At 45.0% G+C, this 57671-nt stretch carries 56 protein-coding genes (1 of these 56 running past the window's edge); 27 read left to right on the plus strand and 29 right to left on the minus strand.

What is annotated here, in order from left to right:
• Positions 1-203: 203 nt before the first annotated feature.
• From DVG78_RS19945 to DVG78_RS19970, 6 genes are all read left to right on the plus strand, one after another.
• Positions 204-1493: a hypothetical protein gene (locus DVG78_RS19945; protein ID WP_114462814.1), complete on the plus strand. Its 1290-nt coding sequence runs from the start codon at positions 204-206 to the stop codon at positions 1491-1493.
• Positions 1494-1710: 217 nt separating this feature from the next.
• Positions 1711-3078 (plus strand): Gfo/Idh/MocA family protein, encoded by a 1368-nt coding sequence (locus tag DVG78_RS19950; RefSeq protein ID WP_114462815.1) that lies wholly within the window; start codon positions 1711-1713, stop codon positions 3076-3078.
• Positions 3075-4397, plus strand: a complete 1323-nt coding sequence (locus tag DVG78_RS19955) for a sugar MFS transporter (RefSeq protein ID WP_114462816.1) — start codon at positions 3075-3077, stop codon at positions 4395-4397. Before DVG78_RS19950 ends, DVG78_RS19955 begins: the two co-directional genes overlap by 4 nt.
• A 70-nt stretch (positions 4398-4467) precedes the next feature.
• Positions 4468-5643: an N-acetylglucosamine-6-phosphate deacetylase gene (nagA, locus tag DVG78_RS19960; protein ID WP_114462817.1), complete on the plus strand. Its 1176-nt coding sequence runs from the start codon at positions 4468-4470 to the stop codon at positions 5641-5643.
• Between the two features lie 86 nt (positions 5644-5729).
• Positions 5730-6524: a glucosamine-6-phosphate deaminase gene (locus DVG78_RS19965; protein ID WP_114462818.1), complete on the plus strand. Its 795-nt coding sequence runs from the start codon at positions 5730-5732 to the stop codon at positions 6522-6524.
• A 159-nt stretch (positions 6525-6683) separates the two neighbouring features.
• Positions 6684-8048 (plus strand): putative oxidoreductase C-terminal domain-containing protein, encoded by a 1365-nt coding sequence (locus tag DVG78_RS19970; RefSeq protein WP_114462819.1) that lies wholly within the window; start codon positions 6684-6686, stop codon positions 8046-8048.
• A 52-nt stretch (positions 8049-8100) separates the two neighbouring features.
• Here the strand turns inward: DVG78_RS19970 and rimO are convergent, their stop codons facing one another.
• The 9 genes from rimO to DVG78_RS20015 all read right to left on the minus strand — a co-directional run bounded on the left by rimO (position 8101) and on the right by DVG78_RS20015 (position 18001).
• Positions 8101-9408: a 30S ribosomal protein S12 methylthiotransferase RimO gene (gene rimO, locus DVG78_RS19975; protein ID WP_114462820.1), complete on the minus strand. Its 1308-nt coding sequence runs from the start codon at positions 9406-9408 to the stop codon at positions 8101-8103.
• A 129-nt stretch (positions 9409-9537) separates the two neighbouring features.
• A complete protein-coding gene (locus DVG78_RS19980) occupies positions 9538-10188 on the minus strand; it encodes a hypothetical protein (RefSeq protein ID WP_114462821.1) in 651 nt (216 codons plus the stop codon).
• Between the two features lie 41 nt (positions 10189-10229).
• Positions 10230-11744: an FG-GAP repeat domain-containing protein gene (locus tag DVG78_RS19985; RefSeq protein ID WP_114462822.1), complete on the minus strand. Its 1515-nt coding sequence runs from the start codon at positions 11742-11744 to the stop codon at positions 10230-10232.
• Between the two features lie 73 nt (positions 11745-11817).
• Positions 11818-13287, minus strand: coding sequence for an alpha-amylase family glycosyl hydrolase (locus DVG78_RS19990; RefSeq protein WP_114462823.1), 1470 nt, complete (start codon positions 13285-13287; stop codon positions 11818-11820).
• A 24-nt stretch (positions 13288-13311) separates the two neighbouring features.
• Entirely contained in the window at positions 13312-13902 is a 591-nt protein-coding gene (locus DVG78_RS19995) for a riboflavin synthase (RefSeq protein WP_114462824.1), read from the minus strand.
• A 75-nt stretch (positions 13903-13977) separates the two neighbouring features.
• On the minus strand, positions 13978-14838 hold the full coding sequence (rfbA, locus tag DVG78_RS20000) for a glucose-1-phosphate thymidylyltransferase RfbA (RefSeq protein ID WP_114462906.1): 861 nt from the start codon (positions 14836-14838) through the stop codon (positions 13978-13980).
• A 221-nt stretch (positions 14839-15059) separates the two neighbouring features.
• Positions 15060-16100 (minus strand): DUF4097 family beta strand repeat-containing protein, encoded by a 1041-nt coding sequence (locus DVG78_RS20005; RefSeq protein ID WP_114462825.1) that lies wholly within the window; start codon positions 16098-16100, stop codon positions 15060-15062.
• A 106-nt stretch (positions 16101-16206) separates the two neighbouring features.
• On the minus strand, positions 16207-17520 hold the full coding sequence (gene nhaD / locus DVG78_RS20010) for a sodium:proton antiporter NhaD (protein WP_114462826.1): 1314 nt from the start codon (positions 17518-17520) through the stop codon (positions 16207-16209).
• Between the two features lie 46 nt (positions 17521-17566).
• Complete coding sequence (locus DVG78_RS20015; protein ID WP_114462827.1) at positions 17567-18001, minus strand: CBS domain-containing protein; 435 nt, start codon at positions 17999-18001, stop codon at positions 17567-17569.
• Between the two features lie 147 nt (positions 18002-18148).
• Here DVG78_RS20015 and DVG78_RS20020 point away from each other — a divergent pair, with 147 nt between their 5' ends.
• Positions 18149-18343: a membrane or secreted protein gene (locus tag DVG78_RS20020; protein WP_114462828.1), complete on the plus strand. Its 195-nt coding sequence runs from the start codon at positions 18149-18151 to the stop codon at positions 18341-18343.
• On the opposite strand, the gene DVG78_RS20025 is transcribed toward DVG78_RS20020, so the two are convergent.
• The 7 genes from DVG78_RS20025 to DVG78_RS20055 form a co-directional block, all read right to left on the minus strand.
• Positions 18340-19335, minus strand: coding sequence for an FAD:protein FMN transferase (locus tag DVG78_RS20025; protein ID WP_114462829.1), 996 nt, complete (start codon positions 19333-19335; stop codon positions 18340-18342). The genes DVG78_RS20020 and DVG78_RS20025 overlap by 4 nt on opposite strands.
• A 3-nt stretch (positions 19336-19338) precedes the next feature.
• On the minus strand, positions 19339-20589 hold the full coding sequence (gene nqrF / locus DVG78_RS20030; RefSeq protein WP_114462830.1) for an NADH:ubiquinone reductase (Na(+)-transporting) subunit F: 1251 nt from the start codon (positions 20587-20589) through the stop codon (positions 19339-19341).
• Between the two features lie 6 nt (positions 20590-20595).
• Entirely contained in the window at positions 20596-21210 is a 615-nt protein-coding gene (gene nqrE, locus DVG78_RS20035) for an NADH:ubiquinone reductase (Na(+)-transporting) subunit E (protein ID WP_114462831.1), read from the minus strand.
• 61 nt (positions 21211-21271) lie between these two features.
• Positions 21272-21952, minus strand: coding sequence for an NADH:ubiquinone reductase (Na(+)-transporting) subunit D (locus DVG78_RS20040; protein ID WP_114462832.1), 681 nt, complete (start codon positions 21950-21952; stop codon positions 21272-21274).
• A 29-nt stretch (positions 21953-21981) separates the two neighbouring features.
• The gene (gene nqrC / locus DVG78_RS20045) at positions 21982-22686 is read right to left on the minus strand and encodes an NADH:ubiquinone reductase (Na(+)-transporting) subunit C (protein WP_114462833.1); all 705 of its coding nucleotides are present in this window, start codon (positions 22684-22686) and stop codon (positions 21982-21984) included.
• The gene (locus DVG78_RS20050) at positions 22679-23836 is read right to left on the minus strand and encodes an NADH:ubiquinone reductase (Na(+)-transporting) subunit B (RefSeq protein WP_114462834.1); all 1158 of its coding nucleotides are present in this window, start codon (positions 23834-23836) and stop codon (positions 22679-22681) included. Before DVG78_RS20050 ends, nqrC begins: the two co-directional genes overlap by 8 nt.
• Positions 23837-23879: 43 nt before the next feature.
• Positions 23880-25238, minus strand: coding sequence for a Na(+)-translocating NADH-quinone reductase subunit A (locus tag DVG78_RS20055; protein WP_114462835.1), 1359 nt, complete (start codon positions 25236-25238; stop codon positions 23880-23882).
• A gap of 262 nt (positions 25239-25500) precedes the next feature.
• Between DVG78_RS20055 and DVG78_RS20060 the strand changes: the two genes are divergently transcribed.
• Positions 25501-27903 carry a M1 family metallopeptidase gene (locus DVG78_RS20060; protein ID WP_114462836.1) on the plus strand — a complete coding sequence of 801 codons (2403 nt, stop codon included), beginning with the start codon at positions 25501-25503 and terminating at the stop codon, positions 27901-27903.
• Positions 27904-28080: 177 nt separating this feature from the next.
• On the opposite strand, the gene DVG78_RS20065 is transcribed toward DVG78_RS20060, so the two are convergent.
• Both DVG78_RS20065 and DVG78_RS20070 read right to left on the minus strand, forming a co-directional pair.
• The gene (locus tag DVG78_RS20065; RefSeq protein WP_229598281.1) at positions 28081-28446 is read right to left on the minus strand and encodes a putative quinol monooxygenase; all 366 of its coding nucleotides are present in this window, start codon (positions 28444-28446) and stop codon (positions 28081-28083) included.
• Positions 28447-28575: 129 nt separating this feature from the next.
• Positions 28576-29463, minus strand: coding sequence for an MBL fold metallo-hydrolase (locus tag DVG78_RS20070; protein WP_199563279.1), 888 nt, complete (start codon positions 29461-29463; stop codon positions 28576-28578).
• Positions 29464-29709: 246 nt separating this feature from the next.
• Between DVG78_RS20070 and DVG78_RS20075 the strand changes: the two genes are divergently transcribed.
• The 3 genes from DVG78_RS20075 to argH all read left to right on the plus strand — a co-directional run bounded on the left by DVG78_RS20075 (position 29710) and on the right by argH (position 32811).
• A complete protein-coding gene (locus tag DVG78_RS20075; protein ID WP_114462837.1) occupies positions 29710-30612 on the plus strand; it encodes a helix-turn-helix domain-containing protein in 903 nt (300 codons plus the stop codon).
• Between the two features lie 134 nt (positions 30613-30746).
• On the plus strand, positions 30747-31331 hold the full coding sequence (locus tag DVG78_RS20080) for a PD-(D/E)XK nuclease family protein (RefSeq protein ID WP_114462838.1): 585 nt from the start codon (positions 30747-30749) through the stop codon (positions 31329-31331).
• A 145-nt stretch (positions 31332-31476) separates the two neighbouring features.
• Positions 31477-32811, plus strand: coding sequence for an argininosuccinate lyase (argH, locus tag DVG78_RS20085; RefSeq protein ID WP_114462909.1), 1335 nt, complete (start codon positions 31477-31479; stop codon positions 32809-32811).
• A 54-nt stretch (positions 32812-32865) separates the two neighbouring features.
• Here argH and DVG78_RS20090 read toward each other — a convergent pair whose 3' ends face one another.
• Positions 32866-33780, minus strand: a complete 915-nt coding sequence (locus DVG78_RS20090; protein WP_114462839.1) for a hypothetical protein — start codon at positions 33778-33780, stop codon at positions 32866-32868.
• An 11-nt stretch (positions 33781-33791) separates the two neighbouring features.
• Positions 33792-34268, minus strand: coding sequence for a regulatory protein RecX (locus DVG78_RS20095; RefSeq protein ID WP_114462840.1), 477 nt, complete (start codon positions 34266-34268; stop codon positions 33792-33794).
• A 119-nt stretch (positions 34269-34387) separates the two neighbouring features.
• Here DVG78_RS20095 and DVG78_RS20100 point away from each other — a divergent pair, with 119 nt between their 5' ends.
• From DVG78_RS20100 to DVG78_RS20120, 5 genes are all read left to right on the plus strand, one after another.
• Positions 34388-35695 carry an MFS transporter gene (locus DVG78_RS20100; protein ID WP_114462841.1) on the plus strand — a complete coding sequence of 436 codons (1308 nt, stop codon included), beginning with the start codon at positions 34388-34390 and terminating at the stop codon, positions 35693-35695.
• 104 nt (positions 35696-35799) lie between these two features.
• On the plus strand, positions 35800-36141 hold the full coding sequence (locus tag DVG78_RS20105; protein ID WP_114462842.1) for a c-type cytochrome: 342 nt from the start codon (positions 35800-35802) through the stop codon (positions 36139-36141).
• Positions 36142-36282: 141 nt separating this feature from the next.
• On the plus strand, positions 36283-37014 hold the full coding sequence (locus DVG78_RS20110) for a DUF4129 domain-containing protein (RefSeq protein ID WP_114462843.1): 732 nt from the start codon (positions 36283-36285) through the stop codon (positions 37012-37014).
• 30 nt (positions 37015-37044) lie between these two features.
• On the plus strand, positions 37045-38235 hold the full coding sequence (locus tag DVG78_RS20115; RefSeq protein ID WP_114462844.1) for a DUF4350 domain-containing protein: 1191 nt from the start codon (positions 37045-37047) through the stop codon (positions 38233-38235).
• A 17-nt stretch (positions 38236-38252) separates the two neighbouring features.
• Entirely contained in the window at positions 38253-39224 is a 972-nt protein-coding gene (locus DVG78_RS20120) for an AAA family ATPase (RefSeq protein ID WP_114462845.1), read from the plus strand.
• 88 nt (positions 39225-39312) lie between these two features.
• On the opposite strand, the gene DVG78_RS20125 is transcribed toward DVG78_RS20120, so the two are convergent.
• A complete protein-coding gene (locus DVG78_RS20125; RefSeq protein WP_114462846.1) occupies positions 39313-39789 on the minus strand; it encodes a hypothetical protein in 477 nt (158 codons plus the stop codon).
• 18 nt (positions 39790-39807) lie between these two features.
• On the minus strand, positions 39808-40353 hold the full coding sequence (locus DVG78_RS20130; RefSeq protein ID WP_114462847.1) for a heavy-metal-associated domain-containing protein: 546 nt from the start codon (positions 40351-40353) through the stop codon (positions 39808-39810).
• 109 nt (positions 40354-40462) lie between these two features.
• Between DVG78_RS20130 and DVG78_RS20135 the strand changes: the two genes are divergently transcribed.
• The gene (locus DVG78_RS20135) at positions 40463-41653 is read left to right on the plus strand and encodes a Gfo/Idh/MocA family protein (RefSeq protein ID WP_114462848.1); all 1191 of its coding nucleotides are present in this window, start codon (positions 40463-40465) and stop codon (positions 41651-41653) included.
• Between the two features lie 60 nt (positions 41654-41713).
• Here DVG78_RS20135 and DVG78_RS20140 read toward each other — a convergent pair whose 3' ends face one another.
• A complete protein-coding gene (locus DVG78_RS20140) occupies positions 41714-41908 on the minus strand; it encodes a cold-shock protein (protein ID WP_013927601.1) in 195 nt (64 codons plus the stop codon).
• A 300-nt stretch (positions 41909-42208) separates the two neighbouring features.
• On the opposite strand from DVG78_RS20140, the gene DVG78_RS20145 reads away from it, so the two are divergent.
• The gene (locus DVG78_RS20145) at positions 42209-42430 is read left to right on the plus strand and encodes a PspC domain-containing protein (RefSeq protein WP_114068299.1); all 222 of its coding nucleotides are present in this window, start codon (positions 42209-42211) and stop codon (positions 42428-42430) included.
• Positions 42431-42457: 27 nt separating this feature from the next.
• Here DVG78_RS20145 and udk read toward each other — a convergent pair whose 3' ends face one another.
• Positions 42458-43078 carry a uridine kinase gene (udk, locus tag DVG78_RS20150; protein ID WP_114462849.1) on the minus strand — a complete coding sequence of 207 codons (621 nt, stop codon included), beginning with the start codon at positions 43076-43078 and terminating at the stop codon, positions 42458-42460.
• 207 nt (positions 43079-43285) lie between these two features.
• On the opposite strand from udk, the gene cysS reads away from it, so the two are divergent.
• From cysS to DVG78_RS20185, 7 genes are all read left to right on the plus strand, one after another.
• Positions 43286-44821: a cysteine--tRNA ligase gene (cysS, locus tag DVG78_RS20155; RefSeq protein ID WP_114462850.1), complete on the plus strand. Its 1536-nt coding sequence runs from the start codon at positions 43286-43288 to the stop codon at positions 44819-44821.
• Positions 44822-44867: 46 nt separating this feature from the next.
• Positions 44868-45410, plus strand: a complete 543-nt coding sequence (locus DVG78_RS20160) for a DUF192 domain-containing protein (RefSeq protein ID WP_114462851.1) — start codon at positions 44868-44870, stop codon at positions 45408-45410.
• 54 nt (positions 45411-45464) lie between these two features.
• A complete protein-coding gene (locus DVG78_RS20165) occupies positions 45465-47840 on the plus strand; it encodes a T9SS type B sorting domain-containing protein (protein WP_114462852.1) in 2376 nt (791 codons plus the stop codon).
• 40 nt (positions 47841-47880) lie between these two features.
• On the plus strand, positions 47881-50163 hold the full coding sequence (locus DVG78_RS20170; RefSeq protein ID WP_229598282.1) for a GH92 family glycosyl hydrolase: 2283 nt from the start codon (positions 47881-47883) through the stop codon (positions 50161-50163).
• A 117-nt stretch (positions 50164-50280) separates the two neighbouring features.
• The gene (locus DVG78_RS20175; RefSeq protein ID WP_114462853.1) at positions 50281-50763 is read left to right on the plus strand and encodes a DUF6978 family protein; all 483 of its coding nucleotides are present in this window, start codon (positions 50281-50283) and stop codon (positions 50761-50763) included.
• Positions 50764-50775: 12 nt separating this feature from the next.
• A complete protein-coding gene (locus tag DVG78_RS20180; protein ID WP_114462854.1) occupies positions 50776-51549 on the plus strand; it encodes a DUF1828 domain-containing protein in 774 nt (257 codons plus the stop codon).
• 95 nt (positions 51550-51644) lie between these two features.
• Positions 51645-51992: a DUF6970 domain-containing protein gene (locus DVG78_RS20185; RefSeq protein ID WP_114462855.1), complete on the plus strand. Its 348-nt coding sequence runs from the start codon at positions 51645-51647 to the stop codon at positions 51990-51992.
• A 1-nt stretch (position 51993) separates the two neighbouring features.
• On the opposite strand, the gene DVG78_RS20190 is transcribed toward DVG78_RS20185, so the two are convergent.
• The gene (locus DVG78_RS20190) at positions 51994-52761 is read right to left on the minus strand and encodes a CDP-alcohol phosphatidyltransferase family protein (protein ID WP_114462856.1); all 768 of its coding nucleotides are present in this window, start codon (positions 52759-52761) and stop codon (positions 51994-51996) included.
• Positions 52762-52937: 176 nt separating this feature from the next.
• On the opposite strand from DVG78_RS20190, the gene DVG78_RS20195 reads away from it, so the two are divergent.
• A complete protein-coding gene (locus DVG78_RS20195; protein ID WP_114462857.1) occupies positions 52938-53144 on the plus strand; it encodes a PLDc N-terminal domain-containing protein in 207 nt (68 codons plus the stop codon).
• Between the two features lie 2 nt (positions 53145-53146).
• Here the strand turns inward: DVG78_RS20195 and DVG78_RS20200 are convergent, their stop codons facing one another.
• The 3 genes from DVG78_RS20200 to DVG78_RS20210 form a co-directional block, all read right to left on the minus strand.
• The gene (locus DVG78_RS20200; RefSeq protein ID WP_114462858.1) at positions 53147-53494 is read right to left on the minus strand and encodes a DoxX family protein; all 348 of its coding nucleotides are present in this window, start codon (positions 53492-53494) and stop codon (positions 53147-53149) included.
• Positions 53487-54548, minus strand: coding sequence for a dual-specificity RNA methyltransferase RlmN (gene rlmN / locus DVG78_RS20205; RefSeq protein ID WP_114462859.1), 1062 nt, complete (start codon positions 54546-54548; stop codon positions 53487-53489). The genes DVG78_RS20200 and rlmN overlap by 8 nt, the downstream gene beginning before the upstream one ends.
• 76 nt (positions 54549-54624) lie before the next feature.
• Positions 54625-55638, minus strand: coding sequence for a quinone oxidoreductase family protein (locus DVG78_RS20210; RefSeq protein ID WP_114462911.1), 1014 nt, complete (start codon positions 55636-55638; stop codon positions 54625-54627).
• Positions 55639-55791: 153 nt separating this feature from the next.
• On the opposite strand from DVG78_RS20210, the gene DVG78_RS20215 reads away from it, so the two are divergent.
• The gene (locus DVG78_RS20215; RefSeq protein WP_147277128.1) at positions 55792-56973 is read left to right on the plus strand and encodes a hypothetical protein; all 1182 of its coding nucleotides are present in this window, start codon (positions 55792-55794) and stop codon (positions 56971-56973) included.
• Here DVG78_RS20215 and DVG78_RS20220 read toward each other — a convergent pair.
• A protein-coding gene (locus tag DVG78_RS20220; protein WP_158550060.1) for a PorP/SprF family type IX secretion system membrane protein crosses the window boundary here: on the minus strand, positions 56953-57671 show its 3' portion. 289 nt of this gene lie beyond the right edge of the window; 719 of the gene's 1008 nt are visible here — the last part of the coding sequence; the start codon falls outside the window, past its right edge — the gene reads right to left on this strand; it ends in the stop codon at positions 56953-56955. The genes DVG78_RS20215 and DVG78_RS20220 overlap by 21 nt on opposite strands.

The following is a 57671-nucleotide window of genomic DNA, read 5'->3' on the forward strand; positions in this document are numbered from 1 at the left end:
TTCGTTGGCGGCCATGTGTGCCTATTCTTTTTACCAAAGAAAACCCAAAGTTAGTATTGCATCTCCATTGGAATTGAGGCAGTACTGCCCGCCAATAGCTGCGTAGATATTGAAAAGTTCACGTTAAAAAAAATACAAACATGAATTCCGCCGTTGACTGTGTGGACACAGCCAACTTTGTGATTAAAAAAAAATCTACAAACATGAATTCTTCACTCACTGCTAAAGCCTATTTCTCGGGCTTTGAATTAGCGCACGATACGTATAACGCCATTACTGCCGCAAGCAACGGCAAACTCTACTACGTCCTTTGTTCAGAATCCTACGAAATCGGTGGTCAAATGTATGCGTATGACCCAACGACCGACCAAACTGAATGGATAGCGGATTTGACCGAAATCTGTGGTGAAAAAGACGCCAACGCCATTCCGCAGGGCAAAAGCCACGTTCGTTTTTATGAAAGCAACGGCAAGCTGTATTTCGCCACGCACATTGGCGTGTATGAGATGATTGAGGGAATGGAACGTTTGCCGCAAAACGCGCCCGATGGTAAAAGCCTTTATCCCAGCGGGCATTTTTTATCGTACGATTTAGCAACGGGTGCATTTGAAGACTTAGCCATCGCACCCGAAGGTGAAGGTATTCTGACCATGACAATGGATCGAGAGCGAGGTCATCTGTACGGCATTACGTGGCCGTTGGGGTATTTCATTCATTACGATATTTCTGCCAAAACCCTTAAAACAGTAGGTCTGGTATCGGCCAAGGGCGAAGCTGGAATCCCGGGCGATGACTACCGCGTATTGTGCCGTTCGATGGTGGTTGACCCAAGCGACGGAGCGGTTTATTTTTCTACTTCCGAAGGCGACATTTTTACGTATCATCCTGATAACGAAGGCTTACAAAAAGTAGAAGGTGTTGATTTACGGATTGATTATTTTGGGAAATACGACCCCAAACATCCCGGTAGTATGGGCTACAACTGGCGTAAGATCTTCTGGTATGCTCCCGAGCAGGTAGCCTACGGAATTCACGGAAATTCGGGGTATTTGTTCCGTTTTGATCCCAAAACTCCTAAAATTGAAATCGTAGAACGCTTAACCTCGGAGCCTTCCCGAAAAAGCGGCATGTTCGATCAATTTAGCTACGGCTATTTGGGTTTTCAGCCCAGCCCAGATGGCGAAACGATTCATTACCTTACGGGCGGGCCGATATACATCGACGGGAAGCGCCTCAAAGGAGCCGACCAAATTTCCAAAGGGGCAGCCAAAGGACTGGAAAATCTGCATTTGATTACGTTCCATATTCCGACCCAAACCTACCAAGACCACGGCCCTATTTTTTACGCCGACGGTAGCCGACCTACCTACGTTAATTCCATCGCTATCGGAGCCGACGGTGCGGTTTATACCTTAGCCCGATTTGACCATAACGGGCGCGAAATTCAGGATTTGGTCAAGATTGATTTAAAAACGAAAGAATACTATTTATAGAGGTGCCCGAAATGGTAGCTTACGCCCAATGCTGGGTTTGAGAACCAGGCATCACACACCCCAAAATTGAATCGTGTAACCTTTCAGCATGATGAGTAGGTAAAAATTAAAAAAGTCTTCTCAAAAAAGAACTGTTCGGTAGCCTACTTATTTTTAAATAGTGTAGTAAATTGGCCCCTCAACAGACCCATTTATTTTTTTACACAAAACACCTTTCATGAACACTCCAGAAACTTCTACAAACAGCGAATCTCGGCGCAATTTTATCAAAAAAACACTGACAGGAACTGCTCTATTGACCGTTGGCGGCATTTTGCCTGGATTTAGTGCCAAAAGCTACGGCCGTATTCTCGGAGCCAACGAAAAAGTCCGACTCGGCGTGATGGGCGTCAATAGTCGCGGGTATGCGCTGGCAAGCAATTTTGCCCTGCAACCCAACTGTGAAGTCGTTTCGATTTCGGATGTAGATTCACGCGCTTCCGAAAAGTGTATCAAAGCCGTTGAAAAAATTCAAAATTCCAAACCCAAAGACGTTCCCGACTTTCGTAATGCACTGGAAGATAAAGACGTTGATGCACTCATCATCGCAGCGCCTGACCACTGGCACGCACCGGCAGCTATTTTGGCATCGAAAGCAGGCAAACACGTCTATCTGGAAAAACCATGCAGTCATAATCCGTACGAAGGAGAATTGCTCGTAGCAGTTGCCGCCAAGTACAAAAATGTGATTCAAATGGGCAATCAGCGTCGGTCGTGGCCAAATGTAAAACAAGCCTTAAAAGATATTCAGGACGGCGTGATCGGTCGCCCATATTTTGCCAAAGGTTGGTACACCAACAACCGCGCATCCATCGGTATTGGGAAAGAACAGGCCGTTCCGTCGTGGCTTAATTACGATCTGTGGCAAGGACCCGCGCCGCGTCGTGCGTATAAAGACAATATTCTCCACTACAATTGGCACTGGTTTTGGCATTGGGGTACGGGCGAAGCCCTCAACAACGGCACCCACATGCTCGACCTCATGCGTTGGGGATTGGGCGTGGAATTTCCTACCAAAGTCTCATCCTCGGGCGGTCGCTATCGCTACCAAGACGATTGGGAAACCCCCGATACTCAGGTGATTAACTTAGAATTTGGCAAAGATAAATTTATGACGTGGGAAGGCCGCAGTTGCAACAGCCGCAACATAGAAGGCAGCAGCGTGGGGGTTTCTTTTTACGGAGAAAAAGGAACATTGGAGTACGGCGGCGGCAACGCCTACAAGATTTACGATTTGGACAATAAGATTGTCAAAGACGTCAAAAATGATTTGGTGATTGACCCTCGTAATAAAATGGATCCTTCACAAGCCTTGGATGCCTTCCATTTCCAAAACTTCGTCTCGGCCATCAAAGAAGGAACTCCGTTGGCTTCAGGAATCGTCGGCGGACATCAAAGTACGCTGCTTTGTCAATTGGGAAATATCGCCCTGCGCTCCAACAGCATTTTGGAGATTGACCCTACCAACGGACATATCAAAAATAACAAAGCAGCCAAAAAGTTTTGGAAACGCGAGTACGAAAAAGGCTGGGAGCCAACGATATGAAAGCGACTACTACCGCCGTTGACGTAAGTAGCCTTACCAAACGGGAAACCAATATTTCTATTTTTTTAGTGGGAGTCATGTTTTTTATGTTTGGCTTCATCTCTTGGGTCAATGCCATTCTGATTCCTTATTTCAAAATTGCCTGCGAACTCACCAGTTTTCAGGCCTATCTAGTGGCATTTGCCTTTTACATTGCCTATTTCATCATGTCGGTACCGGCGTCGTATTTACTCAAAACGCAGGGATTCAAAAAAGGAATGATGATTGGTTTTTGGTTCATGGCATTGGGCGCGTTTATTTTCGTGCCTGCCGCCATGACCCGCACTTACGGCATTTTTCTAATGGGATTGTTTACGATTGGCATTGGTTTATCCATTCTCCAAACCGCCGCCAATCCTTACATCACGATTTTGGGACCTAAAGAGCGCGGCGCACAACGCATCAGCATCATGGGTATCTGCAACAAAGCCGCCGGGATTTTGTCGCCGCTTATTTTTGCCGCCGTCATTTTACGCCCAACAGATACCGACCTGTTTGCCCAACTCAGCACCATGAATGACCTGCAACGCAGTGCGGCCTTGGATGAATTGGTACGTAGAGTGATTACTCCTTACACAGTTTTGGGCATTTTCCTCTTTGTACTTGGCTATTTGGTGTACCGTTCGCCATTACCTGAAATCAACACCGAACATGAAAGCCCCGAAGTGGCGACCAATAATGCGGGCAAAACGAGCATTTTTCAGTTTCCGCACTTGATCTTGGGAGCCGTGGCCATTTTTCTGCATGTAGGCACGCAAGTGATTGCGATTGATACGATTATCGGCTACGCTAATTCGATGGGCATTGATTTATTAAAGGCCAAAACCTTTCCTTCCTATACCTTGGCCTGCACCATTTGTGGGTACATCATCGGCATCATTACAATTCCGAAATTTGTCAGTCAGGTCAATGCACTGCGGTTTTGTACATTGTTGGGAACGGTGTTTACGTTACTCATTATTTTTGCCAAAGGTTCAGTAAATTTCCTCGGACAAACCGCCGACCTTTCCATTTGGTTTGTGGTGCTATTGGGATTAGCCAATTCACTAGTTTGGGCGGGCATTTGGCCGTTGGCCTTGGACGGATTGGGACGTTATACCAAACTGGGTGCTTCCATCCTTATCATGGGCTTGTGCGGCAACGCCCTGATGCCATTGGTGTATGGCTACTTCGCTGATTTGTACGATGTTCGCACCGCCTATTGGGTTTTATTACCTTGCTATTTGTACTTAGTGTATTATGCTGCTTATGGTCATAAAGTAAAACGTTGGGGATTATAAAAGTCGAAACCTGCCAAGTTTTAAAAACTTGGCAGGTTTGAACAAAGTCCTGAAATAAGGCATTTTTCGCATGAGAATAAAAATCACTAACGGCACCATTCTTACTCCCTTCCGCGCCATCAAAAACGGAACGGTTGTCATTGAAAAAGACCGAATTTTAGGCGTACACGAAGGAAATGTGGAAGTGCCCGATGCAACCGAAATCGATGCCAAAGGCCAATACATAGCACCGGGCTTCATTGACATTCACGTACACGGCGGCGGCGGCTATGACTTTATGGACGGAACCGAAGAAGCCTTTCTGAAAATCGCGGAACTCCACGCCCAATACGGAACGACTTCTTTGGTTCCAACCACGCTGACGGCAGAAAAAGAAGATCTGCTCCAAACCTTAGACGTTTACGAAAACGCCAATCGACAAAACACAAAAGGCGCAAATCTCCTCGGAATCCACTTGGAAGGCCCTTATTTTGCCCTGAATCAGCGGGGAGCGCAGGACCCGCGCTACATTCGTAATCCTGACCCTGCCGAGTACGAAGAAATTCTCAGTCATTCGTCGTCCATTGTACGGTGGAGTGCCGCGCCAGAGTTGGAAGGCGCGATTGCTTTCGGACAGCGTTTGCGTCAAAAAGGTATTTTGGCGGCCATTGCTCATACCGACGCGTTTTACGATGATGTGTTGGCGGCGTATGAAAACGGCTATTCGCTCGTAACTCACTTGTATTCAGCCATGTCTGGGGTAACGCGCAAAAATGCGTTTCGGTACGCGGGCGTGATTGAAAGTGCGTTTTTGTTGGATTTAGATGTTGAAATCATCGGTGACGGCATACATTTACCCGCGCCGTTACTCAAACTCATCTATAAAATCAAAGGTGCTGACCGCACCGCCCTCATCACCGATGCCATGCGCGGTGCCGGAATGCCCGAAGGCGAAAGCACGTTGGGCTCATTGAAAAACGGCCTCAAAGTCATCATCGAAGACGGCGTAGCTAAAATGCCCGACCGTACTTCCTTTGCCGGCAGCGTAGCCACCTTCGACCGATTGGTCAGAAACATGGTCAATATGGCCGACGTATCGCTGTTGGAAGCGGTGCGCATGGCAAGTACCACGCCCGCTCGTATTATGGACGTTGACGACCGAAAAGGTCTAATTGCCAAAGGGAAAGATGCTGATATTGTCTTTTTTGATAAATATATTAATATCAGTATGACGATGGTTGGGGGAAAAGTGGTGTATTCAAAGTAAAATAAAAGTCAACCACTGGGTTTGACACAGAGTTTCACACCCTCTGTGGTACTCTGTGTAACTCAGTGGTTATAAAAAAACAATATATGACTCCTCTACACGAAACAACAATAGACAACCTTCACGTCAAACTATTCAAAACCCGCTGGGAATTAGGCCAAAACGCGGCTGAAATGGCCGCATCCAAAATCAGAGAATTGCTGCAAAGCCAAGACGTTGTCAACATCATCTTCGCCGCAGCACCATCGCAAAATGAATTTTTGGATGCTTTGGCCCAACAGCCTGAAATAGATTGGCAACGCGTCAATACCTTTCACATGGACGAATACATCGGCCTATCGGATGATGCTCCGCAGCGATTTGGCAATTTTTTGAAAGACCGTTTTTTTGATAAAGTACCGCTTCGCTCCGTGTTTTATATCAACGGCAACGTCAGCGACCCCGACGCTGAATGTTTACGCTACGAAGCCTTGCTGAATGAATATCCTACCGACATCGTCTGCATGGGCATTGGCGAAAACTGCCATATTGCCTTCAACGACCCGCATATTGCGTTTTTCAACGATCCCGTATTGGTTAAAAAAGTGGATTTGGACTTAACCAGTCGTTATCAACAAGTCCACGACGGTTGCTTTGCAACACTCGAACAAGTACCCGAATACGCCCTAACGCTTACGATTCCGGCGTTGGTCAAAGCACCGACGGTGTTTTGCATGGTTCCGGCCGCCCACAAGGCTGAGGCTATTTATCACACGCTAGTGGATGAAATCAGCGAAATTTATCCTTCCACTATTTTACGAAAACACCCCAATGCGACGTTATTTATCGACCAAGACAGCGCCCGCCAATGGATGAAAGAAGCGTCATTTGCAAGTAAATAAAACCCAACGGGTGCTTATTTAATCAAGTAAAATAGAGCAAGATTTTCCAAGTTTTCAATAGATCTGATTATTTATCCGCTTATTAACCTAAACTTGGAAAGTCTATTTTGCCTAACTATTTACTTTTTTATCAAAAACATACCCACAATTACGTCATTTATGAAAGCACGCGTTTTAGGCTGTCTGCTGGCGGCCGGCAGTTTAACCCTCCCCGCCATTGGCCAAGAGAAGAATAAATCAGTCAGTTTGATTGTGTTGGAGCCCGGGCATTTCCATGCGGCATTGGTCCAAAATACCCCGTACGATAACGTCAACCCCGTCGTACATGTGTATGCGTCCAAAGGCCCGGATGTGGAATCGTATCTGGATAAAATCAAAAAATACAACTCCCGCCCCGAAGACCCGACCCAATGGGACGAGAAAGTCTATACAGGGCCCGATTTTTTCCAAAAAATGCTTTCCGAAAAAGCGGGGAATCTGGTCATTTTGGCGGGAAATAACCAAAAGAAAACCGATTACATCAAAAAATCGGTGGATGCCGGTTTGAACGTGTTGGCTGATAAGCCCATGGCCATTGACGCTGCCGGGTTTTCGTTGTTGCAAGAAGCTTTTGCCCAAGCGAAAAAGAAGAACGTGCTACTCTACGACATCATGACCGAGCGCTACGAAATCTCCAACGCACTCCAACGTGAATTGGCGTTGTTACCGGAACTGTTTGGCACACTGCAAAAAGGCACACCTCAAGACCCGGCCGTAACCAAGGAAAGCGTTCACCATTTTTTCAAATACGTATCGGGCGAGCCGCTCATTCGTCCAAGTTGGTTTTTTGACGTCAACCAACAGGGCGAAGGGATTGTGGATGTTACCACTCACTTGGTGGATTTGATTCAATGGAGTTGCTTTCCTAACCAGGTGATTGATTATCAAAAAGATATAAAGTTTTTGTCGGCCACGCACAACGCCACCACCCTTACGCCCGAACAATTTAAGTTAGTGACCAAAAGCGATACGTATCCTGATTATTTGAAAAAAGATGTCAAAGGAAAGAATCTGGAAGTATACGCCAACGGGCAGATTGACTACACTTTGAAAGGTGTTCACGCGCGGGCATCGGTAATCTGGAATTTTCAGGCACCGCAGGGAACAGGCGATACTCATTATTCGATCATGAAAGGCAGCAAAGCCAATCTCATCATCCGTCAGGGCAAAGAGCAAAACTTTAAACCGGTGCTATACATCGAACCGATTAATGCCACGCCTGCCTACGAAAAAGCCGTAGCCGAAGCCTTCAAGAAAGCACAGGCAGCCTATCCGGGCATTGAATTGAAGAAGAATGACAAAGGTTGGGAAGTGACGGTTCCGAAGAAATACGACACGGGCCACGAATCGCATTTTGCGCAGGTAGCCAAGAAATACATGGAATTTTTGAAAGCGGGTAAACTTCCTGCGTGGGAAGTGCCTAATATGATTGCCAAATATTATACGACAACCGAAGCGTTGAAACTGGCGAAAACGAAGAAATAAGGTCGAAGTTTCAGACTTGGAAAGTTTCAAAAACTTTCCAAGTCTTTTTTATTTATACCAACTCCCCGTACAAATCAAACTCTTCCGCATTATTGATTTTCACGTTGGCAAAATCACCCTGACGAACAAACTGACTTGCAGGCAATAATACTTCATTATCTACTTCGGGAGAATCAAATTCAGTTCTTCCAATAAAATATCCGCCTTCTTTCCGGTCAAAAAGCACTTTATACGTATTCCCGATTTTGGCTTGATTCAACGACCACGAAATATCCTGCTGTACGGCCATGATGTCGTCGGCGCGTTGTTGTTTTACTTCGGCCGGAATGTCATCGGGCATGGTATGCGAGAAAGTTTGTTCCTCGTGTGAGTACGTAAATACGCCCAAACGGTCGAAACGCGTACGCTCTACAAACTCCAATGTCTCTTCAAAGATTTCTTCCGTCTCGCCTGGGTGACCCGCAATCAACGTGGTACGCAGTGCAATACCGGGTACTTTATCGCGAATGGTTTTAATCAAATCCTCCGTTTTTTCGCGCGTGATACCGCGACGCATCAACTTCAATAACTCCGTACTGCCACTTTGAAGCGGCATGTCCAGGTATTTACAAATATTGGAACGCTCGCGCATTACATCCAAAACATCCATCGGAAAACCCGACGGATAAGCGTATTGTAAACGAATCCATTCAATCCCTTCCACGTCAGAAAGATGATTCAATAACTCCGACAAATTGCGTTTTTTATAAATATCCAACCCGTAATAGGTCAAATCCTGGGCAATCAAAATCAGTTCTTTCGTGCCGCGACGCGCCAATGATTTTGCCTCAATCACCAAATCATCAATCGTCCGCGAAACGTGCCCGCCGCGCATGAGCGGAATGGCGCAAAAACTACAGGGACGGTCGCAGCCCTCCGCAATTTTCAGATACGCGTAATGGGCGGGCGTAGTCAACAAACGTTCGCCGACAAGCTCCTGTTTGTAATCTGCTTTGAGGGTTTTGAGCAAACGGGGCAGTTCATTCGTGCCAAACCAAGCATCAACGGTTGGGATTTCAACCGCCAACTCATCTTTGTAGCGATGTGACAAACAGCCCGTTACGTACACTTTATCTACCAAACCAGCATCTTTGGCGTCGGCATAGCGCAAAATGGTATCGATGGATTCCTGCTTGGCGTTGTCGATAAATCCGCACGTATTCACGATTACAATGCTGGCGTCGTCTTTTTTAGATTCGTGCGAAACGTTGTAGCCGTTGCCTTTGAGTTGGGTGAAGATATTCTCGCTGTCGACCAGGTTTTTACTGCAACCCAGCGTCACGATATTAACCTTATTTTTCTTGGTTCCTTTGGTTTTCATTGATTCGGAGTATAGAGTCGCGGGTAATGAATAGTGAGAAAAAACAGATACTCAATACCTTGCGCTTCTATTTAATACTATTATTTAAGCCACAAAGTTCGGCAACGTAATCGGAAGCACCAAAATTGATTAGGTATTTGAAGGAGAATACAGGCAACGATTTTGACGGCGCGGCGATAATTTCTTTACTTTGGGGGCTTTAGCAGGTTTATCAGACTTGATATTTAGGTTCCAATACAAACTTGTAGCTAATAAAGTACGAACGGGATGTTTATAGGGCGGTTGTACTTGGAAAAATTGAGAAAAATGATTCCTTAAAAATGAAGCTTGCGCTGACATTCGGGTAGTTAAACGATAACGAAATCCTGCCCCGTAAAAATACCCAGCAGCCTCATCTTGTATAGTATACGATGAGAAATTACCATTCTGTCCACCGTAGTCTACTTCGATAAATCCCCTCATTCTTTTTTTGCCAGTACCTAACCTTATTCCCGTTAAAACGGCAGAGTCCACAAGATTATCACCAACAAACCTACTGTGAAAAAATATTTCTACAAAATGCCCCTCTGTAGACTCGAAATGTCTACCTATATTGGCATAGGTTTGGTTTTTGGGCGACCATAAAAGAACAAGCGAGTTTCCTTTTTTAATAGGTGATTTAGAGTTATTTACAGAATTTGCTATCCCTAACTCCGCAAACCAATAATTAATAGATGGATATTGAGCAGCTGCAATTTCACTCCAAAAAAAGCCTAAAAGAAGCAGTAAAAAGGGTTTCATAAAATGGCCGTTACACTTCAAAAACGACCAATATTTGCTCTTTATTTCCTCAAATTCAACAAATAAGCGCCCATCAGTCCGTTGCGGGCCCATGTACCGCGCATCCGTCCGGGTGTGAGGCCCAGCGGATGGCTTCCCAAGGCGAAATCAATATCTCCATCGCCGTCGATATCGCCAGTATCTAAGGTAAGCCAGCGGCCCATGCGACCAATCGGAATAGACCAGGGTTTGAATTTTCCTTTCTGATTTTCAAAATATAGAACGTTGGTTTGAGGGTTAGTGTCAATATCGTCGTAAAATGCGATACTGACTAAGTCTAAATCTCCATCGGCATCTACATCTGCAGGAGCCACTTTGTAGGCGCCATCAATAGGATAAAAATAGCTTTGGCTAAATCCCCCTTTCCCTTGATTTTCAAATACATACAATCCATGATAGGGTTTAAAAATGACTGAAAGGTCGGCATTATCACCGCAAGTATAGACAATATCCAATTGACCGTCTTTATTCAAATCGACCACATCAAAATAGCTAGAGCCAAACACCGGCGGGAAGCGCAGCAGTGTTTTTTCTTCAAATTTCAGGTTGCCTTTGTTGAGGTACAGCACGATGCGCTCGTCGCCTTGGGCAAACAGCGTCATTAAATCTGGCATACCGTCTTTATTCCAATCTACGACCACGGTACGCAACGCCCCTGGGGTAGCACTTAACACTTTGGCCTCATAAGTACCCGCCACATTTCTCTTCCAAACGGAGAATTTTCCTTCAATGACCCCAAACTCACAGGTGATAAGTTCGGGCTGACCGTCGCTGTCCATATCCTGCTGAATGGTTTGCGTGGGACGGAGCAACTTGGTAAGCAACAACGAGGCGTTATTCGCGCTTTTTTTGCCCATGTTGACCGTTTGCGCGTAGCCGTTGGCGTTGTAGGTAACCTTGACGGTTTCACCAATATAGGTCACCAAAAGATTTTGATGGGAAGCATCCAAAAACTGCAAATCACTGACGGCGGGCTGACCGCCAAAGCGCTTAAGGGCCTTCCCTTCGGCATTCATCAGCCATACCGTTCGGTTTACTTCATCGGCTACATACACGCCTTTGTTGGCTTCGTCGATGCGAACGCAAGTGACATTGGCCATTTCTTGTTCGATGGGCGAAAACAGAGGGCGAATTTCAAACTGTTTCTCAATTAGTGTTGCTTTTTGAGAAGAAACGAGCGGGGTCAGGCGCTTGGGAGCCAAGTCCAAATAATAGTCTTTTATTTTTTGCCAATCTTCCTGTGAAATCAGGGGTTGAGTGCCTTTTACTTTGAGGTCGTTGGCGTTCAGTTTTCGGGTTTTCTTCAAATCTTCATCCAACCCTAACCGCAACGCCATGTAGGGCAGTACATCTTTCTCCCAAACAGTTTTGGGCAATAAATTAGGGTCGGGAAACAAATGACATCCACCACAATGCTGTCGTGCCAACGATTCATGTTGGGCAGGGTCTTTTTGACAGCCTATAAAAAAACAAAACAATACCAATAACGAAAGGGCAAAAACAGAACGAAGCATCATAGGTTTGGGAAATAAAAGCCAAACTTAACAGCAATGAGGCTATTCGCCAAGTTTTAAAGCAGTTACCTCCTTTCTATCCCAACACCACGCAACTGTAAGGTTCCAACGAAAGTGTTCCTGTTTTCAACAACTTTGTCTCGGGATGAGTACTGAAAATAAACTGAGCGGGCAGATTGGCGGCGGAGTATTTCACGCTTTTGGCCGAAAGATTATGAATCACCCAAACTGCTTGGCCATTGGACTTTCGGATGAAAGCCACCAAGCGCGGGTCTTCATTGGGGAGCGGCTCGATGTCTCCGTGAATATCAGCCAACGTAGGCTGTGATTTTCGCAATTGAATCAACCGTTTATAATGGTTGTATAACGAGTTTGAGTCGTTGATTTGCCCCGTCAACGGAACGACGGTGTTACTTTTGTTGTATTTGGGCTGCATCCACCGAGCGCGGTGACGGTCTTTTTCGCGATAATCCCATAAAAACGGCTCTCGGATATACTCATCGGGCTTTTTCCCCAACATTCCCAGCTCTTCACCATAGTACAAATAAGGTTGTCCGGGCAGCGTCAAGAGCAAATTTGTCGCTACTTTAAGGCGGTTGAGATTGCCGCCCATCACACTGCCGATGCGCACTTGGTCATGGTTGGTGAGCATGATGGCATCGATAAATTGGGGGCTAGTTTGAAAAAAAACGGCCCGGGTACCCGCCAAAGTTGCCGCTAACTGCACCGCATCACGTTCTTTGGCGACTATTTTTTGAATGGTCAAACTCAAGTCGAAGTTAAAATTGGCGGTCAGTCCTTTGAAGTATGGGGCGATGTTTTCGGCAGCGGTCCATACTTCCCCTACCAAATACACATCAGGATTCGCCTTTTGCATCTCCGTCCGAAATTCTACCCAAAAATCGTAGTTTTTGTGTTCCTCCCATTCGGGATAAATGTGCCGGGCGGCATCCAAACGAAAGCCGTCCACGCCCATGTTGAGCCAATAACGGCCTATTTCGTAAATTGCCTGACGCACAGGCTGGTGGTCGCAATTCAGGTCGGGCATTCCTTTCCAGAAAAGTCCATAGTATTTTTCGGTGTTTTGCCGCCATTTATGCCACGGATTCCGATCCCAGGTATCGGGTGTCACCTCGCGGGTGGCAATGCCCAGTCGTTCAATATCCTCGGGGCTTTTCCAAGTATAAAATTGCCGATAGGGACTCTCTTTTCCCTTTACTGACTCCTGAAACCACGGATGATTGGCACTCGTATGGTTAATGACCAAATCTATAATAATCCTGATACCCCGCGCATGGGCTTCGGAAAGCAGGCGCTTAAAATCATCTAAAGTGCCATACTCTGGGTCAATGGCATAATAATCAACGACATCGTATTTATGATAGCTGGGCGAAAGCAAAATGGGCGAAAGCCATAGCGCTTCGACCCCCAAATCCTGTAGATAGTCTAGTTTTGAGGTGATACCGTTGAGGTCACCAATGTTGTCGCCGTTTGAATCACAAAACGAGCGAACGAAGATTTCGTAGCAGATGCGTGGGAATGCCAATGTTTTAGAATATTTTAATCGCTACTAATTCTTCTTCGCCAGAATCTTCTGCATATACTTGCCTAGTATATCAAATTCCAGATTGACCACATCGCCCGCCTGAAGCTGGTGAAAATTGGTATGCTCGTAGGTATACGGAATGATGGTTACTCGAAAACCATCGTCTTGCGAATTGAAGACCGTCAAACTCACGCCATTGATACAAATTGAGCCTTTTTCGACGGTGATATTTCCCACCGCAGCATCATATTTAAAATCAAACAACCAGCTCCCGCCGACCTCTTCTACGTACGTACAGATGCCCGTTTGGTCCACATGCCCCTGCACAATATGTCCGTCGAAGCGCCCATTGGCGGGCATACAACGTTCAACGTTGACTTTTGTACCCACTTTCCAATAACCGAGATTGGTTTTTTTGAGGGTTTCGTCCACCGCCGTTACGGTGTAGGTATCTTGCTCCAGGCTCGTTACGGTCAGGCACACCCCGTTATGGCTCACACTTTGGTCGATTTTGAGCTCAGAGGCCAAGTGAGAATGAAGCTTAAAAGTGATATTTGTCCCCTCAAAGATAATTTCAACTACTTCGGCGGTCGTCTCTACAATTCCTGTAAACATTATTCTGGATTTTTAGATTTTGGACGACAGACGTTAAAAAAGCGCTTCTTTTTCTAACGTCTGTCGTCGGCTATCTTATTTCAATATTCCTAATAAATACCGGCCATAACCGCTTTTCAGAAGCGGTTGGGCAATTTCCCGCAATTGTCCGGCATCAATAAAGCCCATCCGGTACGCTACTTCTTCAATACAACCGATTTTCAGTCCCTGACGTTCTTCAATCACTTCCACAAATTGCCCTGCCTGCATGAGGGATGCAAAAGTACCTGTATCGAGCCAAGCAGTTCCGCGCGTAAGTACGCCTACTTTCAATTTTCCACGCTCAAGATACACACGATTAATGTCTGTAATTTCTAATTCTCCACGCGGGCTAGGTTTAATATTTTTAGCGATTTCAACAACCTCATTATCATAAAAATACAACCCTGGCACGGCATAGTTTGACTTGGGATATTCGGGTTTTTCTTCAATGGAAACCACGTTAAAATCCTGATCAAACTCAACGACGCCATAGCGTTCTGGGTCCTGTACTTGGTACGCATATACAACACCTCCATCTGGGTCGTTGTTTGCCTGTAACAATTTACTAAGACCACTTCCGTAAAATATGTTATCGCCCAACACCAGCGCTACTTTATCTTTTCCTATAAAATCGGCCCCAATAATAAAGGCCTGCGCCAATCCATCAGGGCTGGGTTGTTCGGCATAGCTAAACGCACACCCAATGCGGCTGCCATCGCCAAGCAATTTCTGAAAATGCGGCAAATCATGCGGGGTTGAAATAATAAGAATTTCACGAATACCCGCCAACATCAGGATTGACAATGGATAATAAATCATCGGCTTGTCGTAAACCGGCATCAATTGTTTGCTTACGGCCAGCGTCAGAGGATGCAAACGAGTACCGGAACCTCCGGCAAGAATAATTCCTTTCATGATGATTTGATTCAAATTATGTTGAGTGAGTGAAATAATACTTTCAAAACACATTTAGTGCCATAAAAATAGAGAATCTCCGCGGGAAAGCCATAGTATACCCCAAAAGCCCTTCAATCTAGGTGACTTAAAATTATTTTAGGGCAGAATAGACACAAAAAAGCCTGACACCGAAGCATCAGGCTTTTACGTTGGAACCCTTGATAAACTAAATTACTTTTCTAATCATTAAGCGAAATAGAACCTGAACTAGCGCGCATGGTCACCAGCGTACCGCCGCCGTTGAGTTTGCCATTGACACGGTCTTTTTCCATAATACCGTTGAAATTATTTAAGGTGCCGACGTTGACCCGGTTGGCGCGCAAATCCAAATCAAGCCCTTTGTTCATCGGCATCTGCACATGAATCCCCCCCGCTGAAGTGGAAAGGTCAAGGTACTTGCCCAAAGAAACGATTTCGGCATTGATACCGCCCGCGCTGGTGGAGGCTTTAAGTGCGGCGGCTACGCCAGTCAAGCGAATAGAACCGCCTGAAGTAACTGCCGTCAATTCGCCTTTAATGTCGCCACCTTTGATGCTACCGCCACTGGTGGTGGCCCGAACATTGCCACTAAGGCCATCCAATTGAATACTGCCGCCAGAGGTTACCAATTTAATGTCACCGTTGCAGCCTTCAGCTTTGATGCTACCGCCACTGGTGGCAAGGTCTAATTGCTCTTGTGAATTGGTTAAATGAATACTACCGCCAGAGGTACGTCCTTTCACGTTCCCACTCAATTGCTCTAATCGTAAACTACCTCCACTCGTAGCAAAGTTTTGATTTCCCGACAGTTTTGCCAATTTTATGCTACCGCCGCTGGTGGCCAAATCGGTCGTTGTTTTTTCGGGAACTGTAATTTTAAACGAAATACTCAGGCCTTGTTTCCAATCCCATTTGTCGTTTTCGCTTTTACGTTTTGATTTGCAAATAAGGGTCTCTCCGTCCATTGCCACGGTCAGTTCATAGTCTTTGAGGCGCTCAGTGATTTCTTCTTTGCTCAATGCTGAGCTGCCATTCCAATTGTTGCCCCGGACATATATTTCCACTTTGGCGTCGCCGCTTTGGCCAGTTACGGTAATACTCCCCCCCGAAGTACGCACGTTAAGTGTTTTTACAGAACCCGCGTTGAATGTTTTTGTAAAATAAGGTTTTTCGTCCTCTTTCTGGGCAAAAACGAGCGTGGCAACGAAAAGGAAAGCTAAAAGGAGGCTGTATGTTTTCATGGTCTGTAAATGTTTAGGGCGGATTATAATTTTCCGCGGTGTTTTTTACAAGAGATGAAAAACAAAAAAGAAATGTTGCACGGTGAACAAAATATTTCTCAAAAAATCAGTGCATCAAATAATAAACCCCGATTCCTGCCAAATATCCCAAGAGCGCATAGCCCGAAATGCGCTTGAGATACCAAAGAAAATCAATTTTCAGAATACTCATAGAAGCCACCCCTGCCGCCGAACCGATGATAAGGATGCTTCCCCCTGTACCCGCGCAGTACGCCAATAAATTCCAAAAATCGGCATCAGGTGGAAACTCAGTCAATGGATACATGCCCATTGCCGCCGCCACTAGTGGAACGTTGTCGACAATCGCTGACAGAAGTCCAATTAACGTGTTGATAATGTAAATGTTGCCGAAGGTCTGATTAAGAAACGTCGCCATTAACCGCAAATGCCCCGAGGTGTCTAGGGCTCCAACGGCCAGCAAAATTCCTAAAAAAAACAAAATACTGGGCGTATCAATCCGGTGTAACATCGCCGCCACCGAAAAGCCCTGTTTGGTTTCCAGGGCTTTGTCTCGGTGCAAAAATTCGGTAAAATACCACAAAAGGCCCACGGCCAACAAAACCCCCATATACGGTGGATAGTGCGTAATAGCCTTAAATACAGGCACCGATAAAAGGGCAGCGCCTCCCAATACAAACATTATATTTTGCTCCAAAGGGGTCGTTTGCGTATGTTCTTTTGATTCTTTTACGGGCATTTTGGGCAATGCCCCACCACCACGCAAAAAATACGTTGCCGCTAAAAGCGGGACTAACAGGCTAACAAACGATGGTATAATCAACGATTGCATAATCGCAACCGTTGTCACTTGTCCTCCAATCCAAAGCATAATGGTAGTCACATCCCCAATGGGCGACCACGCACCGCCAGCATTGGCGGCCATCACAACAAATCCGCCAAACAGCCAAATATTTTCTTTTTCTTTGATAATCCGCCGCAGCAGAGCACACATGATGATGGCCGTCGTCATGTTGTCCAGGCCCGCCGATAAGAAAAACGAAATCCAAGAAATAACCCACAGAAGCTTCACCCGATTGGTGGTTGAAATCCGGTCGGTAATGGCTCGAAACCCTTCGTGAACATCCACCAATTCGACAATTGTCATGGCCCCCAACAAAAAGAACAGAATCCCAGCTATCTCGCCTAAATGTTCAAAAAGCGCTTCGTCGAGTACTTTATGAACGTCGGGCTGGGAGGATATCCCTTCAAAAGCGGGCATATTTTCGAAGCCAAACAATAAGATTATCCAACAAAAAACCCCCGTTAATAACGCGGAGGCAGCTTTGTCAATTTTCAGCGGATGCTCAAAGGCAATCAGCACGTATCCTAAAATGAATACGGCAGCGAGTAGAATAGCCATAATTGACCAAGATTAACGGGTAAAAAGAAAAGGATTAGGGGAATAACTACGCATTTGTAATGTAACTCTCCAAAAATTGGATGTGATCGACCTGTTCTTTCATGATTGAATTTACAATGTCTCCGATACTCAATACGCCTATCACTCGCTCCTCTTCCATCACTGGCAAATGGCGAAATTTTTTCTCGCTAAACAACTTCATACATTCCCGAATATCCATTTCTGGGGTAACGGTAAACACTTTGGGGGTCATCACTTCGGAGATAGGGGTACTCTTCGCTTTTCGTCCCTGCACGATTCCTTTTCGGGCATAATCACGCTCTGAAAATATCCCCACCAATTGTTCTCCATCAAGCACAACGACTGCGCCAATATTTTTCTCCGCCATCAAAAAGAGCGCTTCAATCACCGTTGTATCGGGCGAAACACTCCAAATATAAGATTGAGGCTTATCGGCAAGCAATTTTTTTACGGATTTCATAAGTTTTTCATTTTTAATGGGTTACCAATCTTTATCTCTAAACGAATTTATAAAATCAATGACTTATATCCAAATAAATCGTCGAAAAATATCATTTATTCTTTGGGGATGTTAACGCCTTGAATTATCTTTAATAAAAAAACAATTATGGGTACCGTAATCGCAGCTTCCATCTTGCTTGTTCTGGTGAGTGTTGCTCTTTTGAGCGTCCGTTTATTGCTAGTCAAAGGGGGCGAGTTTAAAGGAAGTTGTGCCAGCAACAACCCTTTTCTGCAAAAAGAAGGGGCTGTTTGCGGGGTTTGCGGCCGAAAACCAGGCGAGCCTTGCGCCGACAAAGCCTAGTTCGGGGGTGAGGTCGAAAAGAAATGAGCCGTGGCAAAAGTCTGCAATTTTCCTTCTGGAGTAGCATAAATACCGTACAGCTCTAAACGTTGTTGCTGCGCAATAACTTTTGCTTTCTCCAGCCCCATCACTAAAAACGCCGTTGCAAAGGCATCGGCCGTCATGCAATCTTCAGCAATCACCGAAATACTCAGCAAATTGTGCGTAATCGGGTTTCCTGTCTTGGGGTCGATGGCATGGCTATATTTTTTCCCTTCACGCATCACAAACTTCCGATAACTCCCCGACGTAGCGAGAGATTTTCCATTCAACGAAACAACGGTTTGCAACGGCCGCCCCGTTTCTTCTTTTTCGGTGGGTTTGTCAATCCCGATTTGCCATATTTGCCCTTTTTCGTTGTGTCCTTCGGCCCGCACTTCTCCACCTATTTCTACCAAATAATCGTTGATTCCATGGGCTTTCAGAAATTCAGCCATTACATCTACCGTATATCCCTGCGCAATGGCGTTGAAGTCTATTTCTATCGCCGAATTTCCTTTTAGCAAAACACCATTTTCAATACTGACGTTTTGGTAGCCAACCCATTGCAAAAGAGAATCTACTTGCGGCGGCGTGGGCAAGGGTAGTCCCTTTTTATAGCTGAATCCCCAAGCTTTTACCAAAGGACCCACCGTAATATCAAACGCGCCTTCGGTCAGTTTGGCCACTTCCTGAGATTTATTAAACACTTTTTCAAAATGCGCATCTGCTATTGTTCCAGGGCTATTTCTATTGAATCTACTGATGATTGAGGTACTGTCCCACAGGGACATGCTATGGTCAATAGCTCGAAAAAGGCTGTCAATGGCCTTGGAAAAATCACGGCTATCCGCGTATACAATTCTAAACGTTGTCCCCTGCGCCTGTCCCTCCAAATACGTAAACGATGGCCTACTTTTACAGCCTACCAAGGCATACACCAACCCCAATAATCCCCAAAACAGTTTTCTCATTGTTTAGCTCCCAAAATCATCAAAGGCAATATTTTCTTTAGAAACTCCGAGATTATCCAACATGGTTTGAACGGCCGAGAGCATCATGGGAGGGCCACAAAGGTAATATTCAATATCTTCTGGGGCAGAATGGTCGTCCAGATACTCATTTTTTACTACTTCGTGAATAAACCCAACGTAACCAGTCCAATTATCTTCGGGCAACGGAATAGAAAGCGCAATCTCGAAGCGAAAATTAGGAAATTCTCGTTCGATGGCCCGAAAATCTTCCTCATAAAAAATCTCTTTTTTACTCCGTGCCCCGTACCAATACGACACTTTACGACCCGTTTTCAACGTATGAAATAAATGAAAAATATGCGAACGAAGCGGTGCCATACCTGCCCCTCCGCCGATATAAATCATTTCTTTTTCGGTTTTTTTAACGTGAAATTCGCCGTAAGGCCCACTAATGGTTACTTTATCGCCCGGTTTGCGCGAAAAAACGTACGAAGAACACGCCCCTGGATTCACATCCATAAAAGCATTGCGGGCTCTGTCCCACGGCGGGGTAGCCAAGCGAATATTGAGCATGATGATATTGCCTTCGGCGGGGTGATTGGCCATCGAATACGCCCTAAAAAGTGGCTCATCAATTTTTGCTTTTATATCCCATATTTTAAACTTGTCATATTCATCTTTGAAACGCTCGGGTATGTTGTAAAGTTGGGTTTTAAAATCAATGTTCAATTCAGGAACATCCACCTGAATGTAATCCCCCGACTTGAATTTTAAATTTTCGCCTTCGGGCAGTTTTACCACAAATTCTTTAATATAGGTAGAAACATTTTCGTTGGAAACCACCGTACACTCCCATTTTTTGATGCCAAATACTTCATCGGGCACCCTGATTTCCATGTCATCTTTCACTTTGACCTGACAGGCCAAGCGTATTTTATCCTGCACCTGCCGCCGATTGAGGTGGTTGGTTTCGGTCGGCAGCACTTCCCCTCCGCCTTCAAACACTTGGCATTTACACATGGCGCAGGTTCCTCCACCACCGCAGGCCGATGCCAAAAATAGGTTCTGCGCCGCCAAGGTTGATAAAAGAGACGACCCCGGTTTAACGACAAACGGGTGTTCTTGGTCACCGTTGATAATGATGGACACTTCTTTTTGGGGTAATAAACGGTCTTTGGCTTTTAGAATAAGAAACGCAAAGAGCAAAACAACCAAAATGAAGACGGCAATACTGGCAGTAAGTACGGGTAGCATAGCGTTTTACAGTTGGATTCCAGAAAAACTCAAAAAAGCCAAACCCATCAGGGCCGTTACAATCATGGCGATACCCAAGCCTTGCAGCGGTTCGGGAATATTGGAGTATCGAAGGCGCTCACGGATAGCCGCCAACAAAACAATGGCCAAGAAAAAGCCAATACCTGCCCCCAACGAAAAAGCGGTGGTTTCGGCAAAATTGTATTCACGCTCCTGCATAAACAGCGACGCCCCCAAAATAGAACAGTTGACGGTAATAAGCGGCAGAAAAATGCCCAAAGAAGTGTATAACGCGGGCAGAAATTTCTCCACCACCATTTCTACCAATTGTACTGCACCAGCAATGGTAGAAATAAAAAGGATAAATGACAAAAAGGTTAAATCAACCGAGGCAAGCGAAGGGTGTATCCATCCTAAAGCACCTTCAAACAGCAAATAACGCAAAATAAGATAGTTGAGAGGCGTGGTAAGCACCATCACAAAAATTACCGCTAATCCCAGTCCAAAAGCGGTTTTGATTTTTTTTGACACCGCCAAAAACGAGCACATACCCAAAAAGAAGGCAAAGATTACGTTTTCAACAAAAATAGTCTTTATGAGGATATTGATGAGATGCTGCATAACAAGTGTAAAGGCTAAAATTTAACATAAAAACCTGACAACTAAATACATAACAACTTACTTAGGAGGCATTAATGAGTTTACGATTGCGGCTTCGCTGCCACCAAATAAATATTCCAATCAGAAACAGCGCCGCGGGAGGCAACATCATCAAACCGTTGTTGACATATCCCATGTCATAGAGCCATTGCGGCACTACTTTGAAGCCAAGCACCGAGCCCGAACCCAACACCTCTCTGATGACTGCCACAATCACCAAAATAATTCCGTATCCCAAACCGTTACCGATGCCATCCAAAAAAGAAGGCCAGGGTTTCTGCGCCAACGCAAAGGCTTCTAGACGACCCATGACGATGCAGTTGGTAATAATCAGGCCGACAAAAACGGATAGTTTTTTGCTCACGTCAAACATGTAAGCCTTCAGCAACTGATCAACAATGGTGACCAGCATTGCCGCCACAATCAACTGCACAATGATGCGAATACGATTGGGAATGGTATTGCGAATGAGGGAGATAATGAGATTGGAAAAAGCCGTAACGACCGTTACGCCCAAGGCCATGATAATGGCGGGTTTTACCTGAACCGTAACCGCCAGAGCCGAGCAAACGCCCAATATCTGTACCGTCACGGGGTTGGTATCATCCAAAGGGTCGCGGAGTACGCGCAGGTTTTTTTTGGAGAACAATCCTTCTTTCTTTTTCTCCTCTACAACCGCAACAGGGGTGGTTTCTGTACTCATCGTTGATGTGCGTTTATAAGTTGTCTATCTCACTTTTTAATTTTTTCAAAATACGTCAAATACGGAGCCGTACAGTTTTTGAGCATGGCATCGGTGCCGCGAGAAGTAATCGTCCCGCCCGAAATGGCATCTACGCGGTGTTCATTTCCAAAACTTACTTTATCGGTTTTTTTGACCACATTGACCGAAACAAACTGCCCTTCGTTCGACATGATTTTCTTGCCCTGAAACTGTTGCTGAAATGGCAACTCCGCTATTTCGGCGCCCAAACCAGGTGTTTCTCCTTTGTGGTCAAAAAAGGCACCGTAAACCGTGTCAAAATCATCCTGCAACGATATATACCCCCATATTGGCCCCCAAAGCCCTGTGCCTCGCAGAGGTACTATATAGTATTTTTTTCCTTCTTTTTCGGTATAAACATACAGTGGAAGGCGGCGATTTTCGGGCGTTTTAGCCACCTCTTCTTTTAAATCTATGTCGGTAGTTTTAACACCGCTCACGGGCTCACCCGCGGCGTTAATGACCATTTCTTGTACACGTTCGGCATAGGTGTTTTCTATTTGGGTACGTTCGTTGTACGCCAATCTCACTGCCCGCAGAATATTGGACTTTTTGTCCAGAGCAATGTTGGCTTCCTGTGCAGGCTTAAGCCCTTCGGCAGCCACGGCCAGCACGATTGCGGTAATGACCGACAAAACGGCGGCATAAATCAGGGTGTATTGGTTGCTATGCACGTTTTTTGCGGTTTTTGATGTGTTGTTCTACGACAATATGATCAATCAAAGGAGCAAAGACATTCATCAACAATATACTCAGCATCACTCCCTCCGGATAGGCGGGATTAAATACCCGAAGGATGACGGTAAACATTCCAATCAAGAGGCCATAAATCCATTTACCCGTTTCTGTTTGAGCGGCACTTACAGGGTCAGTAGCCATATAAACCGCCCCAAACGCAAAGCCACCCATCAATAAATGGTAATACGCGGGCGTATGCATGGCGTGCGTAGGTACATCAGCTGGTGCTACGACGTTCAGAAACAACCCCATCACCAACACCCCAACCACGCAGGAAACGATGATTTGCCAACTGCCAATCCCCGTAGCAATAAGAATCAAAGCCCCAATCAGACACGCAAATGCGCTGGTTTCACCAATAGAGCCCTGCTCAAATCCCCAAAACATGTCAGCCGGTGAAGGGAGTTTTGTAAAATTGGCATCAAAGGTCACTAAATTCGTTGCCCCCGAATACGCATCGACCAAAGCATGACCCGCCTCGGGCGACAGGTCGGTCCAAATATCTCCCGACATATACGCGGGAAAAGCAAAAAACATGAATGCCCGCGCCAACAACGCCGGATTCATGAAGTTCATACCCGTACCGCCAAAAATCTCTTTGCCCAACACCGTACAAAAAATAGCCCCTAATGCCACCATCCATAAAGGTATAGTGACAGGCATGGTGAGCGGAATCAGCAGGCCCGTCACCAGATACCCCTCACTGACTTGGTGGTTTCTGACAATGGCAAAAATAAATTCCACCCCCAACCCAACAGCATAAGATACAATAATGATGGGCAGCACTTTCCAAAAACCAAACAAAAAATTATCTACCAACGAGGCCTCCATTCCGTAGGCCAAATGATGTTGATAGCCCACGTTCCACATCCCAAAAAGCAGCGTCGGAACCAACGCCACAATGACCGTAAACATGGTTCGTTTTAAATCAATGGCATCGCGCACATGCACCCCCTGAGACGTAGTATGCCCCGGCACAAACAGAAATGTCTCCAAGGCATCAAATGCTGGATGTAATTTTTCAAATCGTCCCCCTTCTTTAAAGTGGGGCCTTACAGAATTTAGGAGTTTTTGCGCTATTTTCACGGTAAAAGGGTTGAGGAAAGGTTCAACAATTCTTAATTACCCACTAGCCTTCCTGACGAACATACGCCAGACCGTCGGCAATGATACGCTGTACGTCAATTTTGGAAGTGCAAACAAACTCACACAGGGCAAAATCTTCTTCCGAAACCTCATAAATGCCCAACTCTTCCATGCGCTCAAGGTCTTTGGCCAAAATAGCTTTCAGTAAATGTACGGGGTAAATATTCATCGGTAGCACTTTGTCGTATTGGCCAGTCATGACAAATGCCCGTTCTTCACCGTTATTGTTCGTATTGAGATTGTAGGAGCGATTGGGGGTCAACCACGAGAAAAAAGTACGCGACAGGCTCAACTTATGAAATCCAGGCAGTAGCCACCCCAAAAACTCGGGTTGGTCGCCTTCTGGAATCGCTGTCAACTGGTTTTCGTAGAAGGAAAGAAAATCATCTTCAGAAGTCTTCTTCCCCGTCAGAATAGTACCCTGAATCAGCCGAAAGTTGGTCGAATCCAGTTTATTCCCCGTAATACTTTTTATTTTTTGACCCGTAATAACCTTAAAATACTGAGGTTGTTTTACGCAGCTACCCGCTAGAGCAACGATGCGCTCCGCCCGATACCGATTTTCGGTAAACAACCTACCAATAATAATCACATCTTGGGGCTGCACATACCAAACCACTTCTCCTTTTTGGATAGGGTCAATATGGTGGATTTGAATACCCACATTACCCGCTGGATGCGGCCCGCTGAAATGGTGAAATTTATGGTTGGCAATGCCCCGGAAGTCGCTCTCTGAGAGCCGTTCCCCCACTTCCGCGTGTAGAGATATGTGAAGGTGGCCATTGGCAAGTTTGTCCAGAACTTCCAGCCCCGTTTGAAAATTCGCCCGTTCTTGTTCGATAATAAAACCCAAATCAGGCGCTAAGGGAGAAGTGTCAAAGCAGGAAACAAAGATAGCTTTGGGAATATCGTCGGGATTGGCAATGAGGGAATACGGGCGTTGGCGAATATAACTCCAGCAGCCACTTTCGAGCAAGTACTCAACTACTGCATCGCGGTCTGCATTGGGCAGATTGATTTCGGGAAAATATGCGTATTTGGTAATTTTATCGGGCATAACCCGAATTTCGAGAATTCGTCGCTTGTCGCCGCGAACGACTTCAATCACCTCACCGCTTACGGGTGAAGGAAGTCGAATTTTGGGATTGTTTTTATCGTGGAAAAGCGATTGACCCGCGACGACCTCTTGACCCACTTCGACCGATAATCTCGGAACAACAGATGGGAAATCGTGGGGTTTAAGGGCTACTACATCCGAAAGCGCAAGGTGTGTAATGGTTTTTTGGGCCACTCCATCCATTTTAATGGTATAACCCTTCTTAATAGTAATTACCTTTCCCATATTACTATTTATTCTTTTAATAATACAAAACAAAGGATTATTTCTAAATATTCTAATAATTCTTCAAAACATTTTTTGGAATATATTTTTCTGATGGTGAGGCTATTAATCACGAATGTATTTCTAAACGTCTAAAATTATCCAAATTCGTTTTTCAGTTGTTTAACTATCGGGAATTCATCTCAAAATCCGTTCTTTTGGTAGCATTCTTTCGGCTTAAAATGGGTTTTCCTGTATCTTTGAGTAACCAAATTTTTAACCCATGCGAAAATTATCCTTCATCAACTCATTGCCAGTGATTGTCTGCGTCTTGCTCCAAGGTCTATACGCAGCCAAAGCTCAGGCTCCCTCACCTCAAAACTACCACGCCAACGACCGGTTTGAACAACTCGGCACTGGACTGCCCACGCCCAATACCTACCGTACCGCTTCGGGAGCGCCTGGAAAAGATTATTGGCAACAACGCGCCGATTATGACATCAAAGTAGAATTGGACGAGGCCAACAACAAAATCATTGGCACCGAAACCATCACTTATTTCAATAATTCGCCCGACGCGCTGCCGTACGTATGGATTCAATTAGACCAAAACCTATTTGCTAAGAACTCTCCTGGCCCCGTTTCTCGCACGGGCGATTTGGGCACCCAAACCAGCATGACGAGTTTGGCAACCATTTCCGACATGAACTATTCAAATGCGGATTATGGCTACAACATCACGTCGGTACGAGATGCCAAAACTGGTAAGCCCCTCAAATACACCATCAACCAAACCATGATGCGCATTGACCTACCGCAACCCGTGCAGTCTAAGCAGTCGTATTCTTTTGCGATGGACTGGAATTATCGGATTGTAGAATTTTCCAAAGGTGGTCGTCGTACGGGCTTTGAAGCCTTCAAAGATGGGAACAATGTCTACGAAATTGCCCAGTTTTATCCCCGTTTGTGCGTGTACGATGACGTAACGGGCTGGCAACACAAACAATATTACAGTCAGGGGGAATTTGCGCTATCATTTGGAAATTTCAAATTGGCCATCACCGTACCTGACGACCACGTGTTGGGCGCGACAGGCGAGCTTCAAAACGCCGCCCAAGTATTGACAACCAACCAATTGAAAAAATTTGAGCAGGCCAAATCTTCCGACAAAGTTGTTGTGATTGCTTCGCAAGAAGAGCGAGAGAAAGCAGAAAAAGGCAAGCCAAGCGGCAAAAAAACCTGGATTTTCAAAGCCGAGAATGTACGCGATGTGGCCTTTGCCACTTCCCGTAAATACATCTGGGACGGTAAAATGCAGGAAGTAGCGGGCAAAAAAGTGCTTTGTATGTCGTTTTATCCCAAAGAAGGAAATCCACTTTGGGGCAAATATTCAACCGAAGTCATTGCGCATACCATCAAAACCTATTCAAAATTTTCGGTAGATTACCCCTATCCCGTCGCTATTTCCTGCCACGGTCCCGTGGGCGGAATGGAATACCCGATGATTTCGTTCAACGGCGGCCGCCCAGAAGCCGACGGAACCTATTCGGAAGCGACCAAATACGGTATGATTGGCGTAATTATCCACGAAGTGGGCCACAACTTCTTCCCCATGATTGTCAACAACGACGAGCGCCAATGGATGTGGATGGACGAAGGGCTGAATACGTTTGTGCAATACCTGACCGAAAAAGAATGGGATAGAGATTATCCTACGCGCCGTGGTGAGCCGCAGGCCATCGTCGATTACATGAAGCAAGACCCCAAGAATCTGGTGCCCATCATGACCATGTCCGACAACCTCATCAACGCCGGCGCAAGTGCGTATGCCAAGCCCGCTACGGCGTTGAATATTTTGCGCGAAACCGTCATGGGACGAGAATTGTTTGATTATGCTTTTAAGGAATATAGCCGCCGTTGGGCGTTCAAATCACCTACCCCTGCCGATTTCTTCCGGACCATGGAAGATGCTTCGGGCGTAGATTTGGATTGGTTCTGGAAAGGTTGGTTTTATGGCGTTGAACCAGTAAATCAGGATTTAGTAGAAGTAGAATGGTTTGCATTGGACACGCAAAACCCTGAAATCTCCAAAGCCGAAGCGAAAAAGCAATCAGAAGCCAAACGCAACACCGTGGCCCGGCAGCGCGACAAAGACTACATCAAAGAATCGGTGGTAGATAAAAATCCCGACATGAAGGATTTTTACAACAGCTACGACCCGTACAAAGTCACCGAAACCGACAAGAAAAAATACGAAACCTATCTGGCAAGCTTAACACCCGATGAGCGTAAGTTGGTAGAATCAGGACTGAATTTTTACACGCTGAAAGTGAAAAATAAGGGCGGCTTGCCCATGCCCGTCATTGTGAAGATGCAATACGAAGACGGCAGCGACTCATTGGTGCGTTTCCCCGCCGAAATTTGGCGCCTGAACGACCAACAGATTTCAAAGGTAATTACCTCTAAGAAAAAAGTGGTACAATGGACCTTAGACCCATATCGCGAGATTGCCGATATTGACGAGGAAGACAACAGTTTTCCGCGCCAGCCTACTGCGCCTACACGCTTCCAACTGTTTAAGAACCCGGCTGGCGGTCGCCGAGGTGGCGGTGGTACCAATCCAATGCAAGAAGCGCAGCAAAGTCAGCCGCCGAAAGCAGGTCAGCAAGGCGGGGCCAAAAATTAACAAACGTAGGGGCAGGCCTTGTGTCTGCCCTTTTTTGTAAATTCGGTTCTGCCATTAATCACCCAACGACAATCATTGATACCTTAATCAATGAAGCAACATTCCGAAGCCATTTCAAGCGTTTTATAAGCAAATTCAAATACAGAAAAATGTATATTCGCTGATGCTGTATGCTTTCTATTTTAGCTTTCGAAATATTTCCTGCATTGTTTGCGAATCCAGCGCATTCATGTCAATCAACTTTAATGACTTTACCATTTTGAGGGTAGATGTCTTATAATGTTGAAAATGGGGCGTTTTCAAATGTGACTCATATGCCTCCCTATTGGCGTATATTTCCAAAATTCTTATTTGCGTCGGATTGTGCTTTTGGTACATTGGAAAAATTGACAAAACACCCGGTTCCAGTTTCACCGATGCCGCCGCTTCTGCTTTCAAAATAGCGCTGTATTCTTCAAGGTCGGCGGGAAAAATTTCAATTTCTGAAATACGTACCATCATTTCTTTTTGTTGAGCGGAAGATTTATGATGAGAAAAAATCATACCGATTGTTAATAGAAAAACAAAGGTTGCTTTATAAACCCTGTTTTGAAATTTAGGAATGTGCATCTTCATTCTCTTTTGTTTTTACGTTTGTATTTATATTCAATTTTGATGGCCTCCGAATAAAGTCTATTTGCTTTTCAGCTTTTTTAATTCATAAGGCTCTCCCGGAGCCAATATAACGATGCGTCCGGGATTGATGATGCGTGTTTTTAATTTTTCGGGGTCGCCATTGAAGGGAGCAAAATCAGGTGCGTCTACCGTTCCCCAATGCGAAAGTAAAAGCGGAGTATTGGGATACGCATTGGCAATCTCTACCGCTCCTGCTAAGGTAAAATGCCATTCACTGTCCGAAAAATCAAATAAAATGGCATCCGGTGGGGTCATTGTCAAATGTTCGGGCATTAGTTTTGAATCGCCCTGCGCCCAAATCGTACCCTCCGGGGTGGTAATCAAAAAACCGGTACAGTCTTCTTTTTTGAAAAAACGATTGGCCGCTCCCTTGTATGCATTTTGCCATTGATGGTCAGCAGGAGATAGTTTTACGGATACGTTTTTCCCTACTTTAAAGATGTCACCAATACCATGACCGAACGAATTCCAGCCTAAATTCTTCATCAATGAATCGACATACACGGTCGAATGAAATTCTTTGGTATGCGGTGCCAGGTCTTTGTTGGTCGGTATACTGAAATGGTCGTTGTCACTGTGGGTTATCAATACAGCATCCAAATGCGGTACATCTTTGGGAGCAATGGGATAATCAATCAATACCGGCATATCAAAATCTTTTAAGAGCGGATCAACCATTAGTGTTGTTCCATGACTGTTGATCAAAAATCCCGCGTTTCCTGTCCATCGGACGATGGTTTTGTCCGTTTTTTCAAAGGCTTCTTTGCCAAACGGCTGTGTTTTCGGGGCTTTGGCTTGGTATTTTTTGGAAGCTGTCGGCGTTTGTGCGCCGGCAAAAAGGAATGATACCATTAATGCAATTACTGCCGGTATTTTCGTTTTCATGTAAAATGTTTATGAGTTAATTTTGTTATTCAATTGTTTTGCAAGGGCTTATGCTGTTTTTAGCAATGCAAAGGTCACGCTATTTTTATTGATGTTACTTATATCAATTACGGTATCTCTTACCATTATTACCGATTAGCTTTCGGGCCTAAAAAGTCCTGACTTTTTTGCATTAGTTTTGAATGGCATACCTACTGTCTATCCCCGGTTTTGTTGATAAATACTTAGGTGATAAAGCTAAAAATGATGAAAAAAATAGAAAGATTAGAAACGGTTACTCAGTTCAACACTCGTAGAGGACAAGAGACATTACACCCGCTGGTCAGTGTTTTAGACCAATCAAAATCCACCCCTTTTCTCTCCAAAAAGTATATTTCAGCCCTGTACATTGTTTTTTTAAAAGATTTGAAATGCGAAGATTTTAAGTACGGCCGTAATCACTATGACTATCAGGATGAAACATTGCTTTTCATCGCACCGGGACAGGTTTTCGGCATCAGTACACCCGAAGAAAAAATGGTGCAGCCCACCGGATGGGCGCTGGTATTTCATCCGGATTTTATTCATGGAACTGCTTTGGGCAAACATATTCATGATTATGGCTTTTTCTCTTACGAAGCCAATGAGGCATTGCACATATCGAAGCGGGAAAAACAAGTGGTACTGGAATGTTTTCAGAAAATTCAGGATGAATTGGAACGGGGCATCGACAAGCACAGCAAAATATTGATTGTAAACAATATAGAATTGCTTCTGAACTATTGTCTCCGCTTTTATGACCGCCAGTTTATTACCCGAGAGACCCTCAATAAAGATATTTTGGTAAGATTTGAAGGTTTGCTTAACGATTATTTTCAGTCAGGCAGCTCGCAACCGGAAGGTTTGCCAACGGTGGCCTATTGTGCCGAAAAACTGCATTTATCCGCCAATTATTTCGGAGATTTAGTAAAAAAAGAAACAGGAAAAACTGCCCAAGAGTATATTCAGGCCAAAGTGATTGACTTGTCAAAAGAGAAGATTTTTGACCAAAGCAAAAGCATCAGCGAAATAGCCTATGAAATGGGTTTCAAATATCCCTCACACTTTACGAGATTGTTTAAACTGCGGGTGGGTGTGTCGCCAAATGAGTACAGACAAAGGATGAATTAGCGCAGAAAGATGATTTCCGTTAAGATGCTATTACCAAATGGCAAACTAAATCTCGCTCTGTGAATGATTTTTTCCGTTATTACCGACGATATCAGAAACTGACATTCATAAATCGTCCTTCCTCATTGCTCTCCATGCCTTCCAGAATCGCTTATCGTTTTTACCCTTCATTGCTCAATACCTATTCCCGGTTTTTGCAGGGCAAACTCAGTGAGCAGGAGCTGTTGGACCGTATCAATCGCGTACCGATTCCGTCCACAGAAGCCCAAATGCGCGGCGTATCGTTTGAAGATGCCGTTCTGAAAGGCATCGGTGAAGACCAGTTTGATTTCAACATTCTCCAAACTGTTCGCCTACGGCTACCCAAACCCATTGTCAAAACACAAGTGTATTGCCAATACCAAATCGACGATGCGTTGATTTACGGATTTGTGGACGTTTTGGGGCGCAAAGAGGCCGTTGACATCAAAACCACTTCTCACTACGAACCCGACCGTTTTCTACAAGACCACCAACATTTTTATTTGCCTGCCCTGTACAATTGGGGCATTCGTAAAATGCGCTATTTGATTACTGATTTTGAGCAGGTTTACGAAGAAATATACGACAGCGAAAGCGATTTTTCAGGGCAGTTGGAAGAAGTCTATTCGTTTAAAATGTTTTTGGATGAACATCGAGAATTGATTACCAATGCAAAAATCTTCCCTAAAAAGCCTTAATTTGTCCTTTCAAAGGCCGCATTACCTTTAAATTCATTCAATTGAGATGAAAACATTCTGTACATTCTGCATTGGAATGGCGTGTGCGGTAGCCATTTTTGCACAAAATAAATCTTCCAAAGACACGATTACCCGAGCGGTTCCTATGAAACTCTGGCAAAAAGAAACGACTTCTATCTCCGAAAAAATTGAGAAATTCACCGTCGGGCGCGACCGTGAAATGGATTTATACTTAGCCCCGTATGATGTCTTGGGCAATATCGCCCACGCCAAAATGCTCGAAAGCGTAGGCTTGCTAAAAAGAGACGAACTGACTGCATTGGAAGCCGAATTGAAAATTATTTATCTGGAAATTCTGCAAGGAAAATTCCAAATCGAAGACGGCGTCGAAGATGTACACTCGCAGGTAGAATTGATGCTGACCCGCAAACTCGGGGACGTCGGCAAGAAAATCCACAGCGGACGCTCACGCAATGACCAAGTGCTGGTAGACATGAAGCTGTTTACCCGGAGTCGTTTGGAAGAAGTCGCTTTGGCCTCCCGAAAACTGTTTGACTTACTCGTTAAACGTTCCAACCAACACAAAAACGACCTGTTGCCCGGCTATACGCACTTACAAATCGCGATGCCATCCTCCTTTGGCTTGTGGTTTGGAGCCTACGGCGAAGCCTTGGTCGACGACATGGCCATGATTCAAACGGCCTATAAACTTTCCAACAAAAACCCACTCGGCTCAGGTGCAGGGTATGGCTCTTCTTTTCCGTTGAACCGCACCATGACGACCGAATTGTTGGGTTTTGAGGCGTTGCATTACAACGTCGTGTACGCCCAAATGTCACGCGGGAAGACCGAACAAACGGCGCTGACGGCGATTGCCGCCCTTTCGTCCACCATTTCACGCATGGCAATGGATGTTTGTTTATACAACAGCCAAAATTTTGCCTTCGTCACTTTACCCGACGACCTCACCACGGGCAGTAGCATCATGCCACACAAGAAAAACCCCGACGTGGCCGAACTTTTACGCGCTAAAACCAATCGTCTGAAAGCCCTTCCGACCGAAATCACGATGGTAATGAGCAATTTACCGTCTGGCTACCACCGCGATATGCAGTTACTGAAAGAACTGCTGATGCCCGCATTTGATGAAATACTGGATTGTCTGGACATTGCTCACTTCATGCTTGAACACCTTGAAGTAAAGCCCGATTTATTGGTTGACAAAAAATACGATTTGCTGTTTAGTGTAGAGCGCGTCAATGAACTAGTAGTTCAGGGAGTACCTTTCCGCGATGCGTATCGCCAAGTGGGGAAAGAAATCAACGAAGGCACTTACCAGGCCTCACGCACCCTCAATCACACACATGAAGGCAGCATCGGCAACCTTTGCAACGACCAAATCACGGAGTTGATGAACGCTGAAATGGCGCGATTTAAGTTTGAGAAGGTACATACGGCAGTTGAAAATTTATTGAAATAAGAGATTAACCACAGAGGCACGGAGCTGTTCTCTATGTCTCTGTGGTTGACTATTTCAAAGGCCCAGCAACTTAAACAATAACTCTATTCCGATACCGCTTGTCAGCATACGTTCCTTTCGGTTGTTGGCTAATTTTTGCGACCAATCTACCAATCCACCATCGGCAATTTCGAATTCTTTCTGGCGAATAGTTACGAAAGTTTTGAACTGAATAACTTGGTAATAAGGCTGTTCTACCTCTTCTATCTCAAAGGTAATATCCTTTGTTTCAGTCATAATGGCATCACACAAAGGTGAAAAATCAAGATTTTCTTTACAGGTAGACTTCAATACGACCTTTATTGATTCAATGCCAGAAAAGCTTTTTAAGTAATCGGTCGTAAAACGAATATGCTCTATCAAATGTCGTTTTTCAAAAAGTAAACTTCCTTTGTCTTTCCCCGCCGTTACAAGGCAGAAAATCTTAAAATGAGGAAGAAAAGGAGATGGCATGTAAGGCGTGCGGAGGTGTCGATGCACGGTGCAAAGATGAATATCGGTTGAATCAAATTGTGTTTTTTTACGACGGCTTACCGCTTCCAGCGCAAGCAGATTCGTGGCATCGGCTACGACTTCCGTACTTCTTAAAGCCGATAAAATTTTGTTCTGATTGACCGTTGCTACCACAGCGCACGAACCCAACGGACTCACGGGAGACAGTTCGAGTGGTGTAAACCCAATAGCTTGCGCTCTTTGCAGAAGGTTCAACTCAAAAGTTAAAAATGAGACAAAATCAACATCAGAGGGTTTGACAAATCTGTTGTCAGCATAACTTCTGAACAAATCTCCCGCAGTCATTCGCTCGGTTTTTCGGCGCATTACTTCCATCAACAACGAATTGAGGTCTGAAGAAGGCAACGCCGTAAGCAAGTACAGCAAATCAGCAGTATCAGTCTCTTTATGAATCCGTTCAATGATTTTTTTACTCATAATTCATCTGGTTATTCTTCTTGCTCTTCTTCAACGCCCATGGTTTTCAGCAATTCCCACACAATATCACTTTCAAAACCCCGACTCAGAGCAAAACGCACCAATTTTTGCTTAATGGCCAAGGGTTCTCCTTTTAAGCCTTTCGCTTTTTTTTCCAGCAAATCTCGCAGTACCGCCTCATAATCATCGCCGTCTATTTCGCCTAAACCCTTTTGAATCAAATCATTTGGCAAGCCTTTTATCTTCATCTCCTGCCTGATTTTGAGGCGTCCCCATCGCTTTACCCGAAACTTACCTCCCGCAAACGCTCGCGCAAAACGCTCCTCATTTAGGTAATTTTGCGCTTTCAGCTCCTCCAGCACCCACGCGGTTTCTTCCTCCGAAAGCTCCCAATCGTTTAAACGTTGTCGGGTTTCTTTCACGGTTCGTTCCTGATATGCGCAAAAAGAAGCCGCTTTTAATAACGCGAATTTTTGACGGTCAGTCATTTATGATTTTTTTTCAACAAAAATAAGCATATAACATTTACAACATACCCCGTATATTGCAGAAGTTTTGCCGCAAAAAAGTACGCTTCGGCGTTTCGACCTTTAACCCCTGAGATACAATGCTTCCCAACAACTTCCGCTGGCGGATAGTGCTGTTGCTTTTTTTGGTTACTACCATCAACTACATTGATCGCAACGTACTCTCCTTTGCGATGCTTGATGATACATTCAGAAAAGAAATGCTTGGGTTTCCGCTTACCTACACACTCACCCAAGCCGACCTCAATGCGTTCAAAATCCAGTACGGTTGGGTAGATACCGCTTTTAAAGTAGCCTACGCCGTTGGTTTTATGATGATTGGGTGGCTTATCGACCGAGTAGGCACCAAACGTGGATTAGCAGTGGCAATTGGGCTTTGGAGCATGGCGGGCATTGCCAATGCCTTTGTGAGTTCGTTTCGGGGATTAGTGGCTACACGTTTTGTTTTGGGAATCGGTGAAGCTGGCAACTTCCCGTCAAGCATTAAGTCGATTGCCGAATGGTTTCCCAAAAAAGAACGCTCCTTTGCCACTGGAATTTTTAATGCGGGTGCCAATGTCGGAATTATCATTACCGCTGCCGTCATTCCCTGGATGACCCTTCATTATGGCTGGCGTATTTCATTCATGACCACGGGCGTATTGGGTCTGAGCGTACTAGTAGCGTGGTGGATGACCTACCAACGCCCCGAACAACACCCCAAAGTCTCCCCTGTTGAGCTGCGTTATATTCAGCAAGACCATCAGCAGGAAGTAATTGAGGGACGCCTGACGTGGTGGCGGCTGTTGCGGTATCGTCAAACTTGGGCGCTGATTGTGGGGAAATTCATGGCCGACCCCATCTGGTGGTTTTACCTGACATGGCTACCCGATTTTTTCAACTCTAGCGAATCTCTTGACCAAACCCTTGACCTTCAGAATATTGGCCTACCGTTCATGGTCATTTACATTATTTCAGACGGCGGCAGCGTGTTTTTTGGCTGGCTTTCGTCACAATTCATGAAAATAGGTTGGGAACTCAATCGCGCTCGTAAGACAACGATGCTGATTTGTGCGCTCTGCGTTGTTCCTATTTTCTTTGCCGCCCAAACCCAAAATATTTACATCGCCGTAGTGCTCATCGCCATTGCGGCAGCAGGGCATCTAGGGTGGTCGGCCAATGTGTACACCTTCGCCTCCGATTTATTTCCAAAAAGTGCCGTTGCAATGGTGACTGGTATCGGCGGGTTTGCGGGGGCCGTGGGAGGTGCCATTCTGGCCGCAATAGCTGGCCCGATACGCGTTCAGTTTGGTTATTTACCCTTGTTTTTGATTGCTGGCTCTACTTATTTGCTGGCACTTTTCATTATCAATCTGCTCGTTCCTAAAATGAAACCCGTGGAGATGTAAAAAATAAACTTTTATCATTTTAACACATTTTCTTTCTGAAAACGTTATAGCTTTGCATTAAAATCAAGTTCTTACTTTTCATTACAATAATTCCAATCCTTGGCATGAAACGATTCACCAAAATGTTATTAGCCGCGGGCTTTTTTTGTGCCGGCACGACCATCGCAAACGCACAAACCCAAATTCCCGCTGATATTGAGGCATTACTAAGCAAGAATACTTGTTTAGCCTGTCACCGTGTTGATCAGCGATTGGTTGGTCCAGGCTACAAGGAAGTAATGGCTAAGAAAAAATACAAACCCGAGCAAATCGTAGAGTTAATCTATGCTCCAAAACCTGCCAACTGGCCTGGTTATCCTCCGATGGCTGCCCTTGCAAGCGTACCTAAAGACGAGGCGCTTAAAATTGCCAAATGGATTGTGACGCTTGCTCCAAAAAAGAAATAACCAGTCTTTTTTATTTTCCTCATTGTAAAGCCGACGCAAAACGTCGGCTTTTTTGTAGCTTTAAGGGCAATTTATGGTTTAATTTTCGCTTCATTAAAGTAAATAAGCCCAAAACAGATAGTAACTTTTTGATTTAATACCATGATTTCATCTGTTTTAAAAAGAATCACTCTTGCTATTCTGTTTGTCAGCATTGGCATCTGCCTTCAGGCGCAAAAAAACGAAAAAGCCGATACCGCAACCGTAAAAGCACCTTTGGACAAATCAAGCATCGTACAACGCCTGCCTTCAGCAGAGCGTCTCGATGATTTACGTAACGATCGGGAGTATCGTTATCACAACGACGCGCCTCCCCCCGAAAACCCGCTGGCCAAATTCTGGTATTGGCTGATGCGCAAATTGTCGACATTTTTTCAAAGCAGCTCCTACGAAAACTTCTGGCAATATGTCATTTTAGCCGCCATTGGCGGTTTCGCCCTCTGGCTTCTTTATAAATCGGAGTTTTTGGGCGGCATCTTTGGCCGTAAAGCCCAAGACGACCCACTCTCTTATAACCGCATTAGCGAAAACATCCATGAGCTCGATTTTAATAAACTCATTGACGACGCCGTTGAAAATCACAATTACCGCTTGGCCATACGAATGTATTATTTGAGAACACTCAAACAACTGACTGACAAGCAATTGATTCATTGGCAAGCCACCAAAACCAACCGTATTTACGTAGACGAATTAGGCAATCTTCGTTTAAAAGCTGATTTTGAGCGACTGACATCCCAATTTGAGTACGTTTGGTACGGCGATTTTACGGTCTCAGAAGCCGAATTTGGAGATATAAAAGAGGCCTTTTCTACCTTCTCGGACAAAATCTAAAAAATTGACGACGCAACGACTGACATTCTTTTGAAAAATTTACGAAGCAAATATTTTTGGTTTTTAACGCTGACCATCCTCGGTTATGGGCTGTTTGAATACTACCGCCCCAAACCGATTGACTGGACTCCATCTTATTCCGACAAGGATAAAATACCGTTTGGCACCAAAGCGCTGGTTGAGTTATTGCCCGATGTCTTTGGTGGTCAAGCAGTAGAGTCATTGCGGTTGCCAATTTATAATCACTTGACAGAAAGTAAATTGCCTACCAAAAGCAACTATATTTTTGTCTGTCAAAATTTTGATATTGATAAAAATGACCGCACTCAACTCCTCAATTACGTAAAAAAGGGAAACACCGTCTTTATTTCCGCTTACGATTTTTCGGATACATTGCTCAAAACCCTCGACGTGCGAGCCACGCTCAAAGCGCCTTCGCTCCGCGATACGGCATTGGTCATGAACTTTGTCAACCCTGCTTTCAAAAAACCCAAAGGCTACGTTTTTCCGCAAGATGACGGTCGGAATTATTTTTTGGTAAAAAAATCTAAAAATGTAACGGTTTTGGCCCAAAATGCGCGGAATGAACCTATTTTTCTGAAGGTAGGTTACGGGAAAGGGCATTTTTATCTGCATAATTTACCTTTGGCATTGACCAATTATTACGCATTGGATTCTGCTACGTCAGACTTTGCTTTTAAGAGCCTTTCGTATTTACCCGTTCAGCCCACGTACTGGGATGAATACCTGAAGCAGGGTCGATTTGGTGAAAATGAGCAGTCCATTTTTCGATTTGTGATGACGCAGCCACCGCTAAAATGGGCCTATTATATGGTTCTTTTCGGGCTATTTGTGTTTGCCATTTTTGCGGGGAAACGCACCCAACGCATCATTCCCGTGATGGAAGTACCTAAAAATACCTCCCTCGAATTTGTGCAAACCATCGGAAAAATGTATTTCCAACAGGCTGACCACGCCAACATTGCCCAAAAGAAAATACAGCACTTGCTGCTCTATATTCGGGAGCGTTTTGGGTTGCGTACCAATGAATTGGACGAAGAATTTAAAGAAGCCTTATCCAAAAAAACAGGCTTTGCACGCTTAGAAATTGATTTATTATTTGGCGAAATAGCCCACGCGGAGCGCAGTGGCCGCCTTACTGAATATGCCTTACTGAGCTTAAACCGAAGAATTGAAGATTTTTATCAAAAAACCAGATAACATCTACCCTCTCATTCATGAATTTCGAATCACGCATTGACCTTCAGGACCTTAATGACGCCATTTCGGCCATAAAATCGGAAATCGGCAAAATCATTGTGGGCCAACACCACACCATCGAACTACTCCTAACCGCCATCTTGGCCGATGGGCACGTCTTGGTGGAGGGAGTACCCGGAGTAGCCAAAACCCTCACGGCGAAGCTATTGGCAAAAACCATCAACACCGATTTCAGCCGCATTCAGTTTACCCCCGATTTAATGCCGTCGGATGTTTTGGGAACGTCGATATTCAACCCCAAACTCGCCAATTTTGAGTTTATGAAAGGGCCGATTTTTTCAAATATCATTCTGGTTGACGAAATCAACCGCGCCCCTGCCAAAACCCAATCGGCCCTCTTTGAAGTGATGGAAGAACGGCAAGCCACCATCGACGGCAGTACTTACCCAATGAGTACACCGTTTATTGTGATTGCAACCCAAAATCCCGTTGAACACGAAGGCACCTACCGCTTACCAGAAGCCCAACTAGACCGTTTTCTGTTTAAAATAGTCGTGGGTTACCCCACCGCCGAACAGGAAGTAGAAGTGTTGCGCGGACATCATCAACGGAAGAGCATGGCAGAAGCCATTGGAGAAATTACGGCTATTTTACAGCCTCAGCAGTTGACCGAATTACGGGCAAAAACGCACCTAGTACACGTAGAAGATAAATTGTTGGAATACATTGCCCAAATTATTCTGCAAACACGCAACAACAAATCGTTGTTTTTGGGGGCATCACCACGGGCTTCGGTGGCATTATTGAACAGCTCCAAAGCATTGGCCGCGATTAGAGGGCGTGATTTTGTGACGCCAGAAGACATTCAGGCACTTGCTCCCGCCGTGCTTCGTCACCGCATTATTTTGATGCCTGAGCGCGAAATGGAAGGCGCGACTCCCGACGACGCAGTAGCGCAATTATTACAAAAAGTAGAAGTACCTCGTTAGTCCATCGCCCATACAATACAAATCGCCTGCTTTCTGAATTAAATACTCAGGAAAGCAGGCGATTTGTATTTCTTTCTTAGTAAACTCGCTAGAGTACTTTTTTAACCATTTCCTCAGCCTTAGCTAAATCAGCTTTGATTTTTTCGATATTGGTTTTTGATTCTTTTTGCACCTCAAGCATTTGATCAGGCGTCAAATCTGGCGCAGGTTTGTGCTCATGCTCTTCTCCGTCGTGGTGCTCATGAGGCAATCCTGGCACTTCTACCACACTTTCCTCCCAAGCGGCAAATGAGCCCGCCACCGCATCCAACGCCGCTACGGTAGAATCTAAACTTGCAATAGCCGCCGCATCGGTCAGCGTTTTTTTCTTTTCACTTAACACTATCTTCAACGAATCTATGCCTTCAATTTGTTGATGTAAAGACTCTTCAATTTCCATTGCTTCCAGATGGACCTTGCCCGCTTCTTCCATTTTAGGGTCTTTTTTGTCACCGCAAGCAGAAAATAAATACGCACCGAAAAGCATGCCGCCAACGGTAAGTAAAGAATAAACGTGTTTTGTCATGGTAAAAAGTAGCGTTGGTTAGTCAATCATTGAAACTTGATATCCCTGCTTTCGGAGAGTCGCCAAAATGGCTTCATCGGACGTTTTTCCTGCATAATAACGCACCGAAACCACCTCGTCATTCAGCTTGATTTGCGAAGGTACGACGCCTTCTACGGATTGAAGCGTATTATTTAACTTTTCTACCGATTTCAGCGGCGTTTTAAGTTCAAATTGAGCAACCCTTGTTGAGCGAATCCGCTCAAACTGTGCTTGCGCCAACTGGCCTTCTTCAGCCTGAAAATACCGATGAGGAATCAGATTCAATCCCACAGTAAGGCCTACCGCAATCCAAAACACTCTTTTCTCAAACAAACCAGCCTGGTGAGATGGGCGTAAATATAAATCATAAAAAGACCACGCCAATGCCGCTAATTGCAACGCAATCAACGGAGTACGATACTCTGCCAACCAGCCGATAGAAGCCCCGTTAAACAAAACGACCACCAACGGTACCCAGCAGCACAACAGGTGTACAAGCCCTGTTAAACCCACATTTAATGTTATCGAAATAATTCTTGCCATGACTATTTGCAACTATATTGCAAAAGTACGAACAAAAAACCATCATTAAAAAGTTTAGCGTAATTGCTTTTTTTATAAAAATAATTTTCACCGTCAACAATCAGATTTTATGCAAAGGATTGCCATGCTTGGTTCGGGCTTTATCGGACGTTTTTATGCAGAGTCTATCCACGGTCAGCGCGGCCGTGACCGCGTGGTGGCTATTTATGCACGCCGCGAAGAAAGCGCCAAAAAATTTGCCGATGATTACGGCTGTACGTTTTGGTCGACCGACATGGAAGAAGTAATCGCGCACCCCGACGTCACCATGATTTGCGTAGCGCTACCCAACAACCTCCACGAAGCCGCTGTCATGCTTTGCGTAAAACATAAAAAGGCGGTAGTCAGTACCAAACCTTTGGGCAGAAACGGTGCCGAAGCCCTGCGCATGATGCAGGCCATTGAAGGCGCGGGCATATTCGGCGGGTACCTGGAAGATTTGTGTTATACCCCCAAGTTCTTGAAATCCAAGCAGATGGTAGACAATGGTGCGTTGGGACGGATTCTGTGGGCCAAGTCGAGAGAAACCCACCCTGGCCCCCACAGCAACTGGTTTTGGGACAAAGAACAGGCTGGCGGTGGCTGCATCCTTGATTTGGGCTGTCATTGTATTGAAATTGCCCGCAATTTTATCGGAAAAGACATCAAGCCAGTAGAGGTGATGTGCTGGGCCGCCACGCAGGTAAAACCCATCGAGGCCGAAGACCACGCCATTGCATTGGTCAAATACGAAAACGGAGCCATCGGTCAATTTGAAGTAAGCTGGACGTTTCGCGGCGGCATGGACCTGCGCGACGAAGTCATGGGAACGGAGGGCACTATATGGATGAATAATTTTCTGCGTACGGGCTTTGAAGTATTCACGACGGGCAAAGGCGGCGACTACGTCGCCGAGAAAGCCGAAAGCAATACAGGTTGGCTTTTTCCAGTAGGCGATGAGGTCAACGAACTTGGCTACAACCACATGTTTACCGATATGTTTCGGTCGGTCGAGGAGGGCACCGAGCCTTCAGAAACCTTTTACGATGGCTACGTGGTCAACGCCATCATAGATGCCGCCTACAAATCGGCACAAACCAAACTCTGGGAGCCTGTCGATTTGCCCGTTTGGCGCGGTCAAGAAGGATTGACGCCCGTTTCAACGCTGATTGAGTACGATGCTGATTACTATTTAATTAAAGAAGAAGTAACGCACGACGGCCGTCACAAGGTAATTTTGAAAGACAAAAAGACTAATGAAATCATCGAACGGGATTTGTAGGGATATAAAAACGGGGAGCTCTTGGCAGAGTTCCCCGTACCGTTCTTGGGTAAAGAAAAATCAAATTTTCTTCACTTTAGTAGCGTTCAAGCCTTTTTTACCATCAACGATTTCGTACTCTACTCGGTCTTTTTCACGGATAACTACCCCGCCTAAGCCTGTTACATGTACAAAAATTTCTTTTTGAGATTCATCGTCCACAATAAAACCATACCCTCTGGCTTCATTGAAAAACTTTACTGTTCCTGTTTGCATTTTACTACAATAATTAAAATAATGAAAGAAATAATTAAACAAACAGCCGCCAATCGCCTCATTTTCAGCGGATTTACAAAGATATTGACAAAACTAATCATTGAGCAAAAGGCTTGAACGCTCAAAATTAGGCACTTGCCAAGACTTACTTTGTCTTGCGATGAGAATGAAGTTTTTAAGCAGAGCTCAAACAAATTTATAAAATATTTGTTACAAGTCAAGTTCGGAGTCATCTGTTATTCAGATGCTTGACTTTACAGAATAGATTTGTTACCTTCGTTTTCAAACATAAAAAACGCGATGAATCGTTTCCGGTATTTTGTTGAGAACCACGTTTTTGGCGTTTGTACTCGCTTGGGAGAAATCTTAAATATCTCGGCAAGCAGTATTCGGCTTTATTTTATTTACGCCAGTTTTTTGACCTTTGGTTCCCCCATCATTGTCTACTTAGTGATGGCGTTTTGGATGGAGATTGGCAAGCACCTCCGTCGACACAATAACCCTACTATTTGGGAATTATAAGGCCTGCCAACTCCTTTTGAGCCGCCGCTAAAACTCAATTTTACTTTTCAAAAATGCTTTTACTACATCCAGACCGCGATGAAAATGTCGGTTATTAGGAATGATTATGTCAGCGTCTGCCTTTGAGGGTTTGATAAACTGCTCGTAGGTTGGAAATACGTGATTTTCCCAACGGTACAGCACATCCGTCAAATCGTAGCCGCGCTCCACTTGGTCGCGGATGATGCGGCGTTTGAGTTTGATGTGTTCTTTGGCATCAATGAATATTTTTAAATCCAACAACTCCGCGATTTCTTTGAAGTAAAACACAAAAATCCCTTCTACCACAATGATAGGCGTGGGTCTAAAGGTAAGCATCTGCGGAATAATGGCGGGATTATTGAAGGTATATTCCAACTGCTCCACGGTCTTGCCTTCCCGAAGGTCGATGATGTGCTCGGCGTACTTGCGGTGGTTGATAGCGGAGGGTAAGTCAAAATTATGCACCCCGTTTTCGTCAACGGGCACTTCATTACGGGAGCGGTAATAATGGTCTTGCGAAATCAGACAGATTTCATCTTCGCCAAAAGCGCCCATCAGGCTGTTAAGAAAATAGGTCTTTCCCGATGCACTCCCGCCCGTGATTCCGACGATAAAAGGTTTTTTCATGCGGTAAAGTTACGTGGCCCCGTCTAAATACCGAACTTCTGGCACCGAAATTGTAAAAGAACCCGCAACAAATTGTTAGTTTTGCGTTTAAATTACATTTTCTCCTGCTATGTTTTTGAAAAATTTTCGGGTTGACCTCTTTCGATGTTGCTGATACTACGTTTCGGGAAATCAATTTCATAAACGAGTATTTAGTATTTTCTTATCATGACACAACCACTCAAAATCTATAATTCTCTCGCCCGCCAAAAAGAACTTTTTCAACCCCTTAGCCCCCCTCACGTAGGGCTATATGTATGCGGGCCAACGGTTTATAATTACGTACACTTGGGCAATGTTCGTACGTTTCTGACTTTCGATATTCTTTTTCGGTACCTGACACACATTGGTTACAAGGTCCGTTATGTGCGCAATATCACGGACGTAGGCCACCTTGTAGGCGATGGCGACGAAGGTGAAGATAAAATCGGACGGATGGCCAAACTAGAAAAGCTAGAACCGATGGAAATTGTGCAGCGCTACACCAACGATTTTCATCAGGTGTTGGAGCAACTTAATTTCCGAACTCCCAGCATTGAGCCCACCGCTACTGGACATTTGATTGAACAGATAGAAGCCGTCAAAGACCTGATTGACAAGGGACTGGCTTATGAATCCAATGGCTCGGTTTATTTTGACATCAATCAATACAACGCAAACGGCAATAATTACGGCAAACTATCGGGCCGGGTATTGGACGACCTGTTGACCGAGACCCGCGAGCTGGAAGGTACTTCTGAGAAACGGAATCCACTGGATTTTGCCATTTGGAAGAAAGCGGCCCCCGAGCACATCATGCAGTGGGAATCTCCTTGGGGCAAAGGTTTTCCAGGCTGGCACTTAGAATGTACCTGCATGAGTACCAAATACTTAGGGAAACAATTTGACATTCACGGCGGTGGTATGGACTTGAAATTTCCGCACCACGAATGCGAAATTGCGCAGGGAACTGGATTGAATGGAACGGAGCCCGTACGCTATTGGATGCACTCCAATATGCTGACGGTCAACGGACAAAAAATGTCAAAATCATTAGGCAATTCATTTTTACCCGTCGAGTTGTTTTCTGGCAATCATCCGTTGCTTGAACAGGCCTACAGCCCCATGACGTCTCGATTCTTTATGCTCCAAAGTCAATACCGAAGCACGCTTGATTTCTCAAACGATGCGCTGAAAGGTTCTCAAAAAGCGTATAAACGAATCATCAATGGGCTGAAAGCCATCAAAGCATTGACCTACATCCCTGCGGAGGTCGAAAGTTCGTCCAATGAAGCAGGCTTGAAGGTTTCAACCCCGGGCGTTACGATTGATGAAAAGAAAGTAACCGACATTCAGAAAACCGTGCAGGCGTTTTATGATGCCATGAACGACGACCTCAACACCGCCGTCGCGATTGCACAGTTGTTTAACCTCCTAAAATACGTCAACATGATTTACCTCAACCAGTTAAATCCTGCGGCACTGGGTGAAGAAGGTTTTGCCCTGTTGAAAGAAAAATACATCACCTTTACCGAAGAAATTCTGGGTCTGAAGGAAGAAACAACGGAAAGCAACGCTGTATTGAGTGGAATGCTTGATTTATATCGCGAATACAAGTCGGCCCAGCAATACGACAAAGTTGACCAAATTCGTTCTTATTTCAAGGCGCAAAATTTAGTCATTCGGGACATGAAACACCGGATTGACTGGGCGTACGAAGAATAATTTCAACCAAGCCGATATTCATTGTATTACTTCATCAAGGTATTTTATGGAAAAGCGTCGTTCATACATAAGTTATATATTATTGGCAGTTTTTGTGTTTGCGGGGGCTTTGTATCTTTTAAGGCCCCTGCTGGTTTCCAACAGCAACGCCTCCGTTTCGGCCGAAACGGAGGCGCCCGCTTCTTCGTCAGCGGCCCCTGCAGCCCCAGCGAGCGGCATTACAAAAGAAGGTGAAGTAACGTTTTTAAAAGGCGGTAAAACATTTCGAAAGATTGATGTTGAAATTGCCGAAAACGACACCGATCGCCAAAAAGGACTGATGTTCCGGCCCTATCTTTCCGATTCGGTGGGAATGCTGTTTGTTTTTGAAGAACCCACTCCGCAAAGTTTTTGGATGAAAAACACCATGATTTCGTTGGACATCATCTACGTTGACCAAAACAAAAAAATTGTTTCTATCCAGAAAAAGGCCAAACCCTATTCCGAAGAAAGCCTCCCCTCCTTTGGTGACGCACAATACGTGGTAGAAGTAAACGGCGGTTACTGTGATAAGTACGGAATTCAGGTGGGCGACACAATCGTTTTTTAAGGCTTCTTTCATTTTGGAACAATAGTTGTAAAGGATTAAGAAAAAGAACCTTACATGAAGTGGTGGATAACGTGCGGGCTATTGTTGATGTGGAGTGCGGGGGCATGGGCCAATCACATTATCGGGGGAGATATTGCGCTTACCAAACAAAATGGCTCCTCCAACAGCTACCTCATTACCTTAACCCTGATTTACGACGGCGTACTGGGTAGTACAAACGACAAAGCCTTTGTTTCTTCTTTTCGCAAAAGCTCCAACGCCCGCATTGAAGATTTTACACTCACCCGCGCTGCACTGGAAGAAATCCCCTATTCCAACCCTCGTTGTGTTCCCAATCCCCGAGAATCTCGCATTACGTTGGCTCGCTACACGGCCACCGTTTCTTTTCCTACGACTACCTACAACGATCCAGAAGGCTATTATTTTTCGTGGGAAGAATGTTGCCGCAACGGCGAAATTGTCAATATTCAAACCCCCAATAGAGTAGGCTTGGCCTTCTATGCTGAAATTCCACTCAATGGCATTTCAAACGGTTTACCCCAATTTAAAACTCCCGAAGTCAAATATGTGTGTGTAGGAAAAAATTTCGAAGCGGATTTTGGGGCAACAAGTACTTCGGGAAATGAACTACGATACAGCATTGTCACGCCTCTCATTGGCTCCACCGACCAAGGTGGCACTTTTCCTGATAAATCCAAAGCAGGGCCTTATAGTCGGGCGGTTTGGAGCGCAGGTTTTGACAGTACAAAAGCTATTCTAGGCGTTAACACTTTAAGAATTGACTCAAAAACGGGAAAAATAACGCTCAATGCCTCTCAAATTGGTTTTTTTGCCTTTGCGGTTCGTTGCGAAGAATGGCGGCAAAACGTAAAAGTAGGGGAAATACGACGCGAATTTGTGTTTAACGTTGTGGATTGTATTTCTTCAGTCCCTTCCCCCGTTTTTATTGAAATCTTGACGGCGTCGCCTTCAGTTACTTACCAATCCTCCGCAGGCAATATCTCTTCGGTAGAAATGTGTCAAGGCGATTCTGTAGTGCTGAAAGCCAACGATGAAAACCCGCAATGGGCATATCAATGGCTAAAAGACGACCAGCCCATCGCCAATGCCAACCAATCGTATTTGGGCATTTATCAGCCCGGCAACTACAGCCTTGTCAAACGTTTTGCCGAAAACTGCGGAACAGAAGAGTCTACCTCAAACTTCACCCGCGTCAATGTAAAAAACGCCAGCACGGTCCGGATTTCTTCCAGTCGCCCATTGCCATTGTGCTCCAATGACAGTACCAATCTGAGCATTGATTTACCCTCAAACGCCACCATCAGCTGGCAGCAAAACGGGGTCACCACCGACAATTCAGGGCAGGTTTTTTCCAACGTAAAACAACCCGGCGTTTATAGCGTGTTTGTAACCGAAACAACGACCAAATGCGTAAGTAAAGACAGTGTAATCATAAAGCTTATTTCGGCCCCAACGGCCACGCTGACGATTGACGGTACACCTATTTTCTGCGCCAACGATTCCATAAAGCTCATTACACCCCGCAATAATGCGTACGATTATGCATGGTATCAGGAAGATACTCCCTTGTTTGCATCGTTCGGAAACGAGTTTTCGCCAACGCAAACTGGGCGATATTCAGTGGCAGTGTCTGATACTGTCACTAAATGTATCACCCGCTCGGTCTCGGTCAATGTCATCGTAAAACCCTCCCCAACGGTTACTCTTGCTCCCATACAGGCACTGTGTACCTCTGCTTTACAGGCAGTTACCTTGGAAGGCTCACCCGCAGGTGGCACTTTTAGCGGGCAGGGAGTGGTAGGAAATCGGTTTGTAACGCAGGATTTATCGGCGGGTACGTATCCGATTACCTACACTTACACCAACAATCAGGGGTGTTCGGGAAAAGATACCAAAACTGCTTACATCGCCCCGCCTCCGCGCTTAGAAGTACCAAGTAAACTAGTAGTTGCCCGCGGTGACAGCATTCAAATCAAAACCACGGTACCCCTCAACGCAACCGCCGCATGGTTTCCAAGCATTGGTCTCAACAATTCAACCATCACAAGCCCAACTGTAAGCCCCGACCGAACCACTACCTATACCGTAACCGTGACCACTACGGAAGGATGTATAGTAAAAGGTGAAGTGCTCATTACTGTTATTGACCTAACGATTCCTAACGGCTTTACGCCTAACAATGACGGCGCCAACGATACTTGGGAAATTGCAGGCATTCGGGATTTTCCCAATTGCACCATCGAAATTTTCAACCGTTGGGGCAACCTGATTTTTAGCAACAAAGGCTACGAAACCCCGTGGGACGGCCGCTGGAATGGCGACTTTGTACCCGTCGGAACCTATTATTATCACATCTACCTGCGCGAAGTGGAGTATAAATTGACGGGAAGTTTGAACGTGATTCGGTAATATTGTTGTAAAATCGCACCAACAAACCCCTTCATATTCCATGCACACTTTTCTGCGGCCATTCTTTTTGGCTTTTCTAGTGGTACAAACCACTTTTGCTCAATCTCCCAACAGTGATTACACACAATATGTCAACCCATTGATGGGAACCGATTCTCGGCATGAACTTTCGGCTGGCAACACCTATCCCGCCATCGCCACGCCTTGGGGAATGAATTTTTGGTGCCCCCAAACGGGCAAAAATGGCGACGGATGGATGTACATGTATACCGCCAACAAAATCCGTGGCTTCAAACAAACCCACCAGCCCAGCCCCTGGATTAATGACTACGGGATGTTTTCGATTATGCCCGTGACGGGAAAATTGAAATTTACGGAAGACGAACGCCAAAGCTGGTTTTCGCACAAAGCCGAGGTGGTAAAGCCGCATTATTACAGCGTTTATCTCGCCGACCACGACACGCAAGTTGAAATCGCACCCACCGAGCGCGCTGCGCAATTTCGACTAACGTTCCCCAAAACCGACAGCGCGTTTGTGGTCATTGATGCCTTTGCCAAAGGCTCATACATCAAGATTATTCCCGAACAACAAAAAATAATTGGTTATAGCACCCAAAACAGCGGCGGCGTTCCGCTCAATTTTCGCAATTATTTTGAATTGCATTTCGACAAACCCTTTACTTATAACGCCACTTGGTCAGACAAAAAATTATCCAAGGGGAATCTTGAACAAAAAGACGAGCACGTAGGAGCCGTAATTGGTTTCAAAACCAAAAAAGGTGAAGTGGTTCACATCAAAGTAGCCTCTTCGTTTATCAGCGCTGAGCAAGCCGCCTTGAATCTTTCGCGGGAATTGGGCAATGACACCTTCACGGCCACGATGCAGAAAGGCCAAAAAGCTTGGAATCAGGAATTGGGCCGATTGGCGGTAGAAGGCGGCACCGACGCCCAACTTCGCACGTTTTATTCGTGCTTGTATCGTGCGCTGTTGTTTCCCCGCAAGTTTTATGAGTACGACGCCCAAAACAAGGTCGTTCACTACAGTCCTTACAATGGTCAAGTATTGCCCGGATATATATTTACCGACAATGGTTTTTGGGATACCTTCCGCTCAGCCATTCCGTTTTTCACGTTGATGTACCCCACACTCAATAGCCAAATCATGGAAGGATTGGTCAACGCGTATAAAGAGAGCGGATTTTTGCCAGAATGGGCCAGCCCAGGTCACCGCGATTGTATGATTGGCTCCAACTCCGCATCGCTGATTGCTGATTCGTACATCAAAGGTATTCGCGGGTATGACATCAACACGCTATATGAAGCCATTCTGAAAAATACCGAAAATGCGGGGCCCGTCAACTCCGTTGGGCGCTTTGGTCACGAATATTACAACGAACTCGGTTATGTGCCCTACGACGTCAAAATCAACGAAAATGCGGCCCGTACGCTCGAATATGCTTACGCAGATTTCTGTATTTGGGAATTGGCCAAAGCGCTGAAACGTCCCGAAAGTGAAATTGCGCTGTTTGCCAAACGCAACCAAAACTACCGCAACCTGTTTGACCCCGAAACCAAGCTCATGCGCGGTAAAAACAAAACAGGCGATTTTCAAAAACCGTTTAATCCCTTCAAATGGGGCGATGCCTTCACCGAAGGAAACAGCTGGCACTATACTTGGTCGGTGTTCCACGACATCAACGGACTTTCCAACCTCATGGGCGGCAAGGCGGCCTTTGCGCAAAAACTCGACAGCGTGTTTGTCTTACCACCAGTGTACGACGAGTCGTACTATGGATTTGTGATTCACGAAATCCGTGAAATGCAAATCATGAACATGGGTCAGTACGCCCACGGCAACCAGCCGATTCAGCACATGCCGTATCTGTACAACTACGCCGGGCAGCCGTGGAAATCGCAGTATTGGATTCGTCAGATCATGGACAAACTCTACCAACCCACCCCTGATGGCTATTGCGGCGACGAAGACAACGGCCAAACATCGGCGTGGTACGTATTCAGCGCACTGGGTTTTTATCCCGTTTGTCCAGGTACCACTCAGTACGTGATTGGAAGTCCGCTGTTCAAACGCATGACCATGACCTTTGAAAACGGTAAAAAACTCACCATCAACGCCCCCAACAACGGCGCGCAACAGGTATACGTGGACCAAGTAACCCTCAACGGCAAACCGCACACCCTTAACTATTTAGAGCACCACACGCTCCAACAGGGCGGTAACTTGGACTTTAAGATGTCGGCGCAGCCCAACCAAACGCGCGGCACGCAGGCAAGCAGTTTTCCGTATTCGTTTTCGGGGAAATAGGGGAAGGCCGTTTGATAATTATTATGACTAATATAATAACCAAAATTTGGGAAATTTCTCAAAAGGGTTCTAATTTGAGCGATAATCACAAATGTTCTAATTTACTTTATTTACTACATGAGTTTGGCACAAACTGAAGCAGTTCAACTATTTGATCTCAAAAAGTATCAAATAGATAATCTTTCTGTTAATTTTCCTCTACAAGGTCAAAGCATTGAAATCGAATTACAAAATCAAGGTGGAAGAATACGATTTATCGCTGATATTGACAATGCGAATGAATTTGTTAAAAAAGCCAAATTTCAAATGAGGTACAAAAAAGTGTTCTCACTTAGGAGGCTTGACTTAAATGGAAATCACCGAAACCCACCTGAAAATGCCCCTAGTTCTCTGTTTGAAGGATATGAAAATTATGTTTTTAATAAAGAAGATCATATTCATTTTTACATAGAAGGCTATGGAGAACGTTGGGCTTTACCTTTGGCAAAATTCCCTGAAATTGGAATTAAAGAAACAGATGATTTGTTTGAAAAGATGCAAAAATTCTTTAAATATTGCAATGTTGAAAAATTAACGGTAAATAAATTATTAGATTTATAATACCTTTGAAAAATGAAAGATTTGGTAAATTCATATGTTGAATGGATTAGGCAAGGGCTAAAGGTGACTGAGGTTAAGGGTGGATGGCATGAAATTGTAACTCCTTTTCTCAATCACAAAAACGACATGATTGAATTATATGCCAAACAAGACAAAGATTTAATCGTCTTATCTGACGGAGGAAATACAATAAACGAGCTTAAATTAAGTGGGCTTGATGTCGATAAGAGTCCAAAACGCATTGAAGAATTAAACTCAATACTTCGCTCATTTGGACTTCAACGAGAAAGCGGGCGAGAAATATCAGTTAAAACTGATAAAAAACGGTTTCCTGAGGTAAAACATAGATTAATACAGGCAATACTCTCTATTGATGATATGTTTATGCTTAGTGAACCAAAAATAAAAAGTTTTTTTGTTGAAGATGTTAGTGACTTTTTTGAATTAAATGATATTATTTTTGTTAAAGACACCTTATTTACTGGAAAAAGCGGCTTCACTCACAAATTTGACTTTACTTTACCTAAAATTAAAAAACGACATGAAACCGCAGTTAAGGTAATAAATAATCCAAGAAAAGATAGTGTCGGAAATGTAATTTGGATGATTGAAGATACTCGTTTGACCAGGCCTAATACTGATAGTCTGGTTATTTTAAACGATGACAATGAAATTGCCGGCGGTGTTTATGAGGCGTTAGAAAAGTACAATATAACCTCTCTAAACTGGTCTAATAGAAATACAGAATTAAAAGATTTGCTGCCTAGCCCTTTAATTAATAACTGAAAAGCCTAACAATGAACTGTTAGGCTTTTCAGTTATTATACTTCCAACCTTTGCCACACGGTAAACGTCTTTGTAATAAACCATCCTCAAAGGCCATGAAAAGTGCAATTGTTGTTTTATTCTTCCTGCTTATCACTGGTGCCTGTACCAAAGAAAGTATACCCGCCCATACGCCTGCTTGTATCAAAGAGAAGATTGAGCAAATGAAAAAAGATGCGGTGACCAATCCGCCAAGAGAAGTGTGGCAGTACACATTTAATAATCAAACCGTCTACTATATTCCGCCGATGTGTTGTGACGTATTTAGCAATCTTCATGATGACAAATGCAACCTCATCTGCCATCCCGACGGGGGCATTTCAGGAATCGGCGACGGAAAATGCCCTGATTTCTTCAAAAAGCGGAAGAATGAGAAGCTTATTTGGCGTGATGACAGAAAATAAACTATCGTATAAACAGCTTCCTGACTAAAATCACAACTAATCCGAAAACACTGTACCACGCAAAGAAAGGCAATATCATCTCTGGTAGCCCCAAGCAAAGAAGCACACAGATAACCAACAGCTGAAAGCCTAAGCCCAGCAACGAAATAAGGCTCATAAACCATTGAGGAAAAGCCCGAACGAAGAGGGCTTGCTTGTCTAAATAAAGCACCACCACATCAAAAATGAGGTATAAACTCAAAAAAATGGCGTGCAAAACATTAACGACTTTTTGGCTTTCGTAGTGGTAAGCGATGGGTTTTCGGTATTCGATGATTCGGCTGGTTTCTTCGTTGTTCAGCCTTCTTCTCAGAATAACGTAATAATAGTTGTAAATAGAACACTGAAATTCAATCCCCAAAAACGCCCACAGCAACAACGAATTGGAAGCGGCCCCCGTGAGAAACAGGGTACTGAAAATGAGGAGATTGATGATAAAATCAAACACCGAATCCAGATAACGACCAATCAGGGAAGGGTGCTTGGTGATTCGCGCGATTTCGCCATCTACTGCATCCAGAATGTTTTTAATCATCAAAAACACTGCTGCCCATACCAATTCATTGATGTAGATGCAATAGGCGCACAAAAGTCCCGCCAACAAAAACACAATCGTAACCTGAACCGCCGTAATTTTTAGCCGAGACAAGTGATGAGCCAGAAAAGTAGCAACGGGACGTCCATAATCAGAAAAATCAATAAATCTATCTTCTTTCGAAAGTTTCGGCATTTTAAAATAAGTCAGTTTACATCTGTAATAACTATCAACTAAAACGCCCTTCGGTTGTTCAGCACCATACCGTACCCATTATTTCCCCGTTAATACACTTTTATCGTCTTTTTCAAAAGCAAGCCACCAACAAACAACTCGTTTTTTGTAACTTACTTTTTCAACAACATACACATATGCTTTGCTATTTAGGTCTTGGCGGACAGGAAGTGTTACTCATTCTTCTCATTTTGAGTCTAACGATTGTACCACAAATCATCGCTATCGTACACATTGTACGGAGTACGTTAGAAAATACGTTAAAACTGATTTGGGTATTGGTCACCCTTTTTATCCCTTTGGGGTGGTTGGTTTATTTGTTGGCAGGAAAGCCCAAAGAATAGGATTACACATATTGATACGCCCACCAAATAAGCACCAATTGAAGTGGCAAACGTAAAATGAGAAGAATTTGCGGGATTCGGTGAAACTTGCCCGACGTCAGCATGTAGACGTTGGCGGGAAAAATGGCAATCAACAATAAGATAATTCCCCACGCTGATGGCGAACGGGTGGCGGCGAATAACAAGCCGATGGCAAAAGCCATCTCCAATACCCCCGAAACCAGCACAGCGGCCAGCGGCATTGGCACCCACGGCGGCATCATGCGCAGGTAGATGCGGGGCTTGAGCAAGTGAATTACTCCCGCCGCAAAATACAACGCCGCCATGAGGTACAACCCAAAGTTATTCATTTTTTTCGCGGTTGGCCAATTGCCCACAGGCAGCATCAATGTCTTTCCCACGACTGCGCCGTACGTTGACAATCACCCCTTTGCTATCTAAAAAACGAGCAAATTGCTCTAATTTATCCACTCCAGTGTTTTTGAAATCAGCCTCCGCAATGGGGTTGTATTCAATGATATTGACCTTGGCGGGCACTTTTTTGGTAAACTCCCACAACTCTTTCGCGTCTTGCAGTGTATCGTTGAAGTTGTTAAAGACAATGTACTCAAACGTAATCCGATTCTTGGTTTTACCGTAGAAATACTGCAATGCTTCTGCCAGATTTTCCAACGAGTTGGACTCGTTGATGGGCATGATTTGGTTACGCTTTAAGTCATTGGCTGCGTGAAGCGAGAGCGCCAGATTGAATTTCACTTCATCGTCGCCCAGTTTTTTAATCATTTTGGCAATGCCTGCCGTCGAAACCGTAATTCGTTTAGGCGACATACCCAAGCCCTCAGGCGAAGTGATTTTGTCAATGGATTCAAGCACGTTGGCGTAGTTGAGCAACGGCTCACCCATGCCCATGTACACAATATTGGTCAGCGGCACGCTGAAATTTTCTTTTGCTTGCCGGTCAATGGCCACCACTTGGTCGTACATTTCGGCGGCATCTAAGTTGCGCTTACGGTCCATGTAGCCCGTGGCGCAAAACTTACAGGTAAGCGAGCAACCCACTTGGCTAGATACGCAGGCCGTCATGCGGTCGTCGGCGGGAATCAACACGCCCTCAATGAGGTGACCGTCGTGGAGTTTGAACGCCGATTTGACGGTCCCGTCGTTGCTTTTTTGCGATTTGGCGTTGGAAATAGCCCGAATTTCAAAGTGTTCGGTCAACAACTCGCGCGTTTTGAGCGAGAGGTTACTCATTTCGTCAAAGGATGTGGCCGATTTTTTCCACAACCATTCTACAATTTGTTTGGCTCGAAAGCCCTGCTCGCCGTGTTGCGTCAACCAATCTTTGAGTTGAGCCACGGTGAGTTTACGAATATCCTGCTTGGAAAGAGAGATTGTTTCTGTCATTAGTAAGAGAAACCTGACGGCTTAAAAGCCCATCAGGTTATATTTTCAAACACAAAATTACTGATTTACAGGTGGATTACCCAATCTTCAACACAATCTTCCCAAACTGCGTTCCGTTGTCCATACGTCGCAGCGCCATTTCGGTATCGTCGAGCGCAAAGGTCTCATCCAGAATCGGTTGAATTTGTTTTTCTTTGATAAACTGAATCATTGCTTCAAACTCCGCTTCGGTTCCCATGGTAGAGCCGTAGATATTAAGTTGTTTAAAGAATACTTTTCCGGGAATAATATCGGTGATGTTGCCCGTGGTTCCCCCAAAAAAACAAATGCGTCCGCCGGCGGTGGCAACGTCGATGAGTTTGGCAAAATGCGGGCCACCCGCACTGTCGATGATGACGTCAAAATAACCACTGCGGTCGCCGCCCGTGGCGGCAATTAAGTTTTTGGTCCAATTAGGATCTTTGTAGTTCACCCCACCTTTGGCACCTAATGCAATGGCCTTTTCAATTTTTTCATCCGAGCCCGACGTTACCCATACTTCAGCACCCGACGCCACGGCAAATTGCAGCACAAACAGCGCAACGCCCCCACCGATTCCCGTCACCAAGACGCGCTCGCCAGACTTCATACTCGCCCTCGTCATCAACGCCCGCCACGCCGTAAGCCCGCCGAGCGGAATCGCGGCCGCCGCTTCAAAACTCAAATGCTGGGGCTTAGGATGCAAATACTTGGCTTCTACTTTAAGGTATTCGGCAAAAGTACCATTGTCGGGCATTCCCAAAATTTTGAAGGATTTGCTATAAAAACGGTCGTCGGGACCCCAATTGTGCGACGGATTGATGATTACTTCTCGGCCCAACCATTCTTCAGAAACCCCTTCTCCAATTTCTGACACCACTCCCGCGCCGTCGGAACCGATGATGACGGGCAGCTTCATGCCGGGGTATTTTCCCTGCTGTACAAAAACATCTCGGTGATTGAGCGCAGCAGCTTTGAGCTGAACAATGACTTCCCCCGGCCCCGCCTGTGGTTTTTCTACTTCCTGAACAGAAACGGGTTGATTGACTTCCTGAATGATTGCGGCCTTCATTGGTTGATTTTTGGTTGAATGATGTACTTTAATAAGTAAAGAGATAAACACAAATTCCTCCTGCTTGGTTGAAGCAGGTGCCATTTTTATTGGTAAATTACGTACAAAAATTCACGCTGTAACGTTATGATTGAGCCAGAAAATCGTAATGCCATGAAACAAATATATTTACTGCTACTCATATTGATTTCCGTACTATATGGCTGTGCAAGAGGCGAAAACGCACTACAAAAGGGCAAATACGACCAAGCATTACGGGTTTCGGCCAATCGCCTAAAGCGACACCCAAGTGACACAAAAGCCCAAAAAGTATTTACGGCCGCTCACAAAGAAACTGAACGCGTATACCAAGGCAACATTCAACGGTACATAGCCGAAAATCAACCCTTCAAATGGGAGAGTGTTTTGTACCAATACCAGCAATTGCATAAAAATGAACAGGCTTTGACAGAATGTAAAGCTTGCCTTGAATTGCTTAATTCGCCCCCAAATTCCTACGCAGAGATTATTGAAAAAGTAAAAACACTGGCCGCTGACGAGCGCTATCAAGCAGGCTTAGACGCTTTTAAACACAAAGACAATCGGGCACTTGCCGAGGAAGCAGTCAACCATTTTTTGAAAGTAAAACAACTTTCTCAAAGCTACAAACACATTGACGACAATCTCATTTCGGCCAAGGAGTACGCCGTTTTGCGAATAGTAATTGAGCCATTAACTGAAGACGCACGTCTGTCTGACGCTGAATACGAGTATTTACAGAAACAAATGGACGAAGAATTCTTCGGAAACCGCTCCCCGCACGAATTAGTCCGTTTTCAAAATCCAGCCGCTGCTCATGAGGACAGCCTTCCCTCCCACCACGTACTTCGGATTTATTTTACAGGTCAATCCTCCCTGAGAGAGTCGACTGGCAGCACGGACGTTACCGTTGAAAGTAGCACGAAATACAAAGTCGGCACGAAAAAAATCAACGATACAACCGTGGTAGACGTCATGGAGCCCGTCAAAGGAACGCTTACTACAAACTATCGAAAGCGGGAGAAAAATGCGGAACTGGAATATGAAATCATTGACTTGGACAATGATTGCGTGATTCATCGGGATGGTTTTCGGGGTAGTGCGGAATGGAAAGAAGAATGGGAAACATTCAGCGGCGATGAACGGGCCTTGAACGGGAAAGTAGTTACGTTGGCACCTACTTTGTTTCCAGCTTCCGATTGGGATCTTTTTAAAGAAATAAGTCGCTCGGCGGCTCGCCAAATTTATTACCAAATACACTACTTTTACAAAAAACCGTTACCTGTATATTCTTGCCTACCAAAAAACTCGCGGTGACGAATAATGGCTACTGCCACCGAGCGTAAGCCCCAGCGTGATTTCGTGCGAGCCTTGAGCACGGGATTGAAGGGAAGAAAGCACATATTCGTAGGTGTAGCTGACCGTAAATTTCTGCGCCACCCGCGTGCCGACCCATCCCAAAAAGGCATCGCTTTTCCGATAAGACATGCCAAACCACAACTGATTTAAGTAGCTAAATTTGAAATTCAAATCCCAAGACGTGGGTGCTTTGGCCGACTTTTTAAACAGCACCGAAGGCGTAAAATCCCATTCATCGTTGATGGGTAGTCGATAGCCTGCCGTGAGGAAATAATGCGGAACGAGTTGTCCCTGCCAATCATAACTCGTAGAACGAAATCGCAATTTTCCACCCAATACTTGTTGCACCGAAAAACCCGCAAAAAAGTCGGTGGAATAAACCCAAAGCCCCGCGTGCAAATCTGGCCGAAAAGTATTGACTTTGCCCACCGACACAACAGGGTCCAAAGGGTTGGCCAAGCGAATGCGGTCAAAATCAAGCGTGTGCTGGGTAACGCCCGCTGCAAGACCAGCACTTACCTGCCACTCATCGTTCAAAGGATAATGATACGCCCCCGAAACACTCATCGAAAACCGTGTCCAAGGGCCTGTTTGATCACGAATGAGCGAAACACCCGCCCCACCGTGTGCATCTGGCAAAATAGGTCCTCGCTGAC

The organism is Runella aurantiaca (assembly GCF_003339505.1).
Taxonomy (GTDB): Bacteria; Bacteroidota; Bacteroidia; order Cytophagales; family Spirosomataceae; genus Runella; species Runella aurantiaca.

Coding starts and splice junctions, on each gene's coding strand:
- DVG78_RS19945 (WP_114462814.1), top strand. CDS start 204: ATGAATTCTTCACTCACTGCTAAAGCCTATTTCTCGGGCTTTGAATTA.
- DVG78_RS19950 (WP_114462815.1), top strand. CDS start 1,711: ATGAACACTCCAGAAACTTCTACAAACAGCGAATCTCGGCGCAATTTT.
- DVG78_RS19955 (WP_114462816.1), top strand. CDS start 3,075: ATGAAAGCGACTACTACCGCCGTTGACGTAAGTAGCCTTACCAAACGG.
- nagA (WP_114462817.1), top strand. CDS start 4,468: ATGAGAATAAAAATCACTAACGGCACCATTCTTACTCCCTTCCGCGCC.
- DVG78_RS19965 (WP_114462818.1), top strand. CDS start 5,730: ATGACTCCTCTACACGAAACAACAATAGACAACCTTCACGTCAAACTA.
- DVG78_RS19970 (WP_114462819.1), top strand. CDS start 6,684: ATGAAAGCACGCGTTTTAGGCTGTCTGCTGGCGGCCGGCAGTTTAACC.
- rimO (WP_114462820.1), bottom strand. CDS start 9,408: ATGAAAACCAAAGGAACCAAGAAAAATAAGGTTAATATCGTGACGCTG.
- DVG78_RS19980 (WP_114462821.1), bottom strand. CDS start 10,188: ATGAAACCCTTTTTACTGCTTCTTTTAGGCTTTTTTTGGAGTGAAATT.
- DVG78_RS19985 (WP_114462822.1), bottom strand. CDS start 11,744: ATGATGCTTCGTTCTGTTTTTGCCCTTTCGTTATTGGTATTGTTTTGT.
- DVG78_RS19995 (WP_114462824.1), bottom strand. CDS start 13,902: ATGTTTACAGGAATTGTAGAGACGACCGCCGAAGTAGTTGAAATTATC.
- rfbA (WP_114462906.1), bottom strand. CDS start 14,838: ATGAAAGGAATTATTCTTGCCGGAGGTTCCGGTACTCGTTTGCATCCT.
- DVG78_RS20005 (WP_114462825.1), bottom strand. CDS start 16,100: ATGAAAACATACAGCCTCCTTTTAGCTTTCCTTTTCGTTGCCACGCTC.
- nhaD (WP_114462826.1), bottom strand. CDS start 17,520: ATGGCTATTCTACTCGCTGCCGTATTCATTTTAGGATACGTGCTGATT.
- DVG78_RS20015 (WP_114462827.1), bottom strand. CDS start 18,001: ATGAAATCCGTAAAAAAATTGCTTGCCGATAAGCCTCAATCTTATATT.
- DVG78_RS20020 (WP_114462828.1), top strand. CDS start 18,149: ATGGGTACCGTAATCGCAGCTTCCATCTTGCTTGTTCTGGTGAGTGTT.
- DVG78_RS20025 (WP_114462829.1), bottom strand. CDS start 19,335: ATGAGAAAACTGTTTTGGGGATTATTGGGGTTGGTGTATGCCTTGGTA.
- nqrF (WP_114462830.1), bottom strand. CDS start 20,589: ATGCTACCCGTACTTACTGCCAGTATTGCCGTCTTCATTTTGGTTGTT.
- nqrE (WP_114462831.1), bottom strand. CDS start 21,210: ATGCAGCATCTCATCAATATCCTCATAAAGACTATTTTTGTTGAAAAC.
- DVG78_RS20040 (WP_114462832.1), bottom strand. CDS start 21,952: ATGAGTACAGAAACCACCCCTGTTGCGGTTGTAGAGGAGAAAAAGAAA.
- DVG78_RS20055 (WP_114462835.1), bottom strand. CDS start 25,238: ATGGGAAAGGTAATTACTATTAAGAAGGGTTATACCATTAAAATGGAT.
- DVG78_RS20060 (WP_114462836.1), top strand. CDS start 25,501: ATGCGAAAATTATCCTTCATCAACTCATTGCCAGTGATTGTCTGCGTC.
- DVG78_RS20065 (WP_229598281.1), bottom strand. CDS start 28,446: ATGATTTTTTCTCATCATAAATCTTCCGCTCAACAAAAAGAAATGATG.
- DVG78_RS20070 (WP_199563279.1), bottom strand. CDS start 29,463: ATGAAAACGAAAATACCGGCAGTAATTGCATTAATGGTATCATTCCTT.
- DVG78_RS20075 (WP_114462837.1), top strand. CDS start 29,710: ATGAAAAAAATAGAAAGATTAGAAACGGTTACTCAGTTCAACACTCGT.
- DVG78_RS20080 (WP_114462838.1), top strand. CDS start 30,747: ATGCCTTCCAGAATCGCTTATCGTTTTTACCCTTCATTGCTCAATACC.
- argH (WP_114462909.1), top strand. CDS start 31,477: ATGAAACTCTGGCAAAAAGAAACGACTTCTATCTCCGAAAAAATTGAG.
- DVG78_RS20090 (WP_114462839.1), bottom strand. CDS start 33,780: ATGAGTAAAAAAATCATTGAACGGATTCATAAAGAGACTGATACTGCT.
- DVG78_RS20095 (WP_114462840.1), bottom strand. CDS start 34,268: ATGACTGACCGTCAAAAATTCGCGTTATTAAAAGCGGCTTCTTTTTGC.
- DVG78_RS20100 (WP_114462841.1), top strand. CDS start 34,388: ATGCTTCCCAACAACTTCCGCTGGCGGATAGTGCTGTTGCTTTTTTTG.
- DVG78_RS20105 (WP_114462842.1), top strand. CDS start 35,800: ATGAAACGATTCACCAAAATGTTATTAGCCGCGGGCTTTTTTTGTGCC.
- DVG78_RS20110 (WP_114462843.1), top strand. CDS start 36,283: ATGATTTCATCTGTTTTAAAAAGAATCACTCTTGCTATTCTGTTTGTC.
- DVG78_RS20120 (WP_114462845.1), top strand. CDS start 38,253: ATGAATTTCGAATCACGCATTGACCTTCAGGACCTTAATGACGCCATT.
- DVG78_RS20125 (WP_114462846.1), bottom strand. CDS start 39,789: ATGACAAAACACGTTTATTCTTTACTTACCGTTGGCGGCATGCTTTTC.
- DVG78_RS20130 (WP_114462847.1), bottom strand. CDS start 40,353: ATGGCAAGAATTATTTCGATAACATTAAATGTGGGTTTAACAGGGCTT.
- DVG78_RS20135 (WP_114462848.1), top strand. CDS start 40,463: ATGCAAAGGATTGCCATGCTTGGTTCGGGCTTTATCGGACGTTTTTAT.
- DVG78_RS20140 (WP_013927601.1), bottom strand. CDS start 41,908: ATGCAAACAGGAACAGTAAAGTTTTTCAATGAAGCCAGAGGGTATGGT.
- DVG78_RS20145 (WP_114068299.1), top strand. CDS start 42,209: ATGAATCGTTTCCGGTATTTTGTTGAGAACCACGTTTTTGGCGTTTGT.
- udk (WP_114462849.1), bottom strand. CDS start 43,078: ATGAAAAAACCTTTTATCGTCGGAATCACGGGCGGGAGTGCATCGGGA.
- cysS (WP_114462850.1), top strand. CDS start 43,286: ATGACACAACCACTCAAAATCTATAATTCTCTCGCCCGCCAAAAAGAA.
- DVG78_RS20160 (WP_114462851.1), top strand. CDS start 44,868: ATGGAAAAGCGTCGTTCATACATAAGTTATATATTATTGGCAGTTTTT.
- DVG78_RS20165 (WP_114462852.1), top strand. CDS start 45,465: ATGAAGTGGTGGATAACGTGCGGGCTATTGTTGATGTGGAGTGCGGGG.
- DVG78_RS20170 (WP_229598282.1), top strand. CDS start 47,881: ATGCACACTTTTCTGCGGCCATTCTTTTTGGCTTTTCTAGTGGTACAA.
- DVG78_RS20175 (WP_114462853.1), top strand. CDS start 50,281: ATGAGTTTGGCACAAACTGAAGCAGTTCAACTATTTGATCTCAAAAAG.
- DVG78_RS20180 (WP_114462854.1), top strand. CDS start 50,776: ATGAAAGATTTGGTAAATTCATATGTTGAATGGATTAGGCAAGGGCTA.
- DVG78_RS20185 (WP_114462855.1), top strand. CDS start 51,645: ATGAAAAGTGCAATTGTTGTTTTATTCTTCCTGCTTATCACTGGTGCC.
- DVG78_RS20190 (WP_114462856.1), bottom strand. CDS start 52,761: ATGCCGAAACTTTCGAAAGAAGATAGATTTATTGATTTTTCTGATTAT.
- DVG78_RS20195 (WP_114462857.1), top strand. CDS start 52,938: ATGCTTTGCTATTTAGGTCTTGGCGGACAGGAAGTGTTACTCATTCTT.
- DVG78_RS20200 (WP_114462858.1), bottom strand. CDS start 53,494: ATGAATAACTTTGGGTTGTACCTCATGGCGGCGTTGTATTTTGCGGCG.
- rlmN (WP_114462859.1), bottom strand. CDS start 54,548: ATGACAGAAACAATCTCTCTTTCCAAGCAGGATATTCGTAAACTCACC.
- DVG78_RS20210 (WP_114462911.1), bottom strand. CDS start 55,638: ATGAAGGCCGCAATCATTCAGGAAGTCAATCAACCCGTTTCTGTTCAG.
- DVG78_RS20215 (WP_147277128.1), top strand. CDS start 55,792: ATGAAACAAATATATTTACTGCTACTCATATTGATTTCCGTACTATAT.